Annotated in this window: 51 protein-coding genes and 2 tRNA genes (2 of these 53 cut by a window edge); 26 read left to right on the top strand and 27 right to left on the bottom strand. The window is 62.5% G+C overall.

The annotated features are described in order from the left end of the window. The 4 genes from HMPREF9695_RS16160 to HMPREF9695_RS16145 form a co-directional block, all read left to right on the top strand. A protein-coding gene (locus HMPREF9695_RS16160) for a flavin reductase family protein (RefSeq protein ID WP_006021942.1) crosses the window boundary here: on the top strand, positions 1-356 show its 3' portion. The gene continues 271 nt to the left of window position 1, outside the view; the window shows 356 of its 627 coding nt (coding positions 272-627); the start codon falls outside the window, past its left edge; its stop codon occupies positions 354-356. 141 nt (positions 357-497) lie between these two features. Continuing rightward, positions 498-1,670: a phosphoserine transaminase gene (locus HMPREF9695_RS16155; protein WP_006021941.1), complete on the top strand. Its 1,173-nt coding sequence runs from the start codon at positions 498-500 to the stop codon at positions 1,668-1,670. 126 nt (positions 1,671-1,796) lie between these two features. Beyond that, on the top strand, positions 1,797-3,386 hold the full coding sequence (gene serA / locus HMPREF9695_RS16150; RefSeq protein ID WP_006021940.1) for a phosphoglycerate dehydrogenase: 1,590 nt from the start codon (positions 1,797-1,799) through the stop codon (positions 3,384-3,386). 168 nt (positions 3,387-3,554) lie between these two features. After that, entirely contained in the window at positions 3,555-5,243 is a 1,689-nt protein-coding gene (locus HMPREF9695_RS16145; protein ID WP_006021939.1) for a methyl-accepting chemotaxis protein, read from the top strand. Positions 5,244-5,312: 69 nt separating this feature from the next. On the opposite strand, the gene HMPREF9695_RS16140 is transcribed toward HMPREF9695_RS16145, so the two are convergent. The 4 genes from HMPREF9695_RS16140 to HMPREF9695_RS16125 all read right to left on the bottom strand — a co-directional run bounded on the left by HMPREF9695_RS16140 (position 5,313) and on the right by HMPREF9695_RS16125 (position 8,838). Next, positions 5,313-5,627, bottom strand: a complete 315-nt coding sequence (locus tag HMPREF9695_RS16140) for a GIY-YIG nuclease family protein (RefSeq protein ID WP_006021938.1) — start codon at positions 5,625-5,627, stop codon at positions 5,313-5,315. Positions 5,628-5,701: 74 nt separating this feature from the next. Then, entirely contained in the window at positions 5,702-6,694 is a 993-nt protein-coding gene (locus tag HMPREF9695_RS16135; RefSeq protein ID WP_006021937.1) for a Bug family tripartite tricarboxylate transporter substrate binding protein, read from the bottom strand. 121 nt (positions 6,695-6,815) lie between these two features. Beyond that, on the bottom strand, positions 6,816-7,763 hold the full coding sequence (locus HMPREF9695_RS16130) for a DMT family transporter (RefSeq protein ID WP_006021936.1): 948 nt from the start codon (positions 7,761-7,763) through the stop codon (positions 6,816-6,818). A 184-nt stretch (positions 7,764-7,947) separates the two neighbouring features. After that, entirely contained in the window at positions 7,948-8,838 is an 891-nt protein-coding gene (locus HMPREF9695_RS16125) for a DMT family transporter (protein WP_085947405.1), read from the bottom strand. Positions 8,839-9,100: 262 nt separating this feature from the next. Between HMPREF9695_RS16125 and HMPREF9695_RS16120 the strand changes: the two genes are divergently transcribed. The 3 genes from HMPREF9695_RS16120 (at position 9,101) to HMPREF9695_RS16110 (ending at position 12,712) form a co-directional block, all read left to right on the top strand. Further along, a complete protein-coding gene (locus HMPREF9695_RS16120; RefSeq protein WP_006021934.1) occupies positions 9,101-10,393 on the top strand; it encodes an adenylosuccinate synthase in 1,293 nt (430 codons plus the stop codon). A gap of 92 nt (positions 10,394-10,485) precedes the next feature. Beyond that, positions 10,486-12,081 carry a hypothetical protein gene (locus tag HMPREF9695_RS26700; RefSeq protein WP_006021933.1) on the top strand — a complete coding sequence of 532 codons (1,596 nt, stop codon included), beginning with the start codon at positions 10,486-10,488 and terminating at the stop codon, positions 12,079-12,081. A gap of 4 nt (positions 12,082-12,085) precedes the next feature. Beyond that, positions 12,086-12,712, top strand: a complete 627-nt coding sequence (locus tag HMPREF9695_RS16110) for a formyltransferase family protein (RefSeq protein ID WP_006021932.1) — start codon at positions 12,086-12,088, stop codon at positions 12,710-12,712. Positions 12,713-12,888: 176 nt separating this feature from the next. Here HMPREF9695_RS16110 and HMPREF9695_RS16105 read toward each other — a convergent pair whose 3' ends face one another. After that, the gene (locus tag HMPREF9695_RS16105) at positions 12,889-13,119 is read right to left on the bottom strand and encodes a hypothetical protein (protein ID WP_006021931.1); all 231 of its coding nucleotides are present in this window, start codon (positions 13,117-13,119) and stop codon (positions 12,889-12,891) included. Between the two features lie 464 nt (positions 13,120-13,583). On the opposite strand from HMPREF9695_RS16105, the gene HMPREF9695_RS16100 reads away from it, so the two are divergent. The 3 genes from HMPREF9695_RS16100 (at position 13,584) to HMPREF9695_RS16090 (ending at position 16,739) form a co-directional block, all read left to right on the top strand. Further along, positions 13,584-14,057: a hypothetical protein gene (locus tag HMPREF9695_RS16100; protein WP_006021930.1), complete on the top strand. Its 474-nt coding sequence runs from the start codon at positions 13,584-13,586 to the stop codon at positions 14,055-14,057. A 168-nt stretch (positions 14,058-14,225) separates the two neighbouring features. After that, positions 14,226-15,200, top strand: coding sequence for a Bug family tripartite tricarboxylate transporter substrate binding protein (locus HMPREF9695_RS16095; RefSeq protein ID WP_006021929.1), 975 nt, complete (start codon positions 14,226-14,228; stop codon positions 15,198-15,200). Between the two features lie 1,206 nt (positions 15,201-16,406). Then, positions 16,407-16,739 (top strand): hypothetical protein, encoded by a 333-nt coding sequence (locus HMPREF9695_RS16090; RefSeq protein WP_006021928.1) that lies wholly within the window; start codon positions 16,407-16,409, stop codon positions 16,737-16,739. A 37-nt stretch (positions 16,740-16,776) separates the two neighbouring features. Here HMPREF9695_RS16090 and HMPREF9695_RS16085 read toward each other — a convergent pair whose 3' ends face one another. The 3 genes from HMPREF9695_RS16085 to HMPREF9695_RS16075 all read right to left on the bottom strand — a co-directional run bounded on the left by HMPREF9695_RS16085 (position 16,777) and on the right by HMPREF9695_RS16075 (position 20,168). Then, on the bottom strand, positions 16,777-17,754 hold the full coding sequence (locus HMPREF9695_RS16085) for a Bug family tripartite tricarboxylate transporter substrate binding protein (RefSeq protein ID WP_041712556.1): 978 nt from the start codon (positions 17,752-17,754) through the stop codon (positions 16,777-16,779). Between the two features lie 288 nt (positions 17,755-18,042). Next, a complete protein-coding gene (gene rpoH / locus HMPREF9695_RS16080) occupies positions 18,043-18,942 on the bottom strand; it encodes an RNA polymerase sigma factor RpoH (RefSeq protein ID WP_006021926.1) in 900 nt (299 codons plus the stop codon). 218 nt (positions 18,943-19,160) lie between these two features. Further along, a complete protein-coding gene (locus HMPREF9695_RS16075; protein ID WP_006021925.1) occupies positions 19,161-20,168 on the bottom strand; it encodes an RluA family pseudouridine synthase in 1,008 nt (335 codons plus the stop codon). Here HMPREF9695_RS16075 and HMPREF9695_RS16070 point away from each other — a divergent pair. Further along, entirely contained in the window at positions 20,167-20,499 is a 333-nt protein-coding gene (locus HMPREF9695_RS16070; protein WP_041712553.1) for a hypothetical protein, read from the top strand. The two genes, HMPREF9695_RS16075 and HMPREF9695_RS16070, sit on opposite strands and share 2 nt — an antisense overlap. On the opposite strand, the gene HMPREF9695_RS16065 is transcribed toward HMPREF9695_RS16070, so the two are convergent. Then, positions 20,477-21,475: a sterol desaturase family protein gene (locus tag HMPREF9695_RS16065; protein WP_006021923.1), complete on the bottom strand. Its 999-nt coding sequence runs from the start codon at positions 21,473-21,475 to the stop codon at positions 20,477-20,479. The two genes, HMPREF9695_RS16070 and HMPREF9695_RS16065, sit on opposite strands and share 23 nt — an antisense overlap. A gap of 220 nt (positions 21,476-21,695) precedes the next feature. Between HMPREF9695_RS16065 and HMPREF9695_RS16060 the strand changes: the two genes are divergently transcribed. From HMPREF9695_RS16060 to HMPREF9695_RS16035, 6 genes are all read left to right on the top strand, one after another. Beyond that, a tRNA-Glu gene (locus HMPREF9695_RS16060) sits at positions 21,696-21,770 on the top strand. Positions 21,771-21,828: 58 nt separating this feature from the next. Then, entirely contained in the window at positions 21,829-22,122 is a 294-nt protein-coding gene (locus HMPREF9695_RS16055; protein ID WP_006021922.1) for a hypothetical protein, read from the top strand. Between the two features lie 271 nt (positions 22,123-22,393). Further along, entirely contained in the window at positions 22,394-23,719 is a 1,326-nt protein-coding gene (locus HMPREF9695_RS16050; RefSeq protein WP_006021921.1) for an ABC transporter substrate-binding protein, read from the top strand. Positions 23,720-24,014: 295 nt separating this feature from the next. Beyond that, entirely contained in the window at positions 24,015-25,640 is a 1,626-nt protein-coding gene (locus tag HMPREF9695_RS16045) for an NADP-dependent glyceraldehyde-3-phosphate dehydrogenase (RefSeq protein ID WP_006021920.1), read from the top strand. Between the two features lie 187 nt (positions 25,641-25,827). Beyond that, on the top strand, positions 25,828-26,673 hold the full coding sequence (locus tag HMPREF9695_RS16040; protein ID WP_006021919.1) for a hypothetical protein: 846 nt from the start codon (positions 25,828-25,830) through the stop codon (positions 26,671-26,673). Positions 26,674-26,791: 118 nt separating this feature from the next. After that, positions 26,792-27,025, top strand: coding sequence for a hypothetical protein (locus HMPREF9695_RS16035; RefSeq protein WP_034459738.1), 234 nt, complete (start codon positions 26,792-26,794; stop codon positions 27,023-27,025). An 85-nt stretch (positions 27,026-27,110) separates the two neighbouring features. Here HMPREF9695_RS16035 and HMPREF9695_RS16030 read toward each other — a convergent pair whose 3' ends face one another. Further along, positions 27,111-28,325 carry a multidrug effflux MFS transporter gene (locus HMPREF9695_RS16030; RefSeq protein ID WP_006021917.1) on the bottom strand — a complete coding sequence of 405 codons (1,215 nt, stop codon included), beginning with the start codon at positions 28,323-28,325 and terminating at the stop codon, positions 27,111-27,113. Between the two features lie 236 nt (positions 28,326-28,561). On the opposite strand from HMPREF9695_RS16030, the gene htpX reads away from it, so the two are divergent. Continuing rightward, entirely contained in the window at positions 28,562-29,467 is a 906-nt protein-coding gene (gene htpX / locus HMPREF9695_RS16025) for a zinc metalloprotease HtpX (RefSeq protein ID WP_006021916.1), read from the top strand. Between the two features lie 73 nt (positions 29,468-29,540). On the opposite strand, the gene HMPREF9695_RS16020 is transcribed toward htpX, so the two are convergent. Together HMPREF9695_RS16020 and HMPREF9695_RS16015 are read right to left on the bottom strand one after the other, a co-directional pair. Continuing rightward, a complete protein-coding gene (locus HMPREF9695_RS16020; protein ID WP_006021915.1) occupies positions 29,541-29,741 on the bottom strand; it encodes a cold-shock protein in 201 nt (66 codons plus the stop codon). 158 nt (positions 29,742-29,899) lie between these two features. Continuing rightward, positions 29,900-31,639: an adenylate/guanylate cyclase domain-containing protein gene (locus HMPREF9695_RS16015; RefSeq protein WP_006021914.1), complete on the bottom strand. Its 1,740-nt coding sequence runs from the start codon at positions 31,637-31,639 to the stop codon at positions 29,900-29,902. A 168-nt stretch (positions 31,640-31,807) separates the two neighbouring features. On the opposite strand from HMPREF9695_RS16015, the gene HMPREF9695_RS16010 reads away from it, so the two are divergent. Continuing rightward, the gene (locus tag HMPREF9695_RS16010; protein WP_006021913.1) at positions 31,808-33,373 is read left to right on the top strand and encodes a glycosyltransferase family 39 protein; all 1,566 of its coding nucleotides are present in this window, start codon (positions 31,808-31,810) and stop codon (positions 33,371-33,373) included. 57 nt (positions 33,374-33,430) lie between these two features. Here the strand turns inward: HMPREF9695_RS16010 and HMPREF9695_RS16005 are convergent, their stop codons facing one another. The 3 genes from HMPREF9695_RS16005 to HMPREF9695_RS15995 form a co-directional block, all read right to left on the bottom strand. Continuing rightward, complete coding sequence (locus HMPREF9695_RS16005; protein WP_006021912.1) at positions 33,431-33,679, bottom strand: hypothetical protein; 249 nt, start codon at positions 33,677-33,679, stop codon at positions 33,431-33,433. Positions 33,680-33,819: 140 nt separating this feature from the next. Further along, the gene (locus tag HMPREF9695_RS16000; RefSeq protein ID WP_006021911.1) at positions 33,820-34,863 is read right to left on the bottom strand and encodes a YcjF family protein; all 1,044 of its coding nucleotides are present in this window, start codon (positions 34,861-34,863) and stop codon (positions 33,820-33,822) included. Next, positions 34,860-36,329, bottom strand: a complete 1,470-nt coding sequence (locus HMPREF9695_RS15995) for a YcjX family GTP-binding protein (protein WP_006021910.1) — start codon at positions 36,327-36,329, stop codon at positions 34,860-34,862. Before HMPREF9695_RS15995 ends, HMPREF9695_RS16000 begins: the two co-directional genes overlap by 4 nt. A 208-nt stretch (positions 36,330-36,537) precedes the next feature. Between HMPREF9695_RS15995 and trhA the strand changes: the two genes are divergently transcribed. Both trhA and HMPREF9695_RS15985 read left to right on the top strand, forming a co-directional pair. Next, positions 36,538-37,239 carry a PAQR family membrane homeostasis protein TrhA gene (trhA, locus tag HMPREF9695_RS15990; RefSeq protein ID WP_006021909.1) on the top strand — a complete coding sequence of 234 codons (702 nt, stop codon included), beginning with the start codon at positions 36,538-36,540 and terminating at the stop codon, positions 37,237-37,239. Between the two features lie 178 nt (positions 37,240-37,417). Next, entirely contained in the window at positions 37,418-38,215 is a 798-nt protein-coding gene (locus tag HMPREF9695_RS15985; protein ID WP_006021908.1) for an SDR family oxidoreductase, read from the top strand. A 106-nt stretch (positions 38,216-38,321) separates the two neighbouring features. Here HMPREF9695_RS15985 and HMPREF9695_RS15980 read toward each other — a convergent pair whose 3' ends face one another. The 6 genes from HMPREF9695_RS15980 to HMPREF9695_RS15955 form a co-directional block, all read right to left on the bottom strand. Beyond that, positions 38,322-39,173, bottom strand: a complete 852-nt coding sequence (locus HMPREF9695_RS15980; protein ID WP_006021907.1) for an HTD2 family dehydratase — start codon at positions 39,171-39,173, stop codon at positions 38,322-38,324. Next, positions 39,170-40,288: a CaiB/BaiF CoA transferase family protein gene (locus HMPREF9695_RS15975; protein ID WP_041712832.1), complete on the bottom strand. Its 1,119-nt coding sequence runs from the start codon at positions 40,286-40,288 to the stop codon at positions 39,170-39,172. Before HMPREF9695_RS15975 ends, HMPREF9695_RS15980 begins: the two co-directional genes overlap by 4 nt. Before the next feature lie 240 nt (positions 40,289-40,528). After that, a complete protein-coding gene (locus tag HMPREF9695_RS15970) occupies positions 40,529-41,695 on the bottom strand; it encodes an acyl-CoA dehydrogenase family protein (protein ID WP_006021905.1) in 1,167 nt (388 codons plus the stop codon). Further along, entirely contained in the window at positions 41,692-42,129 is a 438-nt protein-coding gene (locus HMPREF9695_RS15965) for a PaaI family thioesterase (protein WP_006021904.1), read from the bottom strand. The genes HMPREF9695_RS15970 and HMPREF9695_RS15965 overlap by 4 nt, the downstream gene beginning before the upstream one ends. A 17-nt stretch (positions 42,130-42,146) precedes the next feature. Continuing rightward, complete coding sequence (locus HMPREF9695_RS15960) at positions 42,147-43,412, bottom strand: cytochrome P450 (protein ID WP_006021903.1); 1,266 nt, start codon at positions 43,410-43,412, stop codon at positions 42,147-42,149. A gap of 73 nt (positions 43,413-43,485) precedes the next feature. Then, positions 43,486-44,757, bottom strand: a complete 1,272-nt coding sequence (locus tag HMPREF9695_RS15955) for a cytochrome P450 (RefSeq protein ID WP_006021902.1) — start codon at positions 44,755-44,757, stop codon at positions 43,486-43,488. Positions 44,758-44,988: 231 nt separating this feature from the next. Between HMPREF9695_RS15955 and HMPREF9695_RS15950 the strand changes: the two genes are divergently transcribed. Further along, the gene (locus HMPREF9695_RS15950; protein WP_006021901.1) at positions 44,989-46,470 is read left to right on the top strand and encodes a methyl-accepting chemotaxis protein; all 1,482 of its coding nucleotides are present in this window, start codon (positions 44,989-44,991) and stop codon (positions 46,468-46,470) included. A 213-nt stretch (positions 46,471-46,683) separates the two neighbouring features. Beyond that, a complete protein-coding gene (locus tag HMPREF9695_RS15945) occupies positions 46,684-47,856 on the top strand; it encodes an isovaleryl-CoA dehydrogenase (protein ID WP_006021900.1) in 1,173 nt (390 codons plus the stop codon). 123 nt (positions 47,857-47,979) lie between these two features. Here the strand turns inward: HMPREF9695_RS15945 and HMPREF9695_RS15940 are convergent, their stop codons facing one another. Both HMPREF9695_RS15940 and HMPREF9695_RS15935 read right to left on the bottom strand, forming a co-directional pair. Beyond that, positions 47,980-48,792, bottom strand: a complete 813-nt coding sequence (locus tag HMPREF9695_RS15940) for a DUF2927 domain-containing protein (protein WP_006021899.1) — start codon at positions 48,790-48,792, stop codon at positions 47,980-47,982. Between the two features lie 143 nt (positions 48,793-48,935). Then, on the bottom strand, positions 48,936-49,505 hold the full coding sequence (locus tag HMPREF9695_RS15935; protein WP_006021898.1) for a L,D-transpeptidase: 570 nt from the start codon (positions 49,503-49,505) through the stop codon (positions 48,936-48,938). Between the two features lie 300 nt (positions 49,506-49,805). Here HMPREF9695_RS15935 and HMPREF9695_RS15930 point away from each other — a divergent pair, with 300 nt between their 5' ends. From HMPREF9695_RS15930 to HMPREF9695_RS15920, 3 genes are all read left to right on the top strand, one after another. After that, positions 49,806-51,350: an acetolactate synthase large subunit gene (locus HMPREF9695_RS15930; protein WP_006021897.1), complete on the top strand. Its 1,545-nt coding sequence runs from the start codon at positions 49,806-49,808 to the stop codon at positions 51,348-51,350. 76 nt (positions 51,351-51,426) lie between these two features. Then, the gene (locus tag HMPREF9695_RS15925; RefSeq protein WP_006021896.1) at positions 51,427-51,645 is read left to right on the top strand and encodes a hypothetical protein; all 219 of its coding nucleotides are present in this window, start codon (positions 51,427-51,429) and stop codon (positions 51,643-51,645) included. Between the two features lie 153 nt (positions 51,646-51,798). After that, positions 51,799-51,960 carry a Flp family type IVb pilin gene (locus HMPREF9695_RS15920; protein WP_006021895.1) on the top strand — a complete coding sequence of 54 codons (162 nt, stop codon included), beginning with the start codon at positions 51,799-51,801 and terminating at the stop codon, positions 51,958-51,960. A 14-nt stretch (positions 51,961-51,974) separates the two neighbouring features. Here HMPREF9695_RS15920 and HMPREF9695_RS15915 read toward each other — a convergent pair whose 3' ends face one another. From HMPREF9695_RS15915 to HMPREF9695_RS15900, 4 genes are all read right to left on the bottom strand, one after another. Continuing rightward, positions 51,975-53,675, bottom strand: a complete 1,701-nt coding sequence (locus tag HMPREF9695_RS15915; RefSeq protein ID WP_006021894.1) for a glycosyltransferase family protein — start codon at positions 53,673-53,675, stop codon at positions 51,975-51,977. A 63-nt stretch (positions 53,676-53,738) separates the two neighbouring features. Further along, a tRNA-Val gene (locus HMPREF9695_RS15910) sits at positions 53,739-53,813 on the bottom strand. 121 nt (positions 53,814-53,934) lie between these two features. Beyond that, the gene (locus HMPREF9695_RS15905) at positions 53,935-55,236 is read right to left on the bottom strand and encodes a hypothetical protein (RefSeq protein ID WP_006021893.1); all 1,302 of its coding nucleotides are present in this window, start codon (positions 55,234-55,236) and stop codon (positions 53,935-53,937) included. Between the two features lie 146 nt (positions 55,237-55,382). Continuing rightward, a protein-coding gene (locus HMPREF9695_RS15900; protein WP_006021892.1) for a DUF1134 domain-containing protein crosses the window boundary here: on the bottom strand, positions 55,383-55,719 show its 3' portion. The gene runs 233 nt beyond the window's last position; 337 of the gene's 570 nt are visible here — the last part of the coding sequence; the start codon falls outside the window, past its right edge — the gene reads right to left on this strand; the stop codon is at positions 55,383-55,385.

Genomic DNA, 55,719 nt, shown 5'->3' with positions numbered 1-55,719 from the left:
CCCAGCAGATGCGGATCACCTCGATCGCATTTCCCAAGGGCGTCGAGGAACCGGCAGAGGCGGACCTGAAACTCGTTCCGTCGGAGCGGGTGGCAGTGCCGCGGATTGAGGCGTCACCGGTCTCGATGGAATGCACGTTCATGCAGGAGGTCGCGCTCGGCGGCTTCAGCCTCGTGCTCGGCCGTATCCTGATGATTCATGTGCAGGATCACGCCGTGATCGATGCCACGCGGCAGTATGTCGATGCGGAGAAACTCGATCTGATCGGACGCATGGAAGGCGGCTGGTACACCCGCACGACACAGCGTTTCGAGATGCCGAATATCCCGCTCGCAGAGTGGAAGCGGCCCGCCTGACCCGGCGGGAAGGGACGCCCTGCATCCCGGCTTTGTGATCCGCGCGGGGCAAAGTTTCTTGACGAAATCCGAAACCTTCCATATTGACGGCGGCGGGACACCTCCCCCCAACGGGAGGCTAGCTATCTGGAAGGATAGAACATGACTGTAGCGAAGCCCGGCGCCAAGCCGAACGTGCCGCATTTTTCCTCCGGCCCCTGCGCCAAGCGCCCTGGCTGGAACCCCCAAAATCTCAAGGACGCAGCCCTCGGCCGTTCGCATCGCGCGAAGGTCGGCAAGGCCAAACTCAAGCTCGCGATCGAACTGACGCGCGAAGTGCTTGAAGTGCCTGCCGATTACAAGATCGGCATTGTGCCTGCGTCCGACACCGGCGCCGTCGAAATGGCGCTGTGGTCGCTGCTCGGGCCGCGCCCGGTCACCACCATCGCATGGGAATCCTTCGGCGAAGGCTGGGTCAGCGACATCGTCAAGGAATTGAAGCTCAAGGACGTGGTCAAGCTCCACGCCGGATATGGCGAGATTCCCGATCTGTCGAAGGCCGACAAGAATTCCGACATCGTGTTCACCTGGAACGGAACCACCTCCGGCGTGCGCGTTCCGAACGCCGACTGGATCGCGGCTGACCGCGAAGGCCTCACGATTTGCGACGCGACCTCCGCCGCGTTCGCGCAGCCGCTCGACTGGCCGAAGCTCGATGTCGTGACCTTCTCCTGGCAGAAGGCGCTGGGCGGCGAAGCTGCGCACGGCATGCTGATCCTGTCGCCGCGCGCCGTCGCGCGGCTCGAGAGCTACACGCCGCCGTGGCCGCTGCCGAAGATCTTCCGCATGACCAAGGGCGGCAAGCTCAATGCCGGCATCTTCGAGGGCGAAACCATCAACACGCCGTCGATGCTCTGCGTCGAGGACTATCTCGATGCGCTGAACTGGGCGAAGTCCGTTGGCGGTCTCAAGGCGCTGATCGCGCGTGCCGATGCCAACACCAAGGTGCTCGCCGACTGGAAGGCGAAGACGCCGTGGGTGGACTTCCTTGCCGCCGATCCGGCGATCCGCTCCAACACGTCGGTGTGCCTGAAGGTCGTCGATCCGGCGATCACCGCCCTCTCTGCTGATGCGCAGGCTGACTTCGCCAAGAAGCTGGTTGCGGCGGTCGAGAAGGAAGGCGCCGGTTACGACTTCGCGCATTACCGCGATGCGCCCGCGGGCCTTCGCATCTGGTGCGGTGCGACGGTTGAGGCCAGGGACGTCGAGATTCTGACGCAGTGGATCGACTGGGCGTTCGCCGAGACCAAGGCTTCGCTCGCGAAAGCGGCCTGACTTGTCATTCCGGGGCGCGCGCAGCGCGAACCCGGAATCCAACTACAAATCCCTTTAACCTCGTCTGGATTCCGGGCTCGCTCGCAAGGCTCGCGCCCCGGAATGACGAAAGATGGATCACATCCCATGACCAAACCCAAAGTTCTCATTTCCGACGCGCTGTCTCCCGCCGCCGTGCAGATTTTCAAGGATCGCGGCATCGAGGTCGATTTCCAGCCGGAACTCGGCAAGGACAAGGACAAGCTTGCCGAGATCATCGGCAACTATGACGGCCTCGCCATCCGCTCCGCCACCAAGGCGACGGCGAAGATTCTCGAGAAGGCCAAGAACCTGAAGGTCATCGGCCGCGCCGGCATCGGCGTCGACAACGTCGAGATCCCCGCCGCTACGGCGAAGGGCATCATCGTGATGAACACGCCGTTCGGCAACTCGATCACCACCGCCGAGCACGCCATCACGCTGATGCTGGCGCTGGCCCGCGAAATCCCGGCCGCCGACGCCTCGACCCAGGCCGGCAAGTGGGAGAAGAACCGCTTCATGGGCGTCGAAATCACCGGCAAGACGCTTGGCGTCATCGGCGCCGGCAACATCGGTTCGATCGTCGCCGACCGCGCGCTCGGCCTGCGCATGAAGGTGATCGCGTTCGATCCGTTCCTGTCGCCGGAGCGCGCCAAGGACATCGGCGTCGAGAAGGTCGAACTCGACGACCTGTTCAAGCGCGCCGACTTCATCACGCTGCACACGCCATTGACCGACAAGACCAAGAACATCATCGACGCGGCCTCGCTCGCCAAGATGAAGAAGGGCGTGCGTATCATCAACTGCGCGCGCGGCGGTCTGGTGGATGAGCAGGCGCTGGTCGATGCGCTGAATTCCAAGCATGTCGCGGGCGCTGCGTTCGACGTGTTCGTGGAAGAGCCGGCCAAGACCAACGTGCTGTTCGGTCATCCCAATGTCATCTGCACCCCGCATCTCGGCGCATCCACCACGGAAGCGCAGGAGAACGTCGCGTTGCAGGTCGCCGAACAGATGTCGGACTATCTGCTGACCGGCGCGATCTCCAACGCCGTCAACTTCCCCTCGATCACGGCGGAAGAAGCTCCGAAGCTGAAGCCGTTCATCGAACTGGCCGAAAAGCTCGGCTCGTTCGCCGGGCAGTTGACCGAAACCGGCATCACCAAGGTCACGATCACCTATGAGGGCGCGGTCGCGGATATGAAGATCAAGGCGCTGACCTCCGCAGCCTTGACGGGCCTGCTGCGGCCGATGCTGGGCGACGTCAATGTTGTCTCTGCGCCGGTGGTGGCGAAGGAGCGCGGCATGGTGGTCGATGAGGTGACCCGTGCCGCCCGCAGCGATTATGAGAGCCTGATTACCGTGACGGTCGCGACCGAACGGCAGGAGCGTTCGGTGTCCGGCACGGTTTATCACGACGGCAAGCCACGCCTGGTCGACATCAAGGGCATCCGGGTCGATGCCGAATTCGCCAAGTCGATGATCTACATCACCAATGAGGACAAGCCGGGCTTCATCGGCAAATTTGCCTCGCTGCTCGGCGATGCCAAGATCAACATCGCGACCTTCCATCTCGGCCGCAATGTGCAGGGCGGCGACGCCATTGCACTGGTCGAGGTCGACGGTGCGGTGCCGGCCGATGTCCTCGCGAAGGTGGCGGCGCTGCCGCAGGTCAAGCAGGCGAAAGCGCTGACGTTCTAGGCTGCTGCGGGTTTATGATTTTGTTGCAACGGGCCGGAGTCCTCTCCGGCCCGTTTTGTTTCGGTGGATGCCGACCGCAGCGGTACATGGGTAACCAACCCGAAAGGAAGTTTCGATAATTGATTGAAAGAATCCACGCAGAAGCGTGGCCCGCCCCGGAGCTTCATCGTGAAATTTTTGAACAACCTGCCCATCACCGCCAAACTCGGAATTTTGGTCGGTGTGACTTTGCTTGGCCTCAGCGCAGCCGGTCTTTACTCAGCCTATATGATGCAGCGGGAGCTGGTGAACGGGCGTGAAGCGCAGACCCACGCGCTGGTCGATACCGCGCGCAACATGGCGATCGGACTGCAGAAGCAGGTCGATGCCGGACAGATGACCAAGGAAGCTGCGATCGCGGAATTCGCGAAACGCGCCCAGACCATGACCTACGAGAACGGCACGGGCTACATGTTCGTCTATACGATGGACGGCATTACGGTCGCGACGCCGGACGTGAAGAAGATCGGCAGCAATCAGCTCGATGTCGAAACCAACGGCCGCAAGCTGGCGCGCGAACTGCGCGACGGCGTTGCCGCCAAGGGCGATGTCACGCTGCGCTACGAATACGAAAAGCCCGGCACCAAGGAACTGATCCGCAAGATGTCTTATGCGGTCGCAATTCCCGGCTGGAACATGTTTGTCGGCACCGGCGGTTATCTCGACGATCTCGACGCCAAGCTGATGCCCATCGTCTGGGCGCTCATTGCGGCGACAGTCTTGATCGGCGCAGTCTCCGGCGCGGTGGCCTGGTTCATCGGCCGCAGCATCACCCGTCCACTCGGTCTGCTCGGCACCCGCATGCAGACGCTGGCGGATGGCCAGCTCGAAGACGACATTCCGGGCATCGGCCGCCGTGATGAAATCGGCAAGATGGCCACGACCGTGCAGGTCTTCAAGGACAACGCGATCCGCATCCGCGGACTCGAGCAGGAAGAAGCTGCGGCCAAGGAACGTGCCGCTGCGGAACGGCAGGCGATGATGAACAGCATTGCCAGCAACTTTGAGAGTAGCGTCAACGGCATCGTCCGCTCCGTGGCGACGTCGGCGGCGGGTATGCAGACCACGGCGGAATCCATGACCGCGTCGGCTCGCGATGCCAGCGCACGCGCAGCCACCGTGGGTTCGGCGTCGGAGCGGGCATCGAGCAACGTCGGTACGGTCGCGGCAGCGGCGGAAGAGCTGTCCAGCTCGGTCGCCGAGATCGCCCGCCAGGTCAACCAGTCGAACGAGATCGCCACCAAGGCGGTGGCCGACGCCGAGCGCACCAATGCGACGGTGCAGGTTCTCTCCAGCGGCGCCGAGAAGATCGGCGAAGTGGTGCAGCTCATCCACTCCATCGCGGCGCAGACCAATCTGCTCGCGCTCAATGCCACCATCGAGGCGGCACGCGCAGGCGAAGCCGGCCGCGGCTTCGCCGTGGTGGCCTCCGAGGTCAAGGCGCTGGCCAACCAGACCGCCAAGGCCACCGAGGAAATCTCGGCTCAGGTCGCTGCGATGCAGGCCACCACCAGCGACGCCGTGGTGTCGATCGGCGGCATCACCGAAACCATCGCGCGGATGAGCGAGATCACGATGAACATCTCCAGCGCCGTCGAAGAGCAGGGCGCCGCGACCCGCGAGATTGCACGCAACATCCAGTCGGTGGCGGCGGGATCGACCGAGATCAGCGATCACATCGGCGGCGTCAGCTCGGCCGCGGCGGCGACCGGCGCGGCGGCGTCGGACGTTCTCTCCAGCGCCCGCGATCTCGACCAGCAGTCGGGCATGCTGCGCGCGGCGGTGGACGAATTCCTCGGCAAGGTGCGGGCGGCGTAATACCTCGGTGGCGAAGTATCGCTACTACAAACAAGATGTCGTCCCCGCGAAAGCGGGGACCCACCTTTTCTAGGAAATTCCGAAGATGGCGAGGTCAGACAGGTCTTGCCAATCCGGATTGTTCTTTTCGATGAGTTCGATTTTCCAGGCCCTGTTCCATTTCTTGAGTTGCTTCTCCCGGCGAATGGCATCTGAGGGCGTGTCGTACCCTTCAACATAGACAAGACGATTAACGGCATAGCGTTGCGCGAATTCCGATCCGCGTCCGCCCTTGTGCTGAGATAGCCGAAGAGCAAGATTGTTTGTGATGCCGATATAGAGCGTGCCGTTGGGTTGGCTCGCGAGAATGTAGATGTGGTACGTTACCCCGTCTTCGGTCACCACAAGTTCGTTTCCAAGCTATGGGTCCCCGCTTTCGCGGGGACGACATCGGGGATTGCTCGAAAGTCAGCTTTAACTCACTGCTTCTCGATCTTGGCTTCGCGGATCAGCTTTTCCCACACCACGAGCTGCTCTTTCAGGAACTTGTCGAAGCTCTCAGGCGTGCCGGAGAAAGCTTCCATGCCGCGGTCGGCAAGCTCCTTCCTGATATCGGGCCGCTCGACGACCTTGCGGATTTCCGCATTCAGCCGGGTCACGATCGGCTTCGGCAGGTTGGCCGGGCCGAGATAGCCCTGCCACGAGGTGATGTCGAAACCCTTCACGCCGGCTTCGTCCATGGTGGGAAGATCCGGCAGCAGCGCGGAGCGCTTGATCGTCGTCACCGCCAGCGCCTTCAGCGCCTTGCCGTTGACATGGGGCAGGCCGGTCGGAACGTCGACGAACATCATCGACACCCGCCCGGCGATCACGTCGGTGAGGGCCGGCGGCGAACTCTTGTAGGGGACGTGAAGCAGGTCGATGCCGGCAAGGGTTGCGAACGTCGCGCCGGACACGATCGCCGACGAACTGCCGCTGGCGTAGGAGTACTTGCCCGGCTCTTTCTTCGCGAGCGCGACCAGTTCGGCGACCGAATTCGCCGGGATCTCCGGATTGATCACCAGCATGAACGGCAGGTCGCCGGTGCGCGCGATCGGCGTGAAATCCTTGATCGGATCGTAGGTCATGTTCTTTAAGAGATACGGATTGGCCGAATGCGACGTGTTGGTGGTCACGAAAATCGTGTAGCCGTCCGGCTCCGAGCGCGCGACGTAGCTCGCGGCGATCGAGCCGTTGGCGCCGGGCTTGTTGTCGATCACGATATTGGTGCCGAGCGCCGTGGCCAGTTCTTTCGAGATCAGGCGCGTCGTGCTGTCGGTGCCGCTTCCCGCCGCGAACGGAAGCACCAGCGTGATGTTCTTGCCCGGCGCGGGCCAGGCCGTCTGCGCCGCCGATGGTCCGGCAGCCAAAGCGCCGGCCGCGATGGCGAGCGCCAAGGTCATTGGCGATATTTTTGATTTCAGGAAGTTCATTGATGGTGTCTCCGCCCTGCTCTTTTTGACGTGCGGTCGTCGGGTCACCGAGGCGGTGACGACGCCGGCACTTGAGCCGGAGATTGCGCGAAATCGCGCCGGATTGCCAGCCAGTGGTGTTCTAGGAAGCCGGACGTTTCCCGGCCGACCCGCGCCGCGATGCGGTGACAACGCCTGCCAGCACGAGCAGGTAACCGACCAGATGGAACAGTTCCGGCTTCTCGCCGAGCAGCACGATGGCCATCACCGAACCGAATACCGGCACCAGATGGAAGAACGGCGCGGCGCGATTGGGGCCGATCAGTTCGATCCCGCGATTGAAGAAGATGTAGGCCAGCGTCGAGGGAAAGATCACGACGAAGATGACGGTGGCGATCGTCAGCGTGTCGAGTGTCAGCCTGTCGCCGATCGAGACTTCCCATCCCACCAGCGGCAACAGCATCAGCGCTCCGGCTCCCGTGGTGAACGCGATCAGCGAGAGCGGATTGATCTTCGGACGCCGCGTCATGAGAGCGGAGTACAGTCCGAACACGAACAGCGCGCCGGCGAAACAGATATCACCGGCGTTGATCTGGATGTCCGCCAGCGCGGCAAGGTTTCCGCGCAGGATGATGACGAGTACGCCGATCAGCGACACGAGGATGCCGGCCGCCTGCATCCATGACAGGCGCACGCCGAACAGCACCAGCGCCCACAGCGCCACGAACAGCGGGCCCGACGACTGGATCAGCAGCGCGTTCAGCGCTTGTGTGTGTTGCAGTCCCCAATAGGACAAGGCGTTGTTGAGCGCGAAGCCGGTCAGCGCCAGAACCAGCAGCAGCGGCATGTGCCGGCGCATGGTTGGCCAGTCGCGTTGCAGATAGGGCCATGCGAAGGGAGCGACGACGAGGAAGGTTCCGGCCCAGCGCAGGAATGTCAGCGTGAACGGCGGAACATGGCCGGCAACAAAGCGCCCGAGCACGATGTTCGCGGCCCAGAACAGCGCCATCAAGCTGAGCAGCAGATAGGGCTGGTTCGCCAGCCGTGAAGCGAGCGAGGACTGGCGCAAGGGCGGATCAGCGACGGTCATGGGTCTTTGGGAAAGAGGATGCGTCAAGTTGTGCCGGTGTTTCGCACCTTTCACAACCGCCAATCCCGGATTGCTCCGTTGCGCTGAACGCCCATCGCGCTGATTTTTTTTACCTCTCCCCGCCTGCGGGAAGAGCGAGCAAATCGTGTGCTTGCGGCAATCGTGACCGCTGAAATGTTATGACTTAAGCTTCAGCAACCGCCGACGTGCGCCGCGCGGCGATGACGACACCTGTCAGCACCAGCGCATAACCCGCAACATGGAACAACTGCGGTCGCTCGCCGAGGAAGGCGATGGCGAGCACCGATCCGAACACCGGGATCAGATGGAAAAACGGCGCGGCGCGGTTGGCGCCGATCAGTTCGACGCCGCGGTTGAAGAACAGATAGGCGAGGATCGACGGGAATATCGCGACATAAGCCAGCGTGAGTGCGTTGTTCACGGAGAGCGATGGCGTGTGACCGCTCGCAGCCTCCGCGATCACGGCAGGGATCAGCAACACCGTCGCATAACCGGAGGTGAAGCCCATGAAGGTCAGCGGGTGTATCGCCGGACGTTTCACCGCCAGTACCGAATAGAGCCCGAAGATGATCAGCGCGGTGGTGAAGATCAGATCGCCCTTGTTCAGGTGGATCGAGGTGAGGGCGACTGGATCGCCGCGCGACAGAATCGTGAGGACGCCAAGCAGTGAAATGCCGATGCCGATGGTTTGCGGCCAGGTGAGGCGAATGCCGAGCAGAACGAATGACCACAGCGCCACGATCAATGGCCCTGACGACTGGATCAGCAGCGCATTCAATGCTTCGGTGTATCGCAGCCCGAGGTAGGCGATGGCGTTGTAGCCGGCGAGGCCGGTGAGGGTCAGCAGCGTCAGAATCGGCAGATGCTTGCGGAGCACCGGCCACTCGGCCCGCAGATGCGGCCACGCGAACGGCAGGACGATCAGGCAGGCGAAGGCCCAGCGCAGGAAGGACAGCGCCATGGGCGGAAAGTCCGCCGCGATGAAACGTCCCAGCACGATGTTGCCCGCCCAGAACAGGGACGACAGGGACAGCAGCAGATATGGCCTGTTCATGAGCCATGATGTCGCGGATCGCGGGGCGGGATCGTTCATGTCGATGGCGGATTATTGGCTTTGCAGGGAAGGTCGGGGCTGGCCGGAATTATTTGGGGATATCAATGATTTGCACCCCATCTGGCGCATACGTCAACAGCCGTTGGCGCTTGCGTCCCATGCGCGCATCCGTTATCCGGTGACATGCCTCGCAAGCGAGCGGCCCAAGCTGCAAGGCGCTGGAACACCAGCGGATTTGCGGGTTGCGGGAGAATGTCTGGAAATGGCTAACGTTGTCGTCGTCGGCGCCCAGTGGGGCGACGAAGGAAAAGGCAAGATCGTCGACTGGCTGTCGGAACAGGCGGACATTGTCGTTCGCTTTCAGGGCGGCCATAACGCTGGCCATACACTCGTCATCAACGGAAACACCTACAAGCTCGCGCTGCTCCCTTCGGGCGTGCTGCGGCCGTCGAAACTGTCGGTGATCGGCAACGGTGTCGTGTTCGACGCGCAGGCATTCCTGACCGAACTCGACAAGCTGCAGGGACAGGGCGTGAAGATCTCGCCCGACAATCTGCGCGTCGCCGAGAACGTCACGCTGATCCTGCCGCTGCATCGCGAACTCGATGCGGTGCGCGAGAACGCCAGCAAGGCCAACGCCATCGGCACCACCCAGCGCGGCATCGGTCCGGCGTATGAGGACAAGGTCGGCCGCCGCGCGATCCGGCTGATGGATCTCGCCGATCCGCAGACGCTGCCGCACAAGATCGATCGTCTGCTGACGCATCACAATGCGCTGCGCCGCGGCCTCAATCTGCCGGAGATCGACGGCGCGGACATCCTGAAAGAACTGACGGCGATCGCGCCGCGCGTGCTGCCGTTCGCGGATTCGGTGTGGAGTCTGCTCGATCAAAAGCGCCGCGAGGGCAAGCGCATCCTGTTCGAGGGCGCACAGGGCGCACTGCTCGACGTCGATCACGGAACCTATCCCTATGTCACGTCGTCCAACACGGTGGCGGCGCAGGCTGCGACCGGCACCGGCATGGGCCCGAGCTCGGTCGGCTATGTGCTCGGCATCTGCAAGGCCTACACCACACGCGTCGGACAGGGACCGTTCCCGACCGAACTGACCAACGAGATCGGCGAACTGATCGGCCAGCGCGGCAAGGAGTTCGGCGTCAACACCGGGCGCAAGCGCCGCTGCGGCTGGTTCGATGCGGTGCTGGTGCGGCAGACCGCGCGGACCAGCGGCATTCATGGCCTCGCGCTGACCAAGCTCGACATCCTCGACGGCTTCGACGAGATCCAGGTCTGTGTCGGCTACAAGCTTGACGGCAAGGAGATCGATCATCTGCCGGCGGGCGAGGGCGCGCAGGCGCGGGTCGAGCCGATCTATGAGACCATCGAAGGCTGGCAGGAGCCGACGGCCAATGCCCGTTCGTGGGCGGACCTGCCGGCACAGGCCATCAAGTATGTTCGCCGGGTCGAGGAACTGGTCGGCTGCCCGATCGCGCTGCTTTCCACCAGCCCGGAACGCGAGGATACGATCCTCGTGCAAAACCCGTTCGAGGCCTGAACAAAACATGGCCCGTCATGGGTGGACTGTGTTCTGTTGATTGACGTTTTTTAAGTACAGGGTTCGCGGAGAATCCTGCAGACTGGACAAGGATGGCTGATTACTACCCGCTCATAGCCCGCGCCATCGCCGGACTGGACCCCAGTGCTCCCGGCGAGCAGCGCCGTGCGCTTTATGAACGGGCGCGGACGGCGCTGATTTCCCAGTTGCGCGGCGTGCAGCCTGCCTTGAGCGAAGCCGAAATCACGCGCGAGCGGCTGGCGCTCGAGGACGCGGTGCGCAGGGTCGAGGCCGATGCCGTCCGCCGCGCCGCCGCGCATCAGGCCGCGCCAGGCGTCGAAGCACCACCGCCCGAGCGCCCGGCTGCGCCGCCGCCCGCTGCGCCACCTTCGCCGTCAGCCCAGCCGCGCGCACCGCTGCCCGGCCGGCGGGACGGCCCACGTCCGGGTGACGCGCTACGTGAAAGCGCCCGCAGCGCGCGAACCGGAAACGCTCCGCCGCCGGCCCCCGGCCGGCCCGCTCCACGGCCCGAGGCCAATGGAGCACCCGACCAGCGCCCGCCGCGTAATCTGCGCGGCGATCAGCCGCCGCCGCTGACCCGCGCGCAGCCGCCGGTTCAGCCGGGCCTGCCGTCGTCGATGCGTGATGTCCGTGCGCGCGATCAGCGCAGCGACGACACCCGCATGCTCGACGAGTTCACGCAGGACGCACGTGCGCAGCGCCGCCCGCCGCAGGGTTCGGGCATGCGCGATGTGGTTGCGGATGCCAACGATCTCGGCAGCGCGACCCGTTCCGCGCGGCGCAGCCAGGCTCAGGATTTTCCCGATCAGCGTGGTACGGCGCCTTACAGCTACGACGAATCCATCGAGGAAGCCGGACGCTATCAGCCGAACGGCTCGCCGCGCGCGCGTGCCTCCCGCGACGAACCCGAAACGGAGAAGCGCGGCTTTCCGCTCAAGACCGCCATCGCGGTCTGTGTCGCGATCATCGCGATCGGCGGCGCGGTGTGGGGCGGGCCGAAAGCCTATTCGCTGTTCAAGTCGCTCACCAAGCCTGCGCAGCAGGCCGACACCGCGCCGAAGGATGCCGCCGGCACGCGGCCGAAGATCACCGACCGCGTCGGCCAGCCCGGCTCGGCGCAGATTGCGCCGGTGGCGCAGCGCGTGGTGCTCTATGACGAGGACCCCTCGGCGCCGCAGGGCAAGCAGTATGTCGGCTCTGTGATCTGGCGCACCGAAGCGGTCAAGGTGCCCGCCGGTCAGCCGCCGGATATCGGCGTGCGCGCCGACATCGATATTCCCGAGCGCAAGATCAAGATGTCGCTCTCGATCCGCCGCAACACCGATGCGTCGCTGCCCGCGAGCCACACCGCGGAACTGACCTTCGTGCTGCCGCCGGATTTCGGCACCACCATCGCCAACGTGCCCGGCGTGCTGATGAAGTCCAACGAGCAGGCGCGCGGCACGCCGCTGGCGGGACTCGCGGTGAAAGTCACCGACGGATTCTTCCTGGTCGGGCTGTCGAATGTCGAGGCCGACAAGGCGCGCAATCTTCAGCTTCTGAAGGAGCGGTCGTGGTTCGACATTCCGCTGGTCTACGCCAACCAGCGCCGTTCGATCATCGCCATCGAGAAGGGCGCGCCGGGCGAGCGTGCATTCAACGAAGCATTCACGGCCTGGGGGCAGTGATCCGATGAAAATAACTCTCGCTGGCTCGCGTCATTTCGGCGTCGAGACGTTCAACATGATGCGCGGTCACGGCATCGAGGTGATCCGTGTCGTGGTCGCGGACGGCGAGGACCGTCTCGCCGCGGCCGCCCGTGCCGCCGGTGTCGAGGTCGTGGTGCAGGCAAAGCCCAAGCTCATCGTGGCTTCGGAGATCGCGCCGGGCACCGACCTGATCGTCACGGCCCACAGCCATGCGATGGTCAGCGATGGTGCGCTGAAGGCCGCCAGGCATGGCGGCATCGGCTACCATCCATCGCTGCTGCCGCGCCACCGCGGCATCGCGGCGGTGGAATGGACCATCAAGGAGCGCGACGCGATCGCAGGCGGCACGATCTATCACCTGTCGGACCGGCTCGATGCCGGCGCGATCGCCGCGCAGGACTGGGTGTTCGTGAAGAAGAACGAGACCGCGCGCGAATTGTGGGAGCGGGCGCTGGCGCCGCTCGGCCTCAGGCTTTTGGCGCAGGTGATCGATCAGGCCAAGACCAGCGGCGTTCTGCCGTCAATGCCGCAGGACGAGCAGTTCGCGACCAATGCGCCAAGGCTTGATGTGGAAAAATCACACGCTGCGCCGAAGAGCGCGGCGTCCTGATCGTGGTTTTGTCATAAGGCGACTGAGCCCGTCACTTCCCTGAATGTCATTGCCGGGCTTGACCCGGCAATCCATCATCTTCCTCAAGACTCATTCTGGATGGATCACCGGGTCAAGCCCGGTGATGACGGCTGTATGTGTTGCGGGTTTATTATCTCTCATCAGATGTCGGCATCTCACGCTGCGCGGGTCTCCCCGACGCGGACGGCGCTCGACACGAGGTCGTTGGCATCGGTCACGCCGTCGGCGGCGCGCCGGACAATCGTCTGGGCCATCTTCGCCTTGGTCGCAGGCGTGCGGTTTTCATGCGCGATCTGCTCGACGGCGATGTCGAGAATTTTTCTCAACGTGGCGACGTAATCCGGATCGAATTTTTCATTGAGGTTTCCCTGCGGGCGACCGACCATGCACTTCTCCTCTTCGGATTCTCTTCGGACATTTCAGAGTGCGATTGCATCGGATGATGCTTCTGCAATCGCGCTCCCGGTGAGCGGGCGGACCATGCTTCCGCAATGGGGCAGATGTGAGTCGGCATCGCGATTTGCAATGCGCATACAGCGATGTGAAATTGGAAACGCTCCAGTCACATTTCCTTCAAGGTGATGAAGATTCCGCAGCGCACTTTGACGAGTTGCCCCCGCAATCGCACCACATCTTGTGCCTGCGATTCGACAATTCGCGCGGTGCGATGCATGCTTTCACACCTGCGACAAAATCGTGAACGCGAATGGCGTCGCGTCCCGTGTTCCCGCGACACAATTCACGCAGCGCACAAGGAGACGTGATGGCCTGGCGACCCGCGTTTCATGACGAACTGACCGCGTTTATGACTCCCACGTGACTTTGTTTATGTCTTGCGAAGGATCAAACGATGTTTCCGATAACGATATCCCGGACCTGGCGTGCGCTCGTCTCGCTTGCCGCAATGATAGTGGTGATGCTGGCGTGGCCGCTGGTGGCTCAACATGTCACGCCGAGCAAGCCGTTCCTTGAGAAGAACGCGTTCTATCTGCGCTCGGCCGGGTTCCGCATCCAGCTCGCCAACGACGCGGCGGGCCAGCGCGCGCTGAAAGCATTGCCGCCGCATCGCTTCGTGATCCACAGGGCCGGCGGCACGCCGCGATATGTCTATGCCGATCCAGGCGTCTGCAACTGCATCTTCAGCGGCTCGCTGGACAACTACAAATCCTATCTGGATATCCTGCGTCAGCCGCTTCCCGGCGTTGACGACGTCTCGCCGGATTACAAGACGCAGGCCAGCGCGCTGCTGCTGGACCAGCCGATCGACTTCGGCATGACGGGCGGTGACGACAGCCTGGCGGATTACTTCCGCGACTATCTGTAACCCGGTACTCTGTTCCCAACGCGTTGTGCGCCGCCATAAGCGCGCTGCGCGCATCGCACTCCTTGTTCGCTCTCGTTTTTGTTTGTTACGCTCGCGTGTTGTCCATCAACACATGCTGACCGCGCGCCAAGTCGCGGCAGCCGGGGAGAGAACAAGGGGTAACACGACATGGCTTCACGACGCGCCGCGGTCGGTCTGATCGCGATGGGCTTTGCTGCACTCATCTCAATTAGCGGCGCTTCGGCGCAGGATTATCCGACGCGTCCGGTGAAGTGGGTGGTGGGCTATCCGCCCGGCGGCGCGACCGACATTCTCGCGCGCCTGATCGGCCAGCGGCTGTCGGAGCGGCTGGGTCAGCAGTTCATCATCGAGAACAAGCCGGGCGCGGGCAACAATGTCGGCACCGAATCCGTGGTGAATGCGGATCCCGACGGCTACACGGTGCTGCTGGTCAATCCCGCCAACGGCATCAACGCCTCGCTTTATACGAAGCTGAGTTTCAATTTCATCCGCGACATCGCGCCGGTGGCGGGCATTCTGCGATCGCCGAACGTGATGGTCGTGCCCGCGGATTTCCCGGCAAAGACGGTTGCGGAGTTCGTTGCTTATGCGAAAGCCAATCCCGGGAAGGTCAACATGGCGTCATCGGGCAACGGAACGTCCGTGCATCTGTCCGGCGAGTTGTTCAAATCGATGACCGGCATCGAAATGACGCATATCCCCTACAAGGGAGCTGCGCCTGCGCTGACCGACATGATCGCAGGCCGCGTGCAGGTGATCTTCGACAATCTGCCGTCCGCGATCCAGCACATCAAGGCGGGAACGCTCCGTGCGCTCGCGGTGACGACAGAGACGCGGTCGCCGCTGCTGCCGGATGTGCCGACCGTCGGTGAAACGGTGAAGGGTTATGAAGCGAGCGCATGGTTCGGCATGGGCGCACCGGCGAAGACGCCGAAGCCCATCATCGACAAGCTCAACAAGGAGATCAACGCAATCCTCGCCGAGCCTGCGATGCAGGCGAAAATCGCCGAACTTGGCGGTGTGCCGCTGCTCGGCACGCCCGCAGATTTCGGCAAGATCATCGTCTCTGAAACGGAGAAGTGGGAGAAGGTGGTGAAGTTCGCCGGTGCGAAGGTGGAGTAGGGGCTGCTCGTCATTCCGAGGCGCGAGCGCTTGCGAGCGAACCCGGAATCTCGAAGTGTTTTCGATGAAATCTTCCTGCTCCCTCTCCCCGTATAGCCCGTCGAAGACGGGCGTAGACGCCCTTTCGCTGGGGAGAGGGTCGGGGTGAGGGGCGCGATTTCAACATATGCGATGGCGCGACTTTCGAGGAAGTAGCCCCTCACCCGGATTGCCGCGCAATCCGACCTCTCCCCGTAAGAACGGGGCGAGGTGAAGAAATCGGCCGTCATTCCGGGGCGCGCGAAGCGCGAACCCGGAATCCAATCGTCTCGCGCAAGAGTCCGGCAGGTCTGGATTCCGGGCCTGCGCCTTCGGCGCATCCCGGAATGACGAGCCTTGTAGCCCGGACGAAGCGAAGCGAAATGCGGGGCTATCTCTCGCAATAGGGCGATGTTGCGGTCGCGCGTTCAATCCCGAAGCAAAAGCGACGAGCCACAAACTTTCGACTGGTCAGCGTTGCTCCCAACCAGTCATCCCCGCGAAAGCGAGAATCAGTCTTGCTTCAGACCGAGATTTCAAGACTGGGTCCCCGCTTTCGCGGGGACGACCGAAATTAGTTAGCTTCACGACGAAGCCGGAGTTCGGCGCGGTGGAGATAAGCCTGACCAGGGAGGACATTGCGCATCTTCACTTGATGATGAGTCATCATCCTCAACAAGGCTGAATCGATATAGGAAAATATTCCTTGACATTCTCCGCCGCCTGATCCATCTTCACGCCATCCCGCCTCACTTGAGGGGCGTGTCCTGGGACGCTTCGATGCGCGGGGCGGGATGCGGCGCCTGCGCGCGCGGGAGAGACGTTCTCCCTCGTGTCCGGGAGGCTTCGGGTCATCGTCCGGGCCAACTACGTGGCCCCGCCTTCAGTGGCTGGACGCGGACAGGATGAAGGCAGGCGAAAGCCCGCCGGATCGGGGCGTGAAAGCGTCCGTCCTGTCCCGGAAGAACGATCCCGTCGCCAAAAATCGCCGCGGCGGAGCGCCGAAAGGCGATGCGCGCTGCGGCATGTCCGCTGCGCGTCACTCCACTCAAGTGCGCCTTTCGGCGTTCCGTCCCCTCATGTTTGCGAGGGGGCCATATGAGGCGAGGCCGCCGCGCGCGATGCGTGCGTCAGACGGCGCGTGCGCGCTCATTCCACTCATCAAATCCATCAACGGGAGCGTTGCCCATGACGGCGCGGTTCAGGCTGGAAGGTCCTTATGGTTTCAGCGGCGCGGAGAATGCGCGCCTGACCGGCGAGACGTACGCCGAGCATACGGCGCGAGATTTCGCATATTGCGAACTCGTTGTTGCGCGCGCGGAGATGGATTTCCTCCGCGCATATCGCACGTGTCCTGACGGCGCGTGCCGCCGCGCGCGGTGCTGCACGGGTCCGGCGTTTTCTTGTCGAACTGCTTTCCGCCACCGGCTGCTCGGATGGCTCGAGCAGGGCGCTGCGATCGATTTCGCCTACGCGGAATTACTGCGTCGCCGCAAGCGCCGCACGCAAAAGCCGTCGTGAGCACCGCGTGCGCAAAGCCTGCACGAGTTTCACCAAATCACTTGATCCCGGCGGCCTTGACCAGTTCGGCGCTGGCGATGGTCTGATTTGCGACGAGCTTGTCCATCTCATCGGGCTTCATCGGCCAAGGCTCGACGCCGAGCTTCTTCAGGTCGCGCTGCATGTCGGGCGTCGCCAGAACTTTCGTGCCGGCGGCATAGAGCTTGTCGACAACGTCCTTCGGCGTCTTCGACGGCACGAACACGCCGAACCAGATCGCGCTGTCGGCGTCCTTCAGACCGACCTCGGGCGGAGACGGCACGTCGGGCAAATCGGCGACGCGCGTCGGCGTCGAGACCAGCAGGGCGCGCACCTGACCGCTCTGAATCAGCGGCAGCGCGGTGGCCAGCGGACAGAAATAGAAATCGATCCGGCCGCCGAGAATGTCGGTGATGACTTCCGAGCCGCCGCGATACGGAATGTGGGTCGGCGTGATGCCCGCGGCGAGGCGGAATTTTTCCGCGCTGATGTGAACGGCGCTGCCGATGCCGACCGAGCCGAAGCTGGCGGCGGCGTCCGGCTTTTTCGCGGCCGCGATGTACTCCTGCACCGTCTTCCATGGCTTCGACGGCGAGGTGATCATCACATTCGCGCTGTAGCCGATCATCAGCGCCGACGACAGGTCCCGGGTGGCATCGTAGGTGAGTTCGGTGAAGATCGCCGGCGCGATGGTGATCGCCGACGAATGGGCCAGGATCGAATAGCCGTCCGGTTCGGAGCGGACGACAGAGGCGGTGCCGATCGTGCCGCCGGCGCCGGCGCGGTTTTCCACCACGATCGATTGCCCCAGTTCAGCCGACAGCCGATCAAAAAACATGCGCGGCACCACGTCCGTCGCGCTGCCTGCGCCGAACGGGATGGTGGCCTTGATCAGTTTTGTCGGCCATGTCTGCGCACTGGCGGATGCAGAGACGAGCAGACACGTCAAAATCGCCAGCCGCCGAAGGTGCGCCTGCATGTTCCATCCCTGTTTCATGATTGGTCCTTGCCCCGTGGTCCGCAGCATCGTGCCGCCGCTCCCTGCTTTGCAAGAATTATTCCGGATGAGGGGCGGGATGCTACGTTTCCCTCGCCCCGTTTACGGGGAGAGGGTGCCCGAGTGAAACGAGGGCGGGTGAGGGGCGTTGGTCATTGTGAAGTTGACAGCCCCTCACCCGTCTCGCATCTGACGATGCTCGCCACCCTCTCCCCGCATGCGGGGAGAGGGTTACAACAAAAAAGCCGGCCCGAAGGCCGGCTTTCGCAACTTGTTATGCGGAAGAGATCAGTACGCCGCTTCCAGTGCGGCGTGCTCCTGCTTGGCGACAGCGGTCTTCACCGCCGCCTGCACCTTCTCGAACGCGCGGACCTCGATCTGCCGCACGCGCTCGCGCGACACGCCGAATTCGGCGGCGAGGTCTTCCAGCGTCATCGGCTCCTCGGCCAGACGACGCGCCTCGAAGATGCGGCGCTCGCGGTCGTTGAGCACGCTCATCGCGCCGGTCAGCGCGCTGCGGCGATGATCGAACTCCTCGTTCTCCGCCATGATGGCTTCCTGGTTGGGCGAGGTATCGACCAGCCAGTCCTGCCATTCACCGGGTTCGCCGTCGTCACGGATCGGAGCGTTGAGCGACGCGTCGCCACCGAGGCGGCGGTTCATGTCGATCACGTCCTGTTCCGTCACGCCGAGGCGGGTCGCGATCTGCTTCACCTGTTCGGGGCGCATATCGCCCTCTTCAAGCGCGGAGATCTTGCTCTTCGCCTTGCGGAGATTGAAGAACAGCTTCTTCTGGTTCGCGGTGGTGCCCATTTTTACGAGCGACCACGAACGCAGGATGTATTCCTGGATCGACGCCTTGATCCACCACATCGCGTAGGTGGCCAGACGGAAGCCCTTCTCGGGCTCGAAGCGTTTGACAGCCTGCATCAGGCCGACGTTGCCTTCGGAGACAACCTCGGAAATCGGCAGGCCATAGCCGCGATAACCCATGGCAATCTTGGCCACGAGCCGAAGATGGCTGGTGACGAGCTTGTGCGCGGCGTCGCGGTCGTCGTGCTCGCGCCAGCGCTTGGCGAGCATGTACTCATCCTGCGGTTCCAGCATCGGGAACTTGCGGATTTCCGTCAGGTAGTGTGCAAGACCGGATTCTCCGTTGAGAACCGGCAAAGTAGCGGCACGGGCCATGGTGCGCCCTCCAGAGTTCACGCCCCCGATAGCGGCGGGCGAGGCAGGCCATCTGCTGTGTCAAAGCCAGAAGCACTGCAATGTTCCGCGCCGGGACGATCCCGAGCGCAGGTGCAACATACTCCAAAACCCGAGGGGGAGGGAAGAACAAAACGGGGTCACGAACCCGTGACACGGGTTAAATGTTTGTAACCATGCGGCTTTTTAGCGCACCACCTTTAGTCTGTGCTCCGGAGGGCGGCCTCGAGGAGGACCAAATCCTCCGGCAGCGGCGATTCCCAGTGAAGAATTTCTCCGGACGCCGGATGCTCCAAGACCAGCAAATAAGCATGGAGGGCCTGCCTGCCAAGAGCGGCAAGCGCCGCCTGGCTTTGCGGACCGAGCTGGCGGGCCTTGGTCTTGAAACCGGAGCCATAAACGTCGTCGCCGAGCAGCGGATGGCCGAGATGGGCGAGGTGGACGCGGATCTGGTGGGTGCGGCCGGTCTCGAGCTGACAGGCAAGCAGGGCGGCGACCGGCTTGCCGTCCTTACCCGTGAAGCTCTCGATCACCTCCCAATGGGTCACGGCGTCACGGCCGCCCTGGCGCACCGCCATTTTCTCTCTGGTGTGCGGATGCCGGTCGATCGGCTGATCGATGGTGCCGCTTTTCCGGTTCGGCACGCCCCAGACAAAGGCCATGTAGCCGCGGCGCATCTCGCCGGTGCGGCCATGGTCGGCGAACTGCGCCGACAACGACTGGTGGGCGCGGTCGTTCTTGGCGGCCACCATCAATCCGGTGGTGTCCTTGTCGAGCCGATGGACAATGCCCGGCCGCCTGACCCCGCCGATGCCGGACAGGCTTGCGCCGCAGTGGGCGATCAGCGCGTTGACCAGCGTGCCGGTCTCGTGCCCGGCGGCGGGATGGACCACGAGGTTCTTCGGCTTGTCGATGACGATGATGTCGTCGTCCTCGAACACGATGTCGAGCGGGATGTCCTCGCCTTCGGGCTCGGCGGGCGCGGCGGGGGGCACGTCGATTGTGATCGTATCGCCCGCTTTGACATGATAAGCGGGGTCGCGAACCGGGGCAGGTCCCACGCTGACCTGGCCCGCGAGGATCAACGCCTTGAGGCGGGAGCGCGACAGGTCGGGGCTGCGGACGGCCAGCACGCGGTCCAGCCGCTGCGATCCTTCATCGCCCTCGACCGTGACCTCGTGACGCGTATTTTCGGAAGACTGCTGCATGACTGAAACTGTTGCGCCCGATCCGACCCCCGAGCAAGCAGCGCTGATCGCGCGGGTGCGCCGGATGATGCTGATTGCCGGCCTGACCACGGCGATCGGGGTGGGGGCTCTGCTGGTTGCCATCGGCTACCGTCTTTTCCGCACCGATGGAAGCGTTCAGATCACCGATGTGACGGCGACCCTGCCGAAGGGGGCGCGGATCGTCTCCACGGCGAGCGCGGGCGAGCGGCTGGCGGTGACGGTCGAGATCGGCGGCACGACCGAAATCCGCACCTATGACGCAAAGACCCTGAAGCCGGTGGGACGGCTCAGGTTCGCTCACGAACCGTAAACGCGTCGCGCAGGGTCTGCGCGGCTTGGGTGACAGGAAAGGCGAACTGGCGAAGAAAGGTCAGAGGCATCTGCACCCAGGCTCCGGTTGGCTCGCTGGGGAAACCCTCGACGCCGGTCTCGATCACGCGGTCAGGCACCTGACGGAAGGTGCCGAATATGGTGTCCCAGATCGAAAGATAGACTCCATAATTTTGATCGTGCAGATCTGAGCGCATCGCGTGGTGCAGGCGATGGACACGCGGCGACACGAACACCCGGTCGAGCGGTCCATAGCCGATATCGACATTCGCGTGCAGGAACATCAGGTAATATTTCTGCAGCAGCACAAAAACGAATGCCTGCTCGATCGGCACCAGCACCAGAACAAACACGAATGACATGGTGAGAGTCCGGGCCAGAAGATCGCACGGATGCAGCCTGAACTCGGTCATCAAGTTCATGGCGTTCTGCGAGTGATGCAGCGCGTGGAAATGCCAAAGGGCGGGGACCTTGTGACGGATCACATGGCTGAGCCAGCCGGCAAAATCCACCGCGACAAATACGACAACCACGCGCAGCCAGTTCGGCCAGTGTCCGATCAGGCCCGAGAGCGGCGGCAGGTGGCGCTGAAAGAAACTCAGAAACAACAGGGCGAACAGCGACACGAACAGGAAATGAACCAGCAGCGAGACGACCGCAAATCCGGTGTCGAACAACAGTCCGCGCGACAGCAGGGCCTGATCGGGATCGGCTGGCCGCAGCCGCTCGAGGATGAGGATGACCGCGAAGAACACGATGAACGACGCCGAAATGAAGAAGGCGTCCACGTAGTTCAGGAAACCCTTTATGCCGGTTGCGAAATGGGATGAGAATGCCGAAGGACCCGTTTCCAGAGCCGAGATCACAAGGATCGCGAAGGGGACAGCCAATGTGGCGAGCGACACCGCGCCGGGATGCGCGGCGATCCAGTCCTGCAATGTGGCTCTGCGGGTCATGCGAAGGTCCTACATCGAACCGGCAAGCCGGGGAACTGGAGGACAGCGGTTTGGCAGGAAAAAGAGGGTGGTCGGGGACGAAAGGCCTTGGCACTGCCTCGAGGCGAGAAGCGCCGGGACAGGATGTCCTGCTCGCGTCGGATCACAGCCGAAAGCACGCCGCGGCTGTGGCATGCGCTTGCAGTCGCCCCGTTTCGAGGCTATTCCCTTGTCCGCGCTTGCTCCCTTCGTCTAGCGGTTAGGACGCGGCCCTCTCAAGGCTGAAACAGGGGTTCGATTCCCCTAGGGAGCGCCAGTGCGTGCTCACCGCTGAATTAAGTGCGATTTTCTCCAACACATTTTTGGAGCGCATCATGCAGGTCTACAATGTCGTCAAGTTCAAGGTGAAGTCCGGCGAACAGGCCGCCTTCCTTGATGCGCACCGGAACGGCAAGGCCAAATGGCCGGGCCTTGAGCGCGGCTTCATCATACAGACCGGCGAGCAAACGTTCTGCCTCATCGGCGCGTGGCCCAGTCAGGACGCACTGGTTGCGGCACGCCCCGCGATGATCAAGACACTCGACAGCTTCCGGTCCGTCCTCGAGGATCAGGGCGAAGGCCGTGGCATCACCGATGCCGTGTCTGGGGCCGTCGTTCTCGATCTCTGACGTCTCCATCTAGATGGCGTCACGGTTGCTCGCGCGCCGCCGCGCACAGGCCGAAACGTCCGTCTCAAGAAATCACCTCGCTAAAGTGTCACACCGATTGTGCTCTGCACTGTCGTGCACCGCGCATTGATCGTGCGCCGCTCTGATGATTACATCGGTGGCGCCGGGGCGCGGCTTGCCAAGCCCATTCAAGAGGGATTTCCGCACACGCAGACATTGATTTGAAAAAGCATTGGCCGGCCAACGGCCAATCATCAGGGAGGAGACGACTATGACCGAGTTCACGCCGGATCGACGATCTCTGCTCAAAGGAAGCGCCGCGGCTTTGGCCGCCGCGGCAACCCTGTCAGCCGACCAGATGCTCGGCACCGCCAAGGCCTGGGCGCAGACCGCCCAATGGAAGCCGGAAGCCGGCGCCACCATCAACATGCTGCGCTGGAAACGGTTTGTGGAGGCCGAGGATGTCGCCTTCATGAAGATCGTCGATGCCTTCCAGAAGGCGACCGGCGTCAAGATCAACATCTCCAATGAATCGTTCGATGACATTCAGCCCAAGGCTTCGGTCGCGGCCAACACCGGGCAGGGGCTCGACATGGTGTGGGGGCTTTACTCCCTGCCGCATCTGTTTCCCGAAAAGTGCGTCGATGTGACTGACGTCGCCGAATATCTCGGCAAGAAGTACGGCGGCTGGGCGCCCTCGGGTGTGGCCTACGGCAAGCGCGGCAACAAGTGGCTCGGCATTCCGGTGGCCGCGAGCGGCGGCCTTGTGAACTACCGTGTCGCCGCCATGCAGAAGTGCGGCTTCAAGGAATTCCCGAAAGACCTCGGCGGATTTCGCGAACTGATCAAGGGCCTGAAGGCGAATGGCACGCCCGCGGGCATGGCGCTTGGCCACGCCACAGGCGACGCCAACGGTTGGCTCGCGTGGGCGATGTGGGCGCACAATGCCTACACCGTCGACAAGGACAACAAGGTGATCATCAACTCGCCAGAGACGGCGAAAGCGCTGGAGTACGTCAAGTCACTCTACGAGAACTTCATTCCCGGTGTCATCTCGTGGAACGACAGTTCCAACAACAAGGCGTTTCTGGCCGGCCAGCTTCATCTCACGACCAACGGAATTTCGATCTATGTCGCGGCGAAGAAGGAGAATCCCGCCATCGCCGCGGACATGGATCACGCACATCTGCCGGTCGGCGTCAGCGGCCAGGTGCGCGAGCAGCATCTCGGCTTCCCGATCCTAATCTTCAATTTCACCAAGTACCCGCAGGCCTGCAAGGCATTCACCGCATTCCTGATGGAAGGACCGCAGTTCAATCCGTGGATCGAGGCGGCGCAGGGCTATCTGTCGCACTTCCTGCTCGCCTATGACGCCAATCCGATCTGGACCGTCGATCCGAAGAACACGCCCTATCGTGACGTCGCCAAGCTGGCCTCGACCCCGGCCGGCATCGGCACGCTGAATGAAAGCGCCGCGGCCGCGATCGCGGATTTCGTCGTGGTGGATATGTTCGCGAACTATTGCTCCGGCCGCGAAGACCTGAAGGGCGCGATGGCGTCGGCCGAGCGCCAGTTCAAACGGATTTACCGCGGCTAGGCGCGCCGATTTTGTCGGCGATAGGCTCACATTCTCGTGTGCGTCATTGCGAGGAGCATAAGCGACGAAGCAATCCACGCTTTCTCCAAAAAGCGGATTGCTTCGCTTCGCTCGCAATGACGGCGGTAGCTGCTCATAAAAAAGTCAGCCACATAATCATTTCGACTCATTCGTCTGGCAGACTAGTCTGGTCCCTTCAAAAGACCGGATGATTCACGCCGGTCATCCGCCCTGTTCAATCCCGGCAAATTTTCGCCAGGCATGTGCGGACCACGCCAAATCGATGAGGTGTCCGATGCTCACGTCGCAGCAGTTGAAAGAATTGTTTCCCGAGGAAAACCGTCTGAAGGATTGCGGCCTGCCGCCGCCGGTCCACCAGCGCGAGACTTTGGTGAACGGAGAACTGAGGCCGTGGACGGGAGCGGTGGAGACCGTGCGTTCGGCGATCTGCGTGCGCAAGCCCGACGGCTCGCTGGAGCAGGTTGAACTTGGCAGCTATCCCGTCGGCGGCATCCCCGAGGCGAAGGTTGCGCTGGATGCGGCGGTCGCCGCCTACGACAGCGGGCGCGGCGAATGGCCGACCATGACGGTCGCACAGCGTATCGCCTGTATGCAGGATTTCACCCGGCAGATGGTGGCGCGCCGCGAGCAGATCGTGAACCTCATCATGTGGGAGATCGGCAAGACGCTGCCGGACTCGCAGAAGGAGTTCGATCGGACCGTCGAATACATGAAAGCGACCATCGAGGCGCTGAAGCATCTCGACAACGACAATTCGCGGTTCACCATTGTCGAAGGCACCATCGGCCAGATTCGCCGCACGCCGCTTGGCGTCGTACTCTGCATGGGGCCTTACAATTATCCGCTCAACGAAACATTCGCGACGCTGATCCCGGCGCTGATCATGGGCAACACCATGGTGTTCAAGCCGCCGAAATTCGGCGTGTTGCTGTTTCAGCCGTTGCTCGAAGCGTTCCGCAGCGCCTTCCCGAAGGGCGTCATCAACACGGTGTACGGCAAGGGTTCGGAGGTGGTGCCGATGCTGCTTGAGTCCGGCAAGGTCAACGTGCTGACGCTGATCGGCTCGAGCCGCGTTGCGGACCATCTCAAGAAGATGCATCCGAAGGTCAACCGGCTGCGCGCCATCCTCGGGCTCGATGCCAAGAACGCGGCCATCGTGCTGCCCGATGCAAACATCGAGCTTGCCGTCAAGGAATGCCTGCTCGGCTCGCTGTCGTTCAACGGCCAGCGCTGCACGGCGCTGAAGATGCTGATCGTGCATCGCTCCATCGTGGACAAATTTCTTGCGCGCTTCACGGAAGAGCTTGCCAAGCTGAAGGCCGGCATGCCGTGGGACAAGGGCGTCACGCTTACGCCGTTGCCCGAACTGGGCAAGGTCGAGCACATGACGCGGCTGGTGGCCGACGCCACGGAGAAGGGCGCCAGGGTCATCAACGAGGGCGGCGGCGCGAGCAGCGGCACGCTGTTCTATCCCGCGGTGGTTTATCCGGTGAAGGAAGGCATGCTGCTGTATCGCGAAGAGCAGTTCGGTCCGATCGTTCCAGTGATGGCGTTCGACGACATCGATGCGGCTCTCGACTACGTCATCACCTCCGAGCACGGCCAGCAGGTCTCGATCTTCAGCGAAGACGCAGAGACCATCGGGAGACTCGTCGACCCGCTGGTCAATCAGGTCTGCCGGGTGAACATCAACTGTCAATGCCAGCGCGGACCGGATGTGTTTCCGTTCACCGGCCGCAAGGATTCGGCGGAAGGCACGCTCTCGGTCACCGACGCGCTGCGTTCGTTCTCGATCCGCTCGATGATCGCGGCAAAGCAGACCGACGATTCCAAGCGGCTACTCGATGACATCGTACGCGAGCACAAGTCGAACTTCATAAATACTGGGTTCATTTTGTAATTGATACAAAACTCACGGACGGAGCGCGTGCCGGACGTGAGTTTCGATCTCTCTTCGCGAAGCGCTCTCCTGTCTGGGCATGATCTATTCCGAAAATCGGTTTCCCTTTTCGGGATCATGCCCTGGGTAACGAATTGTCAACCAATTCGTGGTTACCAAATAGTAAACCCATTCGGAGTTAGCGCTCATGACCGACCCTATTGCCGACGGCGAGATCAAGGATTCCAGCAATCACGGCGAAGCATCGCTGGTGCCGGATGCCGGCGATATGGTCCGGCACGAGGCGAAGGCGGCCGACGCGCCGCAAGACAGCGCTTCCGCGCAGGTCGCCAGGCAGCCTTCCAAGGAAATCACCTTGCAGCGCCTGTCGCCGCACAGTTCCTGGGAAGACATCGTCAATGAAAGCGCCGCGCGCGAGCAGCAGTTCAATGCCGCGCCTGCCACAGGCCGCCGGCTCTCGATGGCCGCGATTGTGGCCATCGCCGCCGCGGTCGGCGCCATCGGAGGCTCGCTCGCGACAGTGGGCGCCGGGCATTACCTGAAAAGCGATCAGAATGCTTCTGTTGCAGCCGCAAGCGCTGCCGAGCAGGCGCGTTCGGTCGAAAGCGCGATTGCGAAAATCAACGCGGACCTCGCCGCGCTCAAGACCAGCAGCGCTGCGCAATCTGCGAAGATCGGGGAGCGGATCGATCGTGTCGAGAAGGCGCAGGCCGAGCCTGCCGCGAAGCTTGCGAAGCTGAGCGAGGCCGTCGAAAAGCTGAAGGCGCCGGTGCCCGTACAGGCCGCGAATGCTGCTCCGGAAACCACCGGCTCGATCAAGCCTGCGGCTGCGCAGCCCGGCCGGCTTCCGGTGGTTGAAGGCTGGACACTTCGCGAAGTGTCCGACGGCATCGCCACGGTGAGCGGCCGCCCTGGAATCTTCGACGTGATTCCGGGCGATCCGTTGCCGGGGATCGGGCGGGTGGATGCGATCCGCCGTCAGGACGGCCGCTGGGTCGTCGTGACCAGCCGCGGTCTGATTGTCTCTCGTTAAGCATTCTCGGAACCCGTTTCATCTCGTTGTCAGAAAGCGCGGGACCGCTAAAATTTGAGTGTTCCCCTGAACGGACCGGCATGATCTCGCTGGCATGATGCAGCCTCTGATGAAGAGGATGAGCATGCCTGCATATCGAGTGATTCCGCGCCTCCGGGTGGTTAATTTTTTCGCCCACGAGGTCATCGACGCGACTGATGGCGTGCCGTCGGCAGCGAACGACAACAATTGCCCGTATTGCGGCGGCGTGCTCGAGCCCGGCGACAAGGCGTCCGATTGTTCCGGATCCGGAGCCGATTCCGGCGCCTGGCCGATGATCCCGTTCCCCAAGGGATGGGGCGCGTCCTGCTGAGCGCGTCTTGGAGACCGCTCAAGCACACCGTTTATCTTTCATGATGAGGCGTGATCGATCCCGAAACCGGTTCCACTTTTCGGGGTCAAGCCCGGCGCTCCCCGGCGAGGTACAAAATCAATCCAAGCATGGTTAGCGCCGCCTGTACGACGCCAACGGCAAGGGTCGGGCTCGCAATCGATGCGGTCAGCACCACGCCGATCGACGCGCCGGCCATTTGCAGAAATCCCAGCAGCGCCGAGGCAAGGCCGGCTCGATCGCCGAACGGCTGAAGCGCCGTCGCCGTCACGAGCGGGGCGACCATCCCGAATCCGGTCAGGAAGACCATGACAGGGATGAAGTAGGTCCAGATCGAAGGGGCGGTCCAGTGTGCCGCCAGCAGCGTCAGCCCGCCTAGCGTCGCGATGGCAAGGCCGATGATGGTTGCGCGGGCGTGCCCCAGTCTGAGCGCCACGCGAGGCGCCGCCATTCCTGATGCAAAAACCGCCAGCACCGTTGTCGCGAAGAACGTTCCGACCTGAATGGGTGAGAATCCCAGTCCGTCGATCAGGACACGCGGCGAGACCGAGAACATCGCGAACAGTGCGCCCATGTACAGCCCCATCGCTCCGGCTGGCGCGATGAAGCGCAGGTCGGTGAGCAGACCCCAGTATCCGCGCAGGATCGCGCTCAGCTGGATCGAGATCTTGCCGTCGGGCCGATGGGTTTCACCGACGTATCTGAAATAGCAAAATGCGACGGCGGCCCCGAACAGGCCGACCACGAGAAATTCGGAACGCCATCCGGTGGTGGCATCGAGAAACCCGCCGATCAGCGGCGAAAAGCCGGGTGCGGCGGACATTGCGACCATGATGAAGGCGAGCGCCTTTGTCAGGTCTTCGCCGCTGAGCAGATCGCGGGCGATGGCGCGCGACAGGACGGAGGCGGCACATGCGCCGAGCGCCTGAATGGTGCGGCCCACCAGCATCATCGGCAGTGTGGTAGAGAATTCGCACCAGATGCTTCCCAGCACAAAGATGCCAAGTCCGAACATGACGGGCTTCCAGCGCCCGTAACGGTCGGACAAGGGACCGACGATCAACTGTCCGACGGCGAAGACCGCGAGATACACGCTGATCGTTGACGAGACTGCGGCAGTCGAGACGTTAAGGGCTTTCGCCATTGAGGGCAGGGACGGCAGCAGAATGTTTGTCGCAAAGGACCCGACCGCAGCCAGTGCCGCGAGCACGCTGATGCGCGCGAGCGATGAAGTCTTGCGGGTTGAGGTCAGCTCGTCGCCGCCGATATTCATGATTGTCATCTGAGGTCCTCTCTCGGACCTTATTATATGATGAAAATAATGTAATAAATGAGAATGTCGGCCTGAGCTGCCCGCTTTCGCCGGGTGACGGTTGCGGCTGGAACATGGCATCCGGGTTTCAAGGGCACGACGCGCGACGCGCCGCCGCAGGACCTCATCTTGAAGGAGGCCACTCGTCCTCACCATTTATGATAGAGGAGAAGTATCCCCGGCAAAGCGCCGGTTGGGAGGAGGAAATGAGTTATTTCAAAACTGCGGTTCTGCTGGCGGGCTTGACGGCCCTGTTCATGGGGGTGGGCTATCTGATCGGCGGAGCGGGCGGCGCCGTGGTGGCGCTGGTGATCGCCGCCGCCACAAACATGTTTGCCTACTGGAACTCGGACCGCATGGTGCTGTCGATGCACGGCGCCCAGGAGGTCGATGAGCGCAGCGCGCCGGAACTGTTCCGGATGGTGGCCGAGCTTGCGGGCCGCGCCCAATTGCCGATGCCGAAGGTCTATCTGATGGACAATCCGCAGCCCAACGCGTTCGCGACCGGGCGCGATCCCCATCACGCCGCGGTGGCGGTGACGACCGGCTTGCTGCAAATGCTGAACCGTGAAGAACTCGCTGGCGTGATCGCGCACGAACTGGCGCATATCAAGAATCACGACACGCTGATCATGACGATCACCGCGACTATCGCGGGTGCGATTTCGATGATCGCGCAGTTCGGGATGTTTTTCGGCGGCAACCGCGACAATGGTCCGGGCATCGTCGGCTCGCTGGCGATGATGATCCTGGCGCCGCTGTCCGCGACCATCGTGCAGATGGCGATCAGCCGGACCCGCGAGTACTCAGCCGACAATATGGGCGCGCGGATTTGCGGGCAGCCGATGTCGCTGGCCTCCGCGCTGCTCAAGATCGACAACGCGGCGCATCAGATCCCGAACATGGATGCAGAGCGCAGTCCTGCGACCGCGCACATGTTCATCATCAATCCGTTGTCGGGGCAGGGGATGGACAACCTGTTCTCGACTCATCCGTCGACCGAGAACCGTGTCCGCGAGTTGCAGCGCCTTGCTGGCGAACTCGGGCCGCGCGGAAACTTCGCAGCCGCGCCGGCAAATGCGAGTGGCAGACCGCGTGGCCCTTGGGGTTAATGAGAAGGGCTGATCACGCGTCGCAGATCACAATCAAAGGTCCGATCCAGTTCTTCTGAATCGGACCTTCCTATCAAACCTTGAGATTTTCCGCGGAGGTCTTGCCGCGGTTTGCGACTTCTTCGTACTCGACCGACTGTCCCTCGTTGAGGGTTGAAAGACCTGCCTTCTCAACTGCCGAGATATGAACGAACACGTCCTTGCCGCCGTTGCTGGGCTGAATGAAACCGTAGCCCTTCGTCGGGTTGAACCACTTCACAGTACCTTTAGCCATTCCGTAGTCTCCAGAGGGTAAGACCCATAGTAAGTGTCGAACCCCGCGGATGGGCGTGTCCAACGGCACGCAGGATACGCGGTAAGTGCGAGCCTTGATAGCGAAAATGGCGATGGCGCCGGCCGCTTTCGCTCAAACTTTGCTCGAATTTGGCGGTTTCACGCTGCTGCAACTGCGAAATCGGCGACGAGATCCGACAGCATTCCGGCTTTTTCGGCCGTGTAGACGATCAGCGGCTCGACCCGGCCGCGGATGGGAACCTCGACCTGCGGCAAATTGGTCGCCGGAAGATTTGCCGTTTTCAGCACGTCCCCGGACACCACGACCTCGCAGGACAGGGCCTTGGTCATGTCCTGCAGGCGCGCAGCGACATTTACGGAATCGCCCAGCGCGGTGAAGACGGTGTGTTCCTCGGACCCGATGTCGCCGATGATGACCTCGCCGGCATGAATGCCGATCCCGAACCGCAGCGGTTCCGGCACGTCGTCACCGAGAAATTCATTCAGCGCATCGACATGAATCGCGATCCGCGACGCGGCTTCGATCGCCTGCCGGCAGGCCGTCTGCGGATTGGTGGACAGGCCGAACAGCGCCAGTTGGCCGTCGCCGACGAACTGGTTCGGCTGTCCGCCGCATTCGACCACGGCCTGTGAGACAGCCGTCAGGAAGCGGTTGATGATGAAAACGGTATCGAACGGCAGAAGTTTTTCGGCGAGTTTGGTCGATCCGCGCATGTCCACGAACATGCTGACGACGTAGCGTTCCCGGCCCGGAAGCGCAGGCCTGATGGTTGCAGCCGAGGACGCATCCGTATGCGCGGGAAAGATCTGGAAGAACGCAAGATCGGTGTGAGGGCGTAGCTGGCAGGCCAGGCGAATGGCGGGATCGCCGCCGGTGCCGACGCGATCCAGCACAAAGGTCTCGCGGTTCGATGGTTCGGGCAACGCGCTGCAATCGCCGATGATGCGGATGCGGCAGGTCGAGCATCGCGCCCGGCCGCCGCAGACACTCGAATGAGGAATGTTGAAGCGCGTGCTGGCCTCAAGGACACTCAGGCCGACCGGGATCCGGACTGTCTTGCCGTTGCCGTAGGACAGCCTGACGAGGCCGCGGCGGCGCTCCAGCAGCGCACGGACGCCGCGGGCAACAAGGGCGAGGCCGATCAGGCCGAAGTACCCGTACAACGTGTACGAACTGATCTGTTCGAGAGTGACCTGCTCGGCGGGGGTGCCGATCTTTTCGCGCGACAGAATCTCTGCGCGCCATTCGGGAGCAGTGCTTGCGACCTGCACCGTTCGGCTGGCCTGATAGAGGCCCAGCATCGACACCGTCGGCAGGATTACCGCGAGAGCCAGGAGCAGCGATGCAATCTTCTTGAAATACGGTTTTCCCCGGACCCAGAAGTAAATTCCGATGCAGCCGTGAATCCACGACACCAGCAGCACGGCGTACATCGACCATTGCATCTCCGGGCGGTAGACCCAGTAGGCAAAAAAGACCTGCGGGTAATCCTTTTCATGGCCAAACAAGGATGCAGCCAGGCGGACACCGATCACATGGCTGATGATGAACACCGGGATGCTGAGGCCGAACACGAGCTGTGTAAGTTCGACGCCGGTCCAGCGAAAGTGCCGGCGCGCATAGAGCGCCCAGATTCCCAGGCCCAGATGTATCGCCACCGAGCCGTAGAGCACGATGGTCATCGGCCAGCTCTTCCAGAACACCGCATGATAATAGAGGCCATCGTCCATCGCGCCGAGCGAGACATTGCCGAGTGCGTGATTGGCGAAATGGCTGATGACATAGGCAAACAGGACAAGGCCGGTGACCAGCCGCACCTGCCGAATTCCGATGCCGCGGATGACGCGGCGAAGGGGTGATGCAGCGGTCTCTGCCATGCTGAAAAGGGTCCGAAGCCATATCGCGCCCGGATCGTCCGGAGGCGGCAGAATCCTAACGGAGATGTTGCGGCAGCGCCATGGCCGATGATCGTGCGATCGTTTGACAAGACGGTGAAGCAAACGTGTGTTTGACTTCACCGGCCCGGTCGCGGAAAAGCTAACCGCATGGGGAGAGCGAACACTGCCGGAACGATAGAGCCCGGGCGTCTGACGCCGCGCGCGATGCTTGTCGCGGCCGCTGCCATTGCTGTTCTTGTGACATTGCAGGTGGTGTACGCCGCCACGGCCGATCTGCGTACGGACGAAGCCTATTACTGGACGTTCTCCAGGGAAAACGTGCTCTCCTATCTCGATCATCCGCCGATGATCGCCTGGGTCGTGCGGTTCGGAACGGCGATTTTCGGGGATACCAATTTCGGCGCACGCTTCGGCGGATTGCTGGCAATGTGGATCGCCGCCGCGCTCCTTGGCGATATCGTCTGGCGTTTGACGCGCGATCGCAGCGCGGTGGTTCTCGCCGTGCTGATGCCGCTTGTGGCGCCCGAGTACGGCCTGTTCGCGTCGCGCATTCTGCCCGATGTCGCGCTGATCCCGTTTTCACTCGCGATGGTCTGGTCGCTGGTGCGGTTGACGCAAAGCAATGACGGCCGCTGGTGGCTCGCGGCGGGACTGTTCGGCGGTTTGGCGCTGCTGTCGAAATACACTGCGATTTTCTTTGCCCCGGCAATACTGGCGTTTTTGCTGGTGCCGCCGTGGCGGATGCGCTGGCTGCGCAGCCCGTATCCGTGGATCGCGCTGGTCATTGCGCTCCTGGTGTTCTCGCCGGTGCTGATCTGGAATTGGCAACACGACTGGGCGTCGTTCAAATTCCAGTTCATCCGCGCCGGTGCGGATCATGGCATTTCGGCGCGGACCGTCGGCGATTTCTTAGGACTTCAACTGGCGCTGGTCGGCCCGATCCTGTTCCCGGTGGCGCTTGCCGGATCGGTGATGCTGGCGTGGCGCGGTTATCGTCAGCAGAATCCGGCGTTCATTCTGATTTCGACCTGCGCGCTCGCGCCGTTTGCTTACTTCCTCTGGAAATCCTTCTCGCTGCGGATCGGCGACACCTGGCCAATGCTGATCTGGCCGTTCGCCTTTGCTGCCGCTGCTATCAACCTTGTCGAAATCGCAAAAGAAAATCATTCAGGCTGGATTGCGCGCACGGCAGCGCCATGGGCGAAAGCTGCGGTGATCCTCGGATTCGTGCTGAATGTTGCGATTTTCTATTACTACAGCGTCAGCAATTTCGCGGTCGCGGCCAAACAAGACCCGATTGCAAAAGAGGCGGGTTATGGCGAGATCGCCAGACAGGCAAAAGCCGTCGCCGATAAAGTTGGCGCGACATGGATCGCGACCCTCGATTACCGGATTTACGCGGAACTGCGCTGGCATCTGAAGGACAGCATTCCGGTGGTGCAGGTGAATGAGCGCAGCCGCTTCATCGGATTCAGGGATACCGCAAGCGCGGCCATGACATCCGGCATCGGGCTGTATGTCGACAGCGCACCTAACGACGGCAACGTGATAGAGACGAAGACCCCGGCCGTGCTGCGTCTTGTCGGACAGGCTGATCGGACATGGCGCGGTGTGGTGATCGAGCCGTTCGCATTCAAGACAGTTACCGGATGGATGCCTGAACTGTCGCCGCCTCCGGATTCGCCGTTCTACAAATGGCGATTGCTGAACTGACGAAACATCCCGGCTGCATCAAGCAGCCGGGATTTTTGATTCAGGCCAAGCCGGAAATCAGTAGCAGATGTTCACGGTCCGCCAGCGGAAGCCGTAAGGCGTGCGAACGCGGCGCTGCACGTAACAGCCGTCATCCGCATAGCCGTCGCTCACGATCACAGGGCTGAAACCGAAGCCATAGCCGTGGCCCCAGCCATGACCCCAGTGATGGCCATGCCAGCCGCCGGCGGACGCGGAGGTGGGGGCGAGGGCGGCTGCACCGAGGGCAGCGGACGCGGCAATTGCCAGAGCAAGTTTGCGAAACATGGTCGTACTCCTGAGTAGCGCGATCTGCGCGGGTTGACGGAAATCCACCCCTTGCAGATTGGTCGCGCGACCCGGACAACAGGTTCACCGACGTTTCTGGCTTTGAAATGCCTCAGGTTTTCCATTTGAGCGAAGGCGGCTCAGGATTTCTGATCGTCGCCGCCCACACGCTTCAGCAGATCCCTGGCGAGGTCCGACAGCGCCGGGCGCGGCAGCGCCTCGAACGGCAGCGGCCGCGTCACGTCGATGGCGGCGAGGCCGAGCCGCGCGGTGAGCAACCCGTTGAGCAGGCCTTCGCCGAGCTTGGCCGACAGCTTCGCGGTGATGCCATGCCCCAGCATCTGCTGGATCAGGCTGTCGCTGGCGGCCATGCCGCCGGTCAGCGCCAGATGCGCGATGACATGGCGCATCAGCCGGATCATGCCGAGCGTGCCGGGCCGTCCGCCATAAAGCCGGGCCAGTTGCCGCACCAGGCGCAGCGCGGCCGCGAACACGAACAGCATGTCGATGACCGCGCCGGGACTGACAGCGGTGACCAGCGAGACGCGCTGCGCGGCGCTCGACACCAGCCGCCGCGCTTCCTGGTCGAGCGGCGTCATCAGTTCGCGCTCGGCGAGGCGCACCATGTCGGCGCCGTCGATGATGTCGCGGCCATGCTCTTCGAGCGCGGCGCGGGCGCGGGCGAGCCTCGGATTGTCATGGGCGATCTTGAGCAGGTCGCGGACGATGGCGTCGCTTTCCTTGCGGTCGTCGCTGAGCAGCACCGCGTTGGCGCGCGCATGAAGCTTCTCGATGGTCTCCAGACGCGCCAGACTCAACGCCTCGCGCGCGATGATGGCCACCAGCGCCACGACGGCGAGGATCGCGAACATCAGCCCGATATAGCCGAGGCTGGTGCTGCGGTTGAACAGGTCCTCGACCAGATTGGAAATGCCCAGGCCGAGGCCGAGCACGACCAGACCGGCGAGCGCGGTCCAGAACACGCCGCCCCAGCCGAAGCCCTTGCGGGCAGGGGCGGCCGGTTCGTCGATGGGGACCGGAAGCAGGGCGGGATCGGCTTCCGGGGTGATGTGAACCTTGCCGCGCGCAGGGCGCGCGGGATCCTCCTCCGCATCCATCAGGATGACACGGGGATCGTCGAGCTTGAACGCTGCCGGCTTGCGGTGATGCGGCTTGTCGCTCATTGCAGCTTGTCTCCGATCAGAAACTGAAGCGCACGGTCGAGGCGGATATGGGGCAGCGCAGGCTCTTCGCCACCCTCGCGGACGAGCAAAGGCGGACGAAAGCGCAGAAACCGGAAGTCGGTCTGGTCGGATGCGGTGTTGGACAGGCCGCGGAATGTGCCATCGCCGCTGAACAGGTCGTCGAGCTTGGCCGGAAGGTCGCCGGGGAAGGTCGCCACTTCCGTCTCTCCGTCGAACACCTCGTCGCCGGACATTTCGCCTTCCTCGGGCGTGCCGAGGATCGAGGGCAGTTTCTCGCGGCCCTGCTGAACCATGGCTTCGCGTGTCGCACGCACGGCGGCGAGCGCGACCACGTCGACGGATGCCCCGGCATACTCGGCGCGCGAGGCGGCGCGTTCGACCATGCGTTTCAGGATCGCTTCGAGCCGGTCGTGACTGGTGTGGTGCAGGTGATCGGCCTTGGTGGCGGCGAACAGGATCTTGTCGATGCGCGGCCGGAACAGCGAACTGACGAATGTGCTGCGCCCGATGTTGAAACAATCGAGAATGCCGGACAGTGCGCCTTCGAGATCTTTCAATGCCTCCGGACCGGCATTGAAAGCCGCGAGCGCATCGACCAGCACGATCTGGCGATCGAGCCGCGTGAAGTGATCGCGGAAGAACGGCCGCACCACCACGTCCTTGTAGGCCTCGTAGCGCCGCCTCATCATCGCCCACAGCGAGCCGTCCGGCGCGGCGCCATCCTGCGGCACATCCAGCGGCGCGAAAGTGAGCGCAGGCGAGCCTGCAAGATTGCCCGGCATCAGGAAGCGGCCGGGCGGCAAGAGGCTCATGGCGAAGCGTTCATCGCGGCAGGCGCGCAGATAGTCGGTGAACAGTTTGGCGGCGGTGAGTGTTGCCTGTTCGTCTTCGCGCTCCTTCGGCTCAAGGGTGGCAAGATGCGCGTGCCACTGCTTTGCCAGCCGCGCGCGCGGCTCGCGCCGCGAGAGCGCGAGGCTCTCTGCCGACCATTGCTCGTAGCTCTTGTTCAGGAGCGGCAGGTCGAGCAGCCATTCGCCGGGATAGTCCACGAGATCGAGCGTCAGCGTGCGCGCCGCCGCGTTCTGCCGCTGGTATTCGATCACAAGCCGAAGTTCGCTGATGTCCGTGGTCGAGCGGGGCCATCGCCGGTCCTCGATCAATGTGCGGACGTGCCCCTCGTAGCCAAAGCGCGGCACCGCGTCGTCGGGCTGCGGTTCAAGCCGGGCGCGGGCGATGCGCCCCGTCGCCAGTGACTCGAACACCGGGAAGCGGCCGCCGCGCAAGAGGCCGTGGACGAGCGCAGTAATGAAGACGGTCTTGCCGGCGCGTGACAGGCCTGTGACGCCAAGCCGCACGGTGGGATTGAACAGGCTTTCGCCGTAATCGATCAGAGACCGGATGGAAAGGCGGGTCTCTTCGACAATGTCCGAAAAGCTGGGTGCCATAATTCGATCAAGACTTTATCGGACTGAGGGGATCAATGACTGACGTAAGGAAAGCGCCGCGCGACAGTTTTATGAAGCTGGAGATTTATGGGGCGGAAATCAAGTTTCCGGTTTGAATCCTGATCCCCTCCCTTTCAGGTTTCTTTGACCGTCACCAGGTTTATAATTGTTGCTTATGTAAAGTGGACCGATAACCCCGGCTGTGCCCATGACGATCTTCCGGTTGAAGCAACTCAGCTCTCATGCCCGCGTCGCCGGCGGTGGCGTGGTGCGCTGGGACTACGATCGCGCCGAACTGATCGCGGACGGCGTCGTTCATGTGCTCGGCATTGCTTTCGGACTGATCGCCGCAATAGCTCTTGTCGTTCTCGCCGCGCTGTATGCCTCGACCAAGGAAATCGTTTCGGTGTCGGTTTACGTCGCAGGACTGCTCGCCATGCTGGGGCTGTCGGCCACATATAATCTGTGGCCTGTCTCGCCCGCCAAATGGCTGCTGCGCCGCTTCGATCACTCCGCGATCTACATTCTGATTGCCGCCACCTACACACCGTTCCTCGCGCAGATGAACGATCGTTTCATGTCGACCGCGCTGCTGATCGGCGTGTGGTCGGTCGCCGCAGCCGGTATCGCGCTCAAGATCTTTCTGCCCGGCCGGTTCGATCGTCTGTCGGTCGGGCTCTATCTCGCGATGGGATGGAGCGGTGTCATCGCCTACGACAGCCTGGTGGCTTCGCTGCCGAACTCGACGCTGTGGCTGATCGCGGCAGGCGGGCTGATCTACTCACTCGGCGTGGTCTTCCACGCCTGGGAGCGGCTGCGGTTTCAGAATGCAATCTGGCATTCCTTCGTGCTGCTGGCTGCTGCGCTGCACTACACTGCGGTGCTCGATATGGTTCTGGTCGCGGCCTGAACAGAGTTTTCCCTTCGTCATTGCGAGGAGCGTTTGCGACGAAGCAATCCAGCTTTCTTTCCGTTTCAAACGTGGATTGCTTCGTTTCGCTCGCAATGACGGCCTGAACGGGCATTCGCATTGCAGGCCGGACTCCAGGCCAATTGATCTCTCCACCTTTCCCTTCTAAAACATCCGTATGAAAGTTGCAGGAAAAGTCGTCGTCGTCACCGGCGGCGCGAATGGCATCGGCCAGGCGCTTGCTGAAACCTTCCATCGCGAGGGCGCGGCCAGGGTCGTGGTCGCCGATCTCGACGGCGCGCGCGCCAAGACCGTCGCGGACGCCATCGGCGGCGCATCGTTCGCCTGCGACGTCGGCAAGGAGAGCGACATTCTCCACGTCATCGATGAAACCGAAAGGCAGTTCGGGCCGATCGATCTGTTCTGCTCGAATGCCGGTATCATCGGCGAGTTCGATCCGCTGTCGGAGAATGCCGGTGGATCGTCGGATGCGCCATGGGCGAAGAGCTGGGCCGTCAATGTGATGGCGCACATCTATGCGGCGCGGCATCTGATCCCGCGCATGCGGGCGCGCGGCGGCGGATACTTCCTCAACACCGTTTCTGCGGCTGGCCTGCTGTCGCAGGTCGGCAGCGCCGCCTATTCGACCACCAAACACGCAGCCGTTGGGTTTGCGGAGAATCTCGCGATCTCGCACAAGGCGCACAACATCCGCGTCTCGATCCTCTGCCCGCAGGGCGTGGAAACCAACATGATCAGGGGAATGCCGAAGGGGCCGCAGTCCCACGACGGCAATCTCACGCCGGAAGAAGTCGCGCAATGCGCGCTGGACGGCATCGACCGCGAGACGTTCCTGATCCTGCCGCATCCACAGGTGCTCGACTACATGCGCAAGAAAACCGACAACTACGATCGCTGGATCGGCGGCATGGCCAAGATTCAGGCGGGCATGCGCGAGACGTTCGGGAAGAAATAGGAATCTCTACGGATTACTTCGTCATTGCGAGGAGCAATGCGACGAAGCAATCCATTCTTTTCTGTAGCTCTGGATTGCTTCGCTGCGCTCGCAATGACGAGTTGCTTCACCAGCTCGCGGTGCCCTTCATGGTCGGCGCGCCTGCGACGTTCGCCGTCCACACCTCAAGCCCCGCATCAGTCTCATTGCCGTTGACGCTGAATTCCGCGCCATCGAACAGCGGATTGACTCCGCGATAAACAAACTTTGCGGGCGCCTTGCCGCCGCGCTGACGGGCGGTGAATTCGATCAGCAGCGACGCCTGCAGCGGACCATGCACGATCAGGCCGGGATAACCCTCGACCTTGGTGACGTAGTCGCGGTCGTAGTGGATGCGGTGGCCGTTGAAAGTCAGCGCCGAATAGCGGAACAGCAGCACCGGATCGGCCATGTGGGTCTCGCGGATTTTTCCGGCGGGCGCAGGTGCTGGAGCGGCGGCGGGTTTATCGCCGGGTGTGGGCATATCGCGGTAGACGATGTCGTGGCGTTCGCGAATAGCGACGCCGCGCGGCGTGGTGATGGTGTGCTCGACCGAGACGAAGCACAATGTCCCGGTGCTGCCGGTCTTCATCGTCACGTCCGAGATGCGCGACGAGCGCGTGACCTTGTCGCCGACCCGCAGCGGGTCGATGAACTCGATCTGGCCGCCGGCCCACATCCGGCGCGGTAGCGGCACCGGCGGCAGGAAGCCGCCGCGCGCGGGATGGCCGTCTGCGCCAATTTCGCTCATCGGCACGACCGGCTGCGCGAGGCACCAGTGCGTCGTGAACGGCGCGGCGTCGCCGTCGACGGGATTGCCGATGTCGAGGAACAGCGTCGCGCGCAGGCCCTTCACCAGTTGCCCGGTGATGACGTCGGATGCTTCCTGGGTGCGGCCGATCCACTGGCGCAGGTGGTCGATGTCAGGTTTCGCGGTCATGATGTCTTGCCTCGCGGAATTTCGCCGGTGGAATCGCCGACAGCAGGCACGGCGCCGTAGTGCCGCTGTTCGCCGATGACGATGGAAGCGGGCGCGGGATATGCGACCGGGCCGTTTGGCGTCGCGACCTCGATCCGGCGCAGATGCGGATGCACTGACAGATCGTCCATGGTGTTGACCTCGGCGAAGGCGATGTCCGCCTCGGTCAGGCGCTTGAGCAGGTCGTCGCGCGTCATGGTCTTGAACACGCCGCCCACGGTGTCATCGGTCAGTTTGCGGTTGCGGACGCGCTCCACCATGTTGCAGAAGCGCGGGTCGTTCGGCAGGTCCGGCATCGCCATAACTTCTGCGCAGAGTTTCTTCCACTCACGCTCGCTCTGGATCGAAATCAGGATGTCGCGGTCGTCCTTCGACGTGAACACGCCGTAGGGCGCGATCGAGGTGTGGGCGAGGCCGATCCGCTTCGGCGGCGTGCCGGCCTCCGCGTTCAGAAGCGGAACGGCGAGCCAGTCCGCCATCACATCGAACATCGAGATGCGGATGTCGGCGCCTTGCCCGCTGTGCGAGCGGCCGATCAGGGCCTCGAGGATCGCGGCATGGGCCGTCGCACCGGTGGCGATATCCACGATGGAGAGGCCGACGCGGGCCGGTGCATCCGGGCCGCCGGTGATCGAGGCGAGGCCGCTTTCGGCCTGGATCAGCAGGTCATAGGCCTTGCGGTCGGCGTAGGGGCCGTCGTCGCCGTAGCCGGAGATGGTGCAGATCACCAGTGCCGGATAATCCTTGCGCAGCCGCTCGCGGGTGAAGCCGAGCTTGTCCATCGAGCCGGGCTTGAGGTTCTGCACCAGCACGTCCGCGCCGGCGATCAGGCTTTCGAGGGTCTTGCGGCCTTCGTCGGTAGCAAGATCGATCACCACGGATTTCTTGCCGCGGTTGAGCCAGACGAAATAGCTGCTCTGGCCCTTCGCCGCGGCGTCATAGCCGCGGGCGAAGTCGCCTTCCGGCCGCTCGACCTTGAACACGGTGGCTCCGGCATCCGCCAGCCGCGAGGTGCAGAACGGTGCGGCAACCGCCTGCTCGACAGCGATGACGGTCAGTCCTTCAAGCGGCAGCATCGGCATATTTCCCTGGGACGTGCGATTTCTGTTTTGTCATTGCAGGTGTAGCGAAGCAATCCACTTCCTGCTTTCCTCACCTCTCCCCGGCGGGGAGAGGTCGGCGCGTATGCGCCGGGTGAGCGGGATCAATATTCATTCGAGGATCCGAACCCCCTCACCCCAACCCTCTCCCCCGAGGGGAGAGGGAGAAGAAAGAGACAGATCGCTTCGCCGCAAACGCCCTACACACAATGACAATCAATACGAGCGCGGCATGCCGAGCACGTGCTCGGACAGATGCGACAGGATCAGGTTGGTCGAGATCGGCGCGACCGAATAGAGCCGCGTCTCGCGGAATTTGCGCTCGATGTCGTATTCCTCCGCAAAGCCGAAGCCGCCATGGGTCTGGATGCAGGCGTTGGCGGCCTCGAACGACGCATCGGCCGCGAGCATCTTGGCCATATTCGCTTCCGCGCCGCAGTCCTTGCCCGCTTCATAGAGGCGGGTGGCTTCCTTCACCATCAGTTCGGCGGCGCGCATGTTGGCGTAGGATTTTGCGATCGGAAACTGGATGCCCTGGTTCTGGCCAATGGGACGGCCGAACACGGTGCGCTCCTTGGCGTAGTCGCTCGCCTTTTTGATGAACCATTTTGCGTCGCCGACGCATTCCGACGCAATCAGGATGCGCTCTGCATTCATGCCCGACAGGATGTAGCGGAAGCCCTTGCCTTCCTCGCCGATCAGGTTTTCGGCGGGCACCTTCATGTTGTCGAAGAACACTTCGGTGGTGGCGTGGTTCATCATGGTGCGGATCGGGCGGATGGTCAGGCCGCCGGCTTTCTTCGCTTCCTGCATGTCGACGATGAACACGGAGAGTCCGTCGGTGCGCTTGGCAGCCTGCTCCTTCGGCGTGGTGCGTGCCAGCAGGATCATCAGGTCGGAATATTCGGCGCGGCTGGTCCAGATCTTCTGGCCGTTGACCACGTAGTGATCGTTGCCTTCGCGCTTCGCGAACGTCTTGAGCGAGGACGTATCGGTGCCGCTGGTCGGCTCGGTGACGCCGAAGGCCTGCAACCGCAGTTCGCCGCTGGCGATGCGCGGCAGCCATTTGGATTTCTGCTCCTCGCTGCCATGCCGCAGCAGCGTGCCCATGGTGTACATCTGGGCATGGGTGGCGCCGCCGTTACAGCCGGATCGCTGGATTTCCTCGAGGATCGCGGCCGCCGCGGACAGCTTCAGGCCCGAGCCGCCGTACTCTTCCGGGATCAGCACGGACAGGTACCCGGCGTCGATCAGCGCCTGGACGAATTCCTTCGGATACGCCATCTCGCGGTCCAGCTTGCGCCAGTATTCGCCCGGGAATTGGGCGCAAAGCTTGGCAACGGACTCGCGGATGTCGGAGAAGTCTGTTTCTTGATGTGTCATGTCATTGGCTTTGGCAGATCGACAGCGCGCATTGTAGCCGTCCCGAACGCGCATCTGCGTTCTGATTTTGCATCTTTGGTGAAGATTTCGACTTTGGCGACACCAATCGTGCCGCCGGCCTGAAGAACCTCCGCACGGGCGATCAGTTCATCGCCGTCGGCGGGGCTCAGGAAGTTGATCTTGATTTCGACGGTCACCCCGATCTTGCCTTCCGGGAGCGCGGTTGTCGTCGCGGCGCCCGCAGCCTGATCTGCGAGCGCGGTGATCACGCCGCCATGAAAATGGCCGGCGAATTGCAGAAGTTCAGGTTTGCGCGGCAGGGCGATGGTCACACGGCCAGGCTCGGCGTGCACGATGTGCATTCCGGACGACTTTGGAAAGCCGGGCGCCGACATGACAGCGTCCAGCAGTTTCAGGGAATTGACTTTTGTCATGCTGAATAATGCACCAATCAGGCGTTGATGCGAACGGGCAGTTCCTCGTAGCCCTTCACGAAGCTCGAGTAGATCCGCTTGGGTTCGCCGACAACCTCGATGTTGTCGAACCGCTTGAGGATTTCTTCCCAGATGATCTTGAGCTGAAGGTCGGCCAGCCGCATGCCGACGCAGCGATGGATGCCGAAGCCGAACGACATGTGCGTGCGCGGTCGGGCGCGGTCGATGATGAAGCTGTCGGGATTTTCGATCATCTCGCCGTCGCGGTTGCCGGAGACGTACCACATGACGACGCGGTCGCCCTTTCTGATCTTCTTGCCGCCGATCTCGGTGTCGACAAGCGCCGTGCGGCGCATATGCGCCAGCGGTGTCTGCCAGCGGATCACTTCGGGAACGAAGCTGTCGATCAGCGCATGGTTCTCGCGCAGCTTGTCGTACTGGTCGGGATTTTCGTTCAGCGCCAGCACCGAGCCGCTCATCGAGTTCCGGGTCGTGTCGTTGCCGCCGACGATCAGCAGGATCAGGTTGCCGAGCAGTTCGTCGCGGTTCATGTGACGCATGGCATCGCTGTGCGCCATCATCGAAATAAGGTCGTTCCCCGGATTCTTGAGGCGCTCGTTCCACAGGCGGGTGAAGTAGTCGGCGCATTCGCCAAGCTCGCGCAGGCGCTGCTCTTCGCTCTCGTAGATGCCGCTCTTCGGCAACGCCGTGGAGAGGTCGGACCAGCGCGTCAGCATGCGGCGGTCTTCCCAGGGGAAGTCGAACAGCGTCGCCAGCATCTGCGTGGTGAGTTCGATGGAGACGCGATCGACCCAGTTGAACGTCTCGTTGCGCGGCAGGTTGTCCAGGATGGTTGCCGAGCGTTCGCGAATGAGAACGGCAAGGCGATCGAGATGCACCGGCGTAAACATTGGCTGCACGGTCTTGCGCTGCGGGCCGTGCTTTGGCTCGTCCATCGCGATGAAGCTCGGCCAGCTATAGTTTTCGCCGACGTCGCGCAGGCTGATGCCGCCGTATTTGACATCGGACGAGAAGATCGCGGCGTTGGTGTCGACATGCATGATGTCGTTGTACTTGGTCACCGACCAGTAATCGCCGACCGGGCAGGTCGTGCAGTAGTGCACGGGCTCTTCCTTGCGCAGCCGCTCGAAGTAAGGCCACAGCGTATCGCTCCGGAACAGTTCAGGCGCGCCGACATGGAATTCCGACAGCGGCATTGAATAGGCCTTCTCGCGCGCCGCCTTCTGGCGCTCGTCGCGGGCCATGGTGATTGTTCCGTGCATCTTTCGCTTCCTTATGTCCCATACCCAATGAGCGTGTTTGACGCCCCGATTCTTATTGCCGGAGCCGGCTTTGCTATGACGCCAGCCGCACCGGAAGGGTCTCGTAGCCCTTGACGAAACTGGAATACACCCGATGCGGCGGCTCGACCACTTCGATGTTGTCGAAGCGCTTGAGAATCTCCTCCCAGACGATCTTCAACTGCAATTCCGCTAGGCGAATTCCAACGCAGCGGTGAATACCGAAGCCGAACGACAGATGCTGGCGCGGCCGGGCGCGATCGATGATGAAGCTGTCGGGGTTCTCGATCACTTCGTCATCCCGGTTGCCCGAGACGTACCACATCACGACCTTGTCGCCCTTTTTGATATGCTTGCCGCGCAGTTCGGTATCCTGCAGCGCGGTGCGGCGCATATGGGCCAGCGGCGTTTGCCAGCGAATGACTTCCGGCACCATGCTGTCGACCAGCGCATGGTTGCTGCGCAGCTTCTGGTATTCGGCCGGATTTTCGTTCAGCGCGTAGAGGCCGCCCGAGAGCGAGTTGCGGGTGGTGTCGTTGCCGCCGACGATCAGGAGAATGAGGTTTCCCAAAAATGTCTTGGGGTCCATGTCCCGCGTCGCTTCGGCATGCGCCATCATCGAGAGAAGATCGCTTTTCGGCGGAGCGTTGATCCGCTCGTTCCACAGTCTCGAGAAATAGGCGGCGCATTCCTGCAACTCCGCCTGCCGCGCATCCTCCGATGCGATGATGTCGGTGTTGCCGGGAAGGGCGGTCGCGACGTCGGACCATCGCGTGAGCTTGCGGCGATCCTCCCATGGAAAATCGAACAGGGTTGCGAGCATCTGGGTCGTCAGTTCGATCGAGACCCGGTCGACCCAATCGAAGGTCGCGTTGCGGGGCAGTGCGTCCAGGCATTGGGCCGCGCGCTGACGGATGGTTCCGGCCAGTTCATCGAGATGGGTCGGCGTGAACATCGGAGCGACCGTCTTGCGCTGGGCGCTGTGTTTGGGCTGGTCCATCGCGATGAACATCGGCCGGCGAAACTCGGGCGGTGCATCGCGGATCGTGATCCCGCCGAGGCTCGCCTCCGACGAATAGATCTGGTGGTTGGTCTCGACATGCATGATGTCGTTGTACTTCATCACCGACCAGTACGCGCCGAACTGGCTGTCCTTGCAGTAGTGAACCGGGTCTTCCTTGCGCAGCCGTTCGAAGTACGGCCAGAACGTATCGTTGCGGAAAAGGTCGGGGTCCCCCGGATTGAATTGCTCGATCGGCGTGGAATAGGCCTTCTCGCGCGCCGCGTTCAGTTCCGAATGCCGCGCAGGATCGAGCGTGCCGTGCATCGGGCGTCTCCCTTTGACGTGCTTCCGTGGGTTGATCCCGGAGGCTTGCTTGGGAGAATTACATCGCGTCGCTACCGCCGCAGCAAGCCGGAGTTTTTTCGCTCCAAAGCGTCAGGCGGTAGGACAATGCGGATTCCATCAGCGGGAACCATTACAAACATGTTCGCGTAAAAGTTGCTTAACCAGTTAACCCTAGCCTTGCTGCGTCAATCTGACCCAGGGGCATAGAAAATGCAATTGTTCAAGTCTTCTCAGGAGCTTGCGGCAAAGCTCGATGCGCTTAGCAAATCTCAGGCGATCATCGAGTTTAACCTCGATGGCACAATCGTGACCGCGAATCCGAATTTCCTAACTGCCATGGGTTACCGGCTGGACGAAATTCAGGGCAAACACCACAGCATGTTTGTCGATCCCGAACTGCGCGACCGGGCCGAATATCGCGAATTCTGGGACGCGCTGCGCCGGGGAGAGCACCAGTCGCGCGAGTTTCCCCGCATCGCCAAGGGCGGGCGCCAGATCTGGATCCAGGCGTCGTACAACCCGCTGATGGGCCGCGGCGGCAAGCCGTACAAGGTGGTGAAGTTCGCCACCGACATCACCGAACAGAAGCTGAAGAGCGCCGATTACGAAGGCCAGATCGCTGCCATTCAGAAGTCGCAGGCCGTGATCGAGTTCAATCTCGACGGCACGATCATCACCGCCAACGAGAACTTCCTGAAGACGCTCGGCTACCGGCTGGACGAGATCCAGGGCAGGCATCACGGCATGTTCGTCGAGCCTCAGTATCGCGACAGCGCCGCCTATCGCGACTTCTGGGATGCGCTGCGCCGGGGTGACTATCAGGCCGCCGAATACAAGCGCGTCGGCAAGGGCGGCAGGATGGTCTGGATTCAGGCCTCCTACAATCCGATCCGGGGCGCGGATGGCAAGCTCGTCAAGGTGGTGAAGTTCGCCACCGACACCACGGCGCAGGTCGAGGATCGCATCCGCCGCAGCGAGGTGCAGAAATCCATCGACATCGACCTCGGGCAGATCACCGAGGCGGTCACCTCCACATCCGAGCGGGTGACGTCGGCGGTGAGCGCATCGACGCAGACATCGTCCAACATGCAGGCCGTTGCCTCGGGTGCGGAGGAGCTTGCAGCTTCGGTGAGTGAAATCAGCCGCCAGGCGTCGGATGCGCTCTCCATCTCGCTGCAGGCGGTGCAACAGGCCAACGAGACCAGCGCCATCGTTTCGGGTCTCGCCATCGCCGCGCAAAAGATCGGCGATGTGGTCAAGCTCATCAACAACATTGCCGAACAGACCAACCTGCTGGCGCTCAACGCCACCATCGAGGCGGCGCGCGCCGGCGAGGCGGGCCGGGGCTTTGCCGTCGTGGCATCGGAAGTCAAAAGCCTCGCGACCCAGACTGCGAAGGCGACCGATGAAATCAGCGCTCAGATCGCCGAGGTGCAGGGGACCACGACCAGCGCGGTCAATGTCATCGAGGCGATCACGCAGACGATCTCCCGCATCAACGAGATTTCGGCGGCAATCGCGGCTTCGGTCGAGGAGCAGGCCTCGGTGACGCAGAGCATCTCGTCCAACATGCAGGTCGCGGCAAAGGGCGTGACCGACATCAACTCCAGCATGACCGATATCGCGCAGGCGACCCGCTCGGTCGATGAATCGACCCGCAAGGTGCGCGAGGCTTCGCGCGCGCTGGCGTAAGGCAGCGACGCCTGACCAAATTGCCCGCCGAAATGTCAGGCACAAGACATTTCGGCGTCCCGCTTTGTGGCCATCTGCCCGGCATCCAGGGGCAGATTTGCCGCAAGACGGCGCCGGCGCGTTCCGGCACTTGGGGCCCTTCTCCCCGCAACCGGCCCGTGGCATGGTCCGCCAAACAAGGGGCTGGCAAAAGCTACCCGGGGAGAGAACCTGATGATTCCGAACGCACACAGCATGTTCAATTTCGATCTCGGCGAGACCGCGGATGCGATCCGCGAAACCGTGCGCGATTTCTCGGCGAACGAGATCGCGCCCCGCGCCGAAGAGATCGACAAGACCAACCAGTTCCCGCGCGACCTCTGGCCCAAGATGGGCGCGCTGGGTCTGCTTGGCATGACTGTTGAGGAAGATTTCGGCGGCTCCGGGCTCGGCTACCTCGAACATTGTATTGCGATGGAGGAAATCTCCCGTGCCTCGGCGTCTGTAGGGCTGTCATATGGCGCGCACTCCAACCTGTGCGTCAACCAGATCCGCCGCAACGGCAATGAAGCCCAGAAGCGAAAGTATCTCCCGAAGCTGATCTCGGGCGAACACGTCGGCGCGCTGGCGATGTCCGAGCCGGGCGCAGGGTCCGACGTCGTGTCGATGAAGACGCGCGCCGACAAGAAGGGCGATCGCTACGTCCTCAACGGCAACAAGATGTGGATCACCAACGGTCCTGTTGCCGAGACGCTGGTGGTCTACGCCAAGACCGATCCGGCGGCCGGCCCGCGCGGCATGACCGCGTTCCTGATCGAGAAGGGCATGAAGGGATTTTCGACCGCACAGAAGCTCGACAAGTTTGGCATGCGCGGCTCCGACACCTGCGAACTGGTGTTCGAGGATTGCGAAGTCCCGGAAGAGAACGTGCTCGGCAATGTCGGACGCGGCGTCAACGTGCTGATGTCCGGTCTCGACTATGAGCGCGCCGTGCTGGCGGCCGGACCGCTCGGCATCATGCAGGCCTGCCTCGATGTGGTGATGCCCTACATCCACGAGCGCAAGCAGTTCGGCGAGCCGATCGGCACCTTCCAGCTCGTGCAGGGCAAGGTCGCCGACATGTATGTGACGATGAATGCGTCGCGCGCCTATGTCTATGCGGTCGCGAAGGCCTGCGATCGCGGCGAGACCACGCGCGAGGACGCCGCGGGTGCGATCCTGTACGCGGCGGAGCGTGCGACCCAGTGCGCGCTGGACGCGATCCAGTTGCTCGGCGGCAACGGCTATATCAACGACTACCCGACCGGGCGGCTCTTGCGCGACGCCAAGCTCTATGAGATCGGCGCCGGCACCAGCGAAATCCGCCGCATGCTGATCGGCCGCGAACTGTTCGACAAGACGGCTTAGGCGACCTCGACGTCATTGCGAGCGAAGCGAAGCAATCCATTATAAAAAGAAGAAGCTAGATTGCTTCGTCGCAAGAGCTCCTCGCAATGACGAAGCGCAAAGCCGCGCTCGGGCGATGCAAGGCTACCGCGGCAGGTTGTTGACCTTCGCGACCCAAGCCCGCACGTCCGGCAGAAGGGCCGGCAGCACCTCACGTACCTCGTCGACGGTCATGCCGGCCTTGATGCGCGGGTCATAAAGAATGTTCATGATGTACTGGTCGTAGATGTCGAAGAAGCCCATCGAGACATCGTCGTTGAACATCGTCCACGGCACCGAATCGGTGTCGTTGATCGGCCCGAGGGATTGCAGCAATTCCTCATAGGCGCAGTCGAGGAACACGAAGTCGCTGTTGTCGACCGTCAGGATGACGTCCGAATGCTGGATCTCATAGTTGTCGTTCTTGCGAAATCCGGACAGGCATTGCGGGTCCAGCGTGTCGTGAATTTCCTTGGCCTTCTCTGCGCCGTAGAATGACGTGATGGTTTTCTGAAGGTCGCGGTCGCGGACCAGCGTGATGATGGTGTTGGCGTCGTCGCGCCTGGGTGTGATCGCGATGTCGAGATGCTGCACGCGCCTTGCGATATCGCCGACAACCTTTCCGATCTGCTTCTGCCGGTCGGCGCGGGTGGAGCCGTCGATAAAGACTCGTACCGGCATGTGGTATTTGCGGATACGGTCGACGCGTCCGGCGAGATGATACTCCGCGCCGAACGCCGTCTTCATGAAGCCGTCGATGATCTGGCTGTCTGTGAAAGCCTTCTTTTCATTGCGCTGGCGTGCGCTGATATTGGGCCCTTCGGCAAGGGTCGGCGACCACAATGTGGTGCTGAGCGTCAGGCTGCCCAGAAGGACGATCCCCGGTATCAGCCGCCGTATTGCCGATGACGTTTCCATGACAGACATGAGCTAGCCGTCATGCCGCCCGCATGCAAGAGCGCACAGGGCAGCCGGTGAGAAAACGAGAAGGCCGGCCACGAGGGCCGGCCTTTGCAGAGTTTTGCGGCAGGGACCGAGCCGAGGCCGGTCCTGTCCGAATCCTAGTTCTTGACGATGACCGTCGCGCCGACCCGCACCCGATCGTACAGGTCGATGACGTCGTCATTGACCATGCGGAAACAGCCCGAGGAGACAGCCTGACCGATCGTCTCCGGCTCGTTGGAGCCGTGAATGCGATAAAGCGTCGAGCCGAGATACATCGCGCGCGCACCGAGCGGATTGTCGGGACCGCCGACCATGTGGCGCGGCAGATCCGGGCGGCGCCGCAGCATCTGCGCCGGCGGCGTCCAGCTCGGCCATTCCTTCTTCGCGGTGATGCGATGGACACCGCCCCAGCGGAAGCCGTCGCGGCCGACGCCGATGCCGTAACGCAGGGCCCGACCGCCTTCCTGAACCAGATACAGGCGGCGTTCCTTGGTATCGATGATGATCGTGCCCGGTGCATAGTTGCCCTGGAAACCGACCGTGGTGCGCGGTATCGGGCCGGTGCCGCTGCGGTTCGTGAAGCTGAAAAGATCGGCCAGCGGATTGTACTCGGCGTCCGCCATCGCGAGGCTGGTGCCGCCGAGCAATGTCGCTGCGGTAAGAATTACGGTCAAAAGGCGCGTCATTAGAATCCTCATAAGAGATCGTCAGACCGGGGCGGAAATGTTGGCGCACCGGGAACAGGTGCCATGAACTCTGCGAGAAAGGCCACAATTTGCCAGTCTTCGCAACCCACGGACGCGTGAAAGGCTTCGGGGCAGCCCATTATCCGCCGGGGGCGTGACTTCTGCGAGACACGCCCCGCCTGCACGGTCGCGCTGCCGTTCCAATCTACCGCAGGCTTTGACGAACTGTCATAAGGATGGTTCATCTAACGGCGCCACAACAAGGCGTCACAACAAAAAGCTTTGAGCGGGAGTGGAATGATGAACGGGGCGGAAAGTCTGGTGCGAACATTGGTCGCGGGCGATGTGAATGTCTGCTTCACCAATCCGGGAACATCGGAGATGCATTTTGTCGCCGCGCTGGATCGTGTCGATGGGATGCGATGCGTGCTCGGATTGTTCGAAGGCATCGTCACCGGCGCCGCTGACGGGTATTACCGCATGGCCGGGAAGCCCGCATCGACACTGCTGCATCTGGGGCCCGGTCTCGCCAACGGCCTCGCCAATCTGCACAACGCCAAGAAGGCGCATTCCGGCATCGTCAACATCGTCGGACAGCATGCGACCTATCACATCGAATACAACGCGCCGCTGACGTCGGACATCGAAGGTCTCGCGCGGCCGATGTCGGCCTGGGTCCGAACCTCGCCGGATTCGAAGTCCATCGCGCGCGACGGCGCCGCCGCCATTGCCGCGGCGAGAAGCCATCCCGGACAGATCGCGACACTCATCCTTCCGGCCGACACCGCCTGGAACGAAGCCGACGGCATCGCGCAGGTGCCGGAGGATTCGCAGCGCGCCAGTTACTCGCCGCAGGCGGTCGACGAGGCGGCCCGCGTTCTGCGCAGCGGCGAGCAGACGCTGCTGCTGCTGACCGGCAAGGCCCTCACGGAAGAAGGACTGGCGCTCGCCGCGCGCATCGCCGGCAAGACCGGCTGCAAGGTCATGGGCCAGACCTACAATCCGCGCATGGCGCGCGGCCGCGGCCGCTTCTCCATTGACCGCATTCCCTATGTGATCGAGCAGGCGCTGCCGATCCTGAAGGATTTCCGCCACATCGTTCTGGTCGAGACTAACGACCCGGTGGCGTTCTTCGCCTATCCGAATAAGCCGAGCCTGCTGAAGCCGGAAGGCTGTGAGGTTCATCGCATGTGCGAGTCCGGCGAGAATTCGGTGGCGGCATTGCACGCGCTGGCCGATGCACTCGGCGCCAAGGCGAGCGACGCGAAACCGCAGCAGCTTGTCGAACTCGCGAAACCGACCGGCGCGCTGACGCACGCATCCATCGCGCAGGCGATCGCGCTGGCCATTCCCGAGAATGCCATCGTGGTCGATGAATCGATCACCACCGGCCGTGGCTTTTTTCCGCCGACGGCGGCAGCGGCGCCGCATGACTGGCTTCAGAACATGGGCGGTTCGATCGGCTTCTCGACCCCGGTCGCGACCGGCGCCGCGGTTGCCTGCCCGGACCGCAAGGTGATCTGCATGGTCGGTGACGGCAGCGCGATGTACACGCTTCAGTCGTTGTGGACACAGGCGCGCGAAGGACTCGATGTCACCACCATCGTCTTCGCCAACCGCACCTATCAGATCCTGAAGGGCGAGTTTGCAGGCGTCGATGCCGGCGAGCCGGGACGCAAGGCGCTCGACATGCTGAATATCGACAATCCCACCCTCGACTGGGTGTCGCTGGCGAAAGGTATGGGCGTGTCCGCTCAGTCGGTCACCACCGCCGAGGACTTTTCAAAGTCGCTGACCAACGCGGTGCGTGAAAAGGGGCCGCGGCTGATCGAAGTGGTGATGTAACCGACAATAATGGAAGGAACCTCGCGCGAGGCTTCTGCGTTGAATACGTAGAAGCATTCTCGCGGGGGTTCCTGAGATGAACGTCTTTCAGGGCTCGTCCTTCAGCCCCGACACCATTGCAGCGATGACGCAGGCCTTTGAGGAGGCGGTCGAGACCCTGCCGTTTCCGGTTGGGTCGGCGCGGGTTCAGGCGCTGGCGAAGAATATCGTCGAGCTTGCGTCGCAAGGCGAGCGTGATCCGGAGCGCATGAAGCTTCTGGCGCTGCTGGCTCTGAAATCGGTCCGGCACGATTGACGACGCAAACCGTCTGCCGATTTGCTTTCGGCGGTATCATGTAAAGGTTGAGTTAAGTCTTCGGCAGCTTCTTGCCGCTAGATTAGCCGTGGCTTCATCTAATGCTCTTATCGCGAAGCCGTCATGTGCAAGAAATGCAGTGAGGCTGATCCGATGAAGAAGGCGATTGATTTTATCCGCGACGAGAGAGCTGCGACGTCGATCGAGTATGCGCTGATCGCGACGGGCATCGCGGTCGCGATTGTCGCCGCGGTCAATGGCCTCGGCACCACGCTCGGCGGCAAATACGCCACGGTCAAGGCCGCGTTCGATTGATCTGACGCGACGTATTACGTGGCTGTGGTTAAGGACAATCGCGACAATCCCAATCCAAGAGTTCGCGGATCGGCCGACATCCCCTCGGATAGCGGCGATCGCGGCGCATCGATCTCGAACGAAATTTTCAGGGTGTCTCCGGACGATTCGTCTGTCTGGGGCGGAAGCGACGCCGTCAGCCACCGGGGCTGATTCAATCTTCCAGCTTCGAAAACCCACTCTGCGATCTGCTCATCCCGGGCAAAAACGCGAACGCGAACGGGTTCACGTTGTTTTCCCAGAAACGCATGGGCAAGCGCATTCAGGACAAGCCGATCGCCGGCTTTTGCCTGAACCGGCAACGCGAGCTCAGCGCTGCGCTCCACGGTCCAGACGCCCCATGTCTCGGTGGGTCCCCAGCCATTCCGCATGAAGCAGCGCGAGTCGAGCGAGTTGCCGAAATCGATCTCGCCGCCGATCTGATAGTCCGGCTCCATATCCGGCGTGGTTTTGGCGAGCGCGATCATACTTTCGATGAACCGGCGGCAACCTGTCTCGACGCCAAGGCGTGGAGCAATCGCACGCGCGGCGGCGGCGAGATCCGGATTGCGCACCGCGCTCAGAAGCGCGTCCGCGACTGTTCGCACCGCAGAGTCGTTGAACATCACCCCAACGCCGTAGCCCTCCGCGATCTTCTCGGCCATCCATGTGTCCTGCGGCACAACGACGGGTTTGCCGAGACTTGCGGCTTCGGTGAACGTGCCTGACGTTAATGCTCTGTACGGCTGCGCGTCATAGGCCAGCCATACCAGAGAAGCGCGGGTCAGATTGGTGAAGTAATCTTCGATGCTCTGCTCGTGAGAAATTATCTCGACGGATGAGCGAGCCTTCCGCTTCAGCCTTGCGATGGAGTTCGCGAACCTGGCAGGGATCTTGACGAGAAACCTGACCGTCGGCTCGGCGCGGGTCACGCGCTGAACAATCTCGCTCAGATTTTCGGCAAGCGTGCCCGACCTGTTGTTCAGATGCACGTAGATGGCCGGCGTCGTTGGCGTTGCGTCCGGCAAATCGGTGAAGGTCCGGCCGAAATGGTGTTGCATCATGAATGGCCGCCGGCGACACACGCGCGAGACGGTGCGTGCCTTTGCTTTTGAATTGACCAGAAAGAACAAGCGCTCTTGTCCGGGGCGCGTGCGGAGATCGGAACATGCGAGCCGGTAAAGGGCGGCTCTGGCTCTGTAGCGTCCGGTGTCGAGATCGGTCAGTTCGTCGCCGATGATGCGGAAGAACACGCTCGGGCGCAGCGTTGGCGGACGCCGCGCGAGCCATGCGCCGATGCCGCGAATGAGGATCGGATGCCCACGCGGAAAATAGATCAGGTCTTGCGCGGTAAGTTCTTCCGCTTCGAACCGGGCCCACAACGGTTCCAGAATATGTTCCGCATCGCTGTAGGCGACAAGCTCGGTGACATAGTTGTCGTCAGTGACGTCCAGCGCGGGCAGGGGGCTGAGAACGGCCTGGGCGGACACAGATGCCGCAACATCCGCATCGGTGGAACGGAGCCCGAGAATTGCGACAGACATCTCCAGCGCGCTTCCCTCGGTCTTGAAGGAGACGAGTTCGTTCAGCCAGTGGCTGGATTGGTCGAGCGGTTCGAAGCTGGCAATGATCAGTTTGGGATGAGACACCGCCGCGCGAGCGGGGCCGTCCTGCAGCGAAGTGTCGAGTGCCGTCATTGCCACTCTCCAGCCGCTGCCGTCAGCGCGATCTAGAAAATCTTGTGAAATGTCTTTTGGAAATGGTGGGCGCACAAGGGATCGAACCTTGGACCTCTCCCGTGTGAAGGGAACGCTCTCCCGCTGAGCTATGCGCCCGGAACCACCGGATATCTTTCGGAGCGGGGATTTACGGAAGCAGGGGCAGGGGTGTCAAGCGCGGCCGGCCCGTGTGCTTCAGAATTCGGCTGAAATCCCGCCGTAGATGCTGAATGTCAGTCTATCCCGGCTGACGCGCCCGTGAGGCATGTGCCTGCAAGGCCCGAATCCGTTCCGCCAGCGTGCCGCGCGCCTCGGTGGCGGGGCCAGGCGCCGCAGCGCCATTTGGGGCAGCGCCGTTCGCCGTGGTCGCCTTGACGATGGTGCTGATCGCGGGCTTTTGCTCCTCGGACGCCAGGATCGCCTCGATCGGCGAGTCGGGGCCCTCCAGCGTCACCGCAAGCTTGGCGACTTCGGCTGCGATGTCGTTGATGCGCTCGCGCAGCAGGGCATTTTCCATGCGCTCGGTGGACCACGAGCTTTCCGCCTGCTGCTGAATGAGATTGATGTCGCGCTGTAACTTGGCGCGCTCATCCCGGGCGACGGTGAGCTGTTCTTCGAGCGAAGCCTTTTCCGCGCGGAGCTTCTCCAGCGCCGCGGAATTGCCGGTGCCGGACGCCATGTCTTCGCGCAGCTTCTGCTCGGTCTGTTTCGCAGCCTCGGCCTGCTGGCGCAACAGGGTGTTCTCGTATTCGCGCTCGGCGAGAATCTTGCCTTGCAAGGCGAGGCGGTTCTCGAGATCCGTGACGCGCGACGACAGCATTTCGGTTTCTTTGGTCTGCACCACGAGCTGGCGATCGAGGTCGGTGACCTTTCCGCTCAGATCCTCGACCTTTCCGCGCGCGTCGCTGAGTTCGCGGGTCGCGATCTCGGCTTCGTTGCGATGGTCGGTCAGGCGCTGCCGGCTGCTGGACACTTCCTTCTCGGCGTCATTGACGCGGCTTTGCAGCGCCTCGATCTGGTTGCGGACCGCTAGCAGTTCGACCTGACGGCTTTCCGCCGTCATCGAGCGCTGGGAAAGTTCGCTGTTGAGCTTGCCGAGTTCACCTTGCTTGTCGGATAGCTGCTGTTCGGCGGTGCGCAGCGACTGCGTCTTGGCGCTGAACTCTTCTTCTGTCGCCCGCAACTGATCCTTCAGCGCCTTCTCGCGCGCTTCCAGCGCGAAAATCGCGGCGTTCTTCTCGCCGAGTTCGATCTTGAGGCGGTTGATCGCATCCGATTTCTTGCCGAGTTCGGCAAGCTGGCTCGAGGTCTTGTTCTTGAGCTGCTCGACGCTCATTTCGAGCCGGCGGGCGGACATCGCGAACTCGGCCCGCAACTGGTCCTTGTCGGCCTGGATCTCGGCCATCGAGAGCGGGGTCGCGGCTTCGAGGCGCTTCGTCGTCAGCCGGACCGCACGGTTATGGACCAGCGGCACGATCATCAGACCGAACAGCATCGAGACCAGAAAACCGATCGCCAAATACATGATCGGTTCGACCATATGTGTGACCCCTGAGCTAGATTAAATCGTTTTTTACCATGCCACGGCGGGCGGGGAAAAAGCTAGCGGGACAGCGTGTTAACGTGAATCAGCCCGCCTCCCTGAAGGCAGGCGGGCGATGCCCCGGTCATCCTGTCAGGAAAGTGTCAGAAAGGGTTCCAGGTCGCGCGCGGCGTGAACTTCAGGTAGCCGATATTGGCGCCGAGCCGCAGGCCGACACCCGACCGGATCGGGACCAGCACGATGCCGTTCGCCGTCAGCGCCGTCATGCCGAAGCCGCCGATAATGTAGGCAGAGCCGTCGATGCCGGCGAAGCGCTGATAGATCGCGTCGGTCGCGGGCAGGTTGTAGACCAGCACCATGGTGCGCGCGCCGTCGCCGCCCCAGTCGAAGCCGACCGACGGTCCCTGCCAGTAGACCCGCAGGTCGCCGGCGTTCTTGGTGTAGAGCGTGCCTTCGCCGTAGCGCAGTCCCGCGACGAAA

Origin of the sequence: Afipia broomeae ATCC 49717, assembly GCF_000314675.2 — a bacterium.
In the GTDB taxonomy this organism is placed as follows: Bacteria; Pseudomonadota; Alphaproteobacteria; order Rhizobiales; family Xanthobacteraceae; genus Afipia; species Afipia broomeae.
This window is presented reverse-complemented; position numbering and strand designations above follow the sequence as displayed.

Bases quoted from the DNA above. Each gene is read 5' to 3' on its own strand.
- HMPREF9695_RS16155 (WP_006021941.1), top strand. From the start codon at position 498: ATGACTGTAGCGAAGCCCGGCGCCAAGCCGAACGTGCCGCATTTTTCC.
- serA (WP_006021940.1), top strand. From the start codon at position 1,797: ATGACCAAACCCAAAGTTCTCATTTCCGACGCGCTGTCTCCCGCCGCC.
- HMPREF9695_RS16135 (WP_006021937.1), bottom strand. From the start codon at position 6,694: ATGAACTTCCTGAAATCAAAAATATCGCCAATGACCTTGGCGCTCGCC.
- HMPREF9695_RS16130 (WP_006021936.1), bottom strand. From the start codon at position 7,763: ATGACCGTCGCTGATCCGCCCTTGCGCCAGTCCTCGCTCGCTTCACGG.
- HMPREF9695_RS16125 (WP_085947405.1), bottom strand. From the start codon at position 8,838: ATGAACAGGCCATATCTGCTGCTGTCCCTGTCGTCCCTGTTCTGGGCG.
- HMPREF9695_RS16120 (WP_006021934.1), top strand. From the start codon at position 9,101: ATGGCTAACGTTGTCGTCGTCGGCGCCCAGTGGGGCGACGAAGGAAAA.
- HMPREF9695_RS26700 (WP_006021933.1), top strand. From the start codon at position 10,486: ATGGCTGATTACTACCCGCTCATAGCCCGCGCCATCGCCGGACTGGAC.
- HMPREF9695_RS16110 (WP_006021932.1), top strand. From the start codon at position 12,086: ATGAAAATAACTCTCGCTGGCTCGCGTCATTTCGGCGTCGAGACGTTC.
- HMPREF9695_RS16105 (WP_006021931.1), bottom strand. From the start codon at position 13,119: ATGGTCGGTCGCCCGCAGGGAAACCTCAATGAAAAATTCGATCCGGAT.
- HMPREF9695_RS16100 (WP_006021930.1), top strand. From the start codon at position 13,584: ATGTTTCCGATAACGATATCCCGGACCTGGCGTGCGCTCGTCTCGCTT.
- HMPREF9695_RS16095 (WP_006021929.1), top strand. From the start codon at position 14,226: ATGGCTTCACGACGCGCCGCGGTCGGTCTGATCGCGATGGGCTTTGCT.
- HMPREF9695_RS16090 (WP_006021928.1), top strand. From the start codon at position 16,407: ATGACGGCGCGGTTCAGGCTGGAAGGTCCTTATGGTTTCAGCGGCGCG.
- HMPREF9695_RS16085 (WP_041712556.1), bottom strand. From the start codon at position 17,754: ATGAAACAGGGATGGAACATGCAGGCGCACCTTCGGCGGCTGGCGATT.
- rpoH (WP_006021926.1), bottom strand. From the start codon at position 18,942: ATGGCCCGTGCCGCTACTTTGCCGGTTCTCAACGGAGAATCCGGTCTT.
- HMPREF9695_RS16070 (WP_041712553.1), top strand. From the start codon at position 20,167: ATGACTGAAACTGTTGCGCCCGATCCGACCCCCGAGCAAGCAGCGCTG.
- HMPREF9695_RS16075 (WP_006021925.1), bottom strand. From the start codon at position 20,168: ATGCAGCAGTCTTCCGAAAATACGCGTCACGAGGTCACGGTCGAGGGC.
- HMPREF9695_RS16065 (WP_006021923.1), bottom strand. From the start codon at position 21,475: ATGACCCGCAGAGCCACATTGCAGGACTGGATCGCCGCGCATCCCGGC.
- HMPREF9695_RS16055 (WP_006021922.1), top strand. From the start codon at position 21,829: ATGCAGGTCTACAATGTCGTCAAGTTCAAGGTGAAGTCCGGCGAACAG.
- HMPREF9695_RS16050 (WP_006021921.1), top strand. From the start codon at position 22,394: ATGACCGAGTTCACGCCGGATCGACGATCTCTGCTCAAAGGAAGCGCC.
- HMPREF9695_RS16045 (WP_006021920.1), top strand. From the start codon at position 24,015: ATGCTCACGTCGCAGCAGTTGAAAGAATTGTTTCCCGAGGAAAACCGT.
- HMPREF9695_RS16040 (WP_006021919.1), top strand. From the start codon at position 25,828: ATGACCGACCCTATTGCCGACGGCGAGATCAAGGATTCCAGCAATCAC.
- HMPREF9695_RS16035 (WP_034459738.1), top strand. From the start codon at position 26,792: ATGAGCATGCCTGCATATCGAGTGATTCCGCGCCTCCGGGTGGTTAAT.
- HMPREF9695_RS16030 (WP_006021917.1), bottom strand. From the start codon at position 28,325: ATGACAATCATGAATATCGGCGGCGACGAGCTGACCTCAACCCGCAAG.
- htpX (WP_006021916.1), top strand. From the start codon at position 28,562: ATGAGTTATTTCAAAACTGCGGTTCTGCTGGCGGGCTTGACGGCCCTG.
- HMPREF9695_RS16020 (WP_006021915.1), bottom strand. From the start codon at position 29,741: ATGGCTAAAGGTACTGTGAAGTGGTTCAACCCGACGAAGGGCTACGGT.
- HMPREF9695_RS16015 (WP_006021914.1), bottom strand. From the start codon at position 31,639: ATGGCAGAGACCGCTGCATCACCCCTTCGCCGCGTCATCCGCGGCATC.
- HMPREF9695_RS16010 (WP_006021913.1), top strand. From the start codon at position 31,808: ATGGGGAGAGCGAACACTGCCGGAACGATAGAGCCCGGGCGTCTGACG.
- HMPREF9695_RS16005 (WP_006021912.1), bottom strand. From the start codon at position 33,679: ATGTTTCGCAAACTTGCTCTGGCAATTGCCGCGTCCGCTGCCCTCGGT.
- HMPREF9695_RS16000 (WP_006021911.1), bottom strand. From the start codon at position 34,863: ATGAGCGACAAGCCGCATCACCGCAAGCCGGCAGCGTTCAAGCTCGAC.
- HMPREF9695_RS15995 (WP_006021910.1), bottom strand. From the start codon at position 36,329: ATGGCACCCAGCTTTTCGGACATTGTCGAAGAGACCCGCCTTTCCATC.
- trhA (WP_006021909.1), top strand. From the start codon at position 36,538: ATGACGATCTTCCGGTTGAAGCAACTCAGCTCTCATGCCCGCGTCGCC.
- HMPREF9695_RS15985 (WP_006021908.1), top strand. From the start codon at position 37,418: ATGAAAGTTGCAGGAAAAGTCGTCGTCGTCACCGGCGGCGCGAATGGC.
- HMPREF9695_RS15980 (WP_006021907.1), bottom strand. From the start codon at position 39,173: ATGACCGCGAAACCTGACATCGACCACCTGCGCCAGTGGATCGGCCGC.
- HMPREF9695_RS15975 (WP_041712832.1), bottom strand. From the start codon at position 40,288: ATGCTGCCGCTTGAAGGACTGACCGTCATCGCTGTCGAGCAGGCGGTT.
- HMPREF9695_RS15970 (WP_006021905.1), bottom strand. From the start codon at position 41,695: ATGACACATCAAGAAACAGACTTCTCCGACATCCGCGAGTCCGTTGCC.
- HMPREF9695_RS15965 (WP_006021904.1), bottom strand. From the start codon at position 42,129: ATGACAAAAGTCAATTCCCTGAAACTGCTGGACGCTGTCATGTCGGCG.
- HMPREF9695_RS15960 (WP_006021903.1), bottom strand. From the start codon at position 43,412: ATGCACGGAACAATCACCATGGCCCGCGACGAGCGCCAGAAGGCGGCG.
- HMPREF9695_RS15955 (WP_006021902.1), bottom strand. From the start codon at position 44,757: ATGCACGGCACGCTCGATCCTGCGCGGCATTCGGAACTGAACGCGGCG.
- HMPREF9695_RS15950 (WP_006021901.1), top strand. From the start codon at position 44,989: ATGCAATTGTTCAAGTCTTCTCAGGAGCTTGCGGCAAAGCTCGATGCG.
- HMPREF9695_RS15945 (WP_006021900.1), top strand. From the start codon at position 46,684: ATGATTCCGAACGCACACAGCATGTTCAATTTCGATCTCGGCGAGACC.
- HMPREF9695_RS15940 (WP_006021899.1), bottom strand. From the start codon at position 48,792: ATGGAAACGTCATCGGCAATACGGCGGCTGATACCGGGGATCGTCCTT.
- HMPREF9695_RS15935 (WP_006021898.1), bottom strand. From the start codon at position 49,505: ATGACGCGCCTTTTGACCGTAATTCTTACCGCAGCGACATTGCTCGGC.
- HMPREF9695_RS15930 (WP_006021897.1), top strand. From the start codon at position 49,806: ATGAACGGGGCGGAAAGTCTGGTGCGAACATTGGTCGCGGGCGATGTG.
- HMPREF9695_RS15925 (WP_006021896.1), top strand. From the start codon at position 51,427: ATGAACGTCTTTCAGGGCTCGTCCTTCAGCCCCGACACCATTGCAGCG.
- HMPREF9695_RS15920 (WP_006021895.1), top strand. From the start codon at position 51,799: ATGAAGAAGGCGATTGATTTTATCCGCGACGAGAGAGCTGCGACGTCG.
- HMPREF9695_RS15915 (WP_006021894.1), bottom strand. From the start codon at position 53,675: ATGACGGCACTCGACACTTCGCTGCAGGACGGCCCCGCTCGCGCGGCG.
- HMPREF9695_RS15905 (WP_006021893.1), bottom strand. From the start codon at position 55,236: ATGGTCGAACCGATCATGTATTTGGCGATCGGTTTTCTGGTCTCGATG.